Raw genomic sequence first — 57671 nt, forward strand, 5'->3', positions numbered from 1 at the left:
GCCATATATAATCAACGACGGCCGCATTTGGCCTTAAAATACAAAACGCCCGATGAGGTTCATCAGGCGTTTTAGGTGGAAATAAGTGTCAACTTATTTCAGGACTAGACAGATCTAACTTCCTCAAAATTTTCAGCATGCTACTCTAATGCACCAGAATATCTGTTTAAAGGAGTAACAGTATGACTCGCCATATTATTCTTGATTGCGATCCCGGCCACGATGATGCTATTGCGCTGATCTTAGCCCTAGCCCATCCAGAATTAGTCCCCTTAGCCGTGACCACCAGTGCAGGCAATCAAACCCCAGATAAAACCCTCAATAATGCCCTGCGGATCTTAACCCTGTTAAACCGTAGCGATATCCCTGTGGCAGGCGGCGCGGCCAAACCTTTATCCCGCGAACTGATTATTGCCGACAATGTTCACGGTGAAACAGGGCTCGATGGGCCTGTATTACCCAACCCAAGCTTTAGTCCTCAAGCCATTACCGCGGTTGAATTAATGGCGCAGCAAATTCGCCAAAGTACAAAGCCTGTGACATTAATTCCCACCGGACCGCTGACAAATATCGCCCTATTGCTAGCAAGTCACGGTGAATTACACCATAAGATTGAGCGTATTGTACTGATGGGCGGCGCCGCTGGTGTGAGTAATTGGACCCCTGCAGCCGAGTTTAATATTTACGTTGACCCGGAAGCCGCAGACATTGTGTTCAAAGCGGGCATTCCCATTACTATGTGTGGGCTCGATGTGACCCACCAAGCGCAAATCATGGATGAAGATATAGAGCGCATTCGTGCAATTCAAAATCCTATCGCCAAGTGTGTTGCCGAGTTATTGGATTTCTTTATGATCTATCACAGAGATCCTAAATGGGGTTTTATTGGCGCGCCGCTTCATGATCCCTGTACTATCGCTTGGTTGCTCAAACCTGAGCTATTTGAAGCGCAAGATTGCTGGGTGGGCATTGAAACCCAAAGTGAACTGACCCTTGGTATGACAGTGGTCGATCGCTATCAGCTCACAGATAAACCCACCAATGCGACAGTATTATTTGGGCTAGATAGGCAAGGTTTTGTCGATTTTCTCGCGGACAGCTTGAGTGTGTATACCGCAACTTATCTTAATCGCAGATAAAATCGACAGAGGATCGTCTATGAGTCAAATACTCGTTATCGGCAGTGCAAATGCTGATCATGTGATGAAGTTTGAGTACCTACCGGCTGCAGGGCAAACCTTGATGAGCCGAGAATATCGCCTTGAACACGGTGGTAAGGGAGCAAACCAAGCCGTTGCCTGCGCGCGTTTAGCCAAACCCGGCGCCCATATCGATTTTATCTGCCACTTAGGCCAAGATAGCGTTGGTGATGATATGCGTCAAAGCTGGATAAAAGACGGTATTAGCACTGAAGGGATCAGTCAGATTCCTAATATGAGTACGGGAACGGCAATCATTTTTATCGGTAACAACGGTGAAAATTCCATTGGGGTTTCCGCTGGGGCTAATGCGGATCTTTTACCTGAGGATTTAGAAAACCACTACGCCCTGTTTGCCAATGCCCAGTACCTTCTGATCCAATTAGAAACCCCAGTTGCCACAGTAGCTAAAGCGTTACAGATGGCAAAAAGGCTGGGAGTCACTACGGTATTAAATCCCGCTCCAGCAAAGGTTTTAGGGCAACATTGTCTTCAATGGGTGGATATTATTACCCCAAATGAAACCGAAGCTGAAGCACTTACAGGGGTCGAAGTTAATCATCTCGATGATGCCCATCTTGCGGCCCAATTACTGCACCAACAGGGAGTGGGAATTGTGGTTATCACTTTAGGTCCAAAGGGCGCTTATATCAGCAGTCCTAGTTTTACCGGACTTGTACCTGCTATCAAAGTGCAAGCGATTGATACAGTTGCAGCAGGTGATACCTTTAATGGTGCTTTAGTTGTCGGTTTAAGTGAGGGAATGTCCATTGCAGAAGCGGTTGCTTTTGCCAATACCGCATCCGCTATCACAGTCACACGCCAGGGTGCCCAGCGCGCAATACCCTATCGTCACGAACTGGCTTCTAACACCCTATAATCGCTATGCAGCTTTCAATCGAAAGTTGCATATACATAATTTACCAAGCGAATTCATTCCCATTTAATAAAGATTGGCTATTCTTTCAGCGCATGGTTGATTCAAAACGACTCAACTCCCCTTGTTTAAATAAGGAAGTACCAGATGAAAGCAAAGAGCACATCTTTACGTAACCTAACCAGCGTGAGTCTTTTAGGTTTAGGATTATTAGTCGCTAGCCAAGCGAGTGCCAATGAATGTGAATTGAATATTGCTGCCACTGATGCAATGCAATTTGATACTAAAGAACTGTCAGTCCCTGCGAGTTGTAAAGAAGTGACCCTCACTCTGACACACACAGGAACCTTACCAAAGGCTGCCATGGGTCATAATTGGGTGTTAACTAAAGCCGCCGATATGGCAGGTGCAGCCAATGATGGAATGGCCGCGGGTGCCGATGCAGCCTATATCAAAGCGGATGACACACGCGTGATTGCACACACTGCATTAGTCGGTGGCGGTGAATCAACATCAATCACCTTTAGCACAGAGGGAATGGATGCAGCTGAAGATTACAAATTCTTCTGTAGCTTCCCTGGCCACTGGGCAATTATGCAGGGTAGTTTTAAGCTAAAAGCTTAATATCTTATTGGTATAAAACAAAAGCGGATCTAATGATCCGCTTTTTTGTTTGATAAGACAGTTATAACGAGCGCTTACTCTTCGTCTAAATCGTCTTCTTCATCAAGATCTTCGGCATCAGTTGCCGCTTCTGCCGCCAATGCTGCGGCTAATTTTGCTTTAGTTTGTTTCTCTGTGCGACGTTTATTACGCTCAGTTAACGTGCCTAAAAACACTTGTAATTCGGTTAAGCCCCAAGCTTGCGCTTCGGCTTCGGTCGCAAAACCGTCGTGGCTTTTAGACACTACAGTTTTGGTTGATGTCATACGACGAGTGATTTCAGTTTTCCAACCATTATCGCCCTGTGTCACGCGAAAATCGTATTTTTTGCCCTTGCTCATTCTGCTCTATTTCCTAAATGATGCTTGTCACGTTTGTCTTATCAAGCGAACCAAACGCTCATCATAAAACAAAAGGAGCGCAGTTTACTTGATTTCGGCCTAGAAAGATCGCTCAAGTGAAAATATTCATGTTAGCTTCACACATTCATCTATAGATTATGCTCTGAATATAACGACTACTTTATTGAAAAATACCACCAAGCTGAATTTAACCGAACTAAATTTAACCGAACTGTGTTGCGCTAAAATCGATCTAACCCATTCAAGCCTTAGAATCGCGGTCTTACTTAAATATGCAAAATGCGCTAACGGTGGCCGTTAACGCATTTTTTATGTGTTTGAAATTTTTAAGACTATTTAAAAAGGTGCTGAATATTCTTTAAATCGCTTTTACCTTCAGCAATTTCTTCGGGCGTTAAACCCGTTACTTCATGGGGGAATACTAACCAATCCTCAGAAGCGTGGATGTAATAATCAGGCTTTAATGGCACCGCGGTATTTTTAGGCTTGTAGTAAGGACAAGCAATACGGATATCCTGCGGCATGTTTAAGCGCATAAGTTGGCTTAATTTTTCCTTTAATGCATGGATGCTACGGCCAGAATCAAACACATCATCAACAATCAGCAGTCCATCACTGGCGTTCGCATTTTCAACAATATAGTGCAAACCATGCACTTTGATTTCTTTGCTCTGCTTGTCGGTACCAATACCGTAGTAAGAGGAAGTACGCACGGCAATATGATCGGTTTCAACTTGTTTAAAATCGAAGAATTCTTGAACTGCGATCCCAATTGGAGCACCGCCACGCCAAATACCCACGATAAACTGCGGACGAAAACCACTCTCGTACACCTGTGAAGCCAATAGAAATGAATCTTCCAGCAGTTGCTGTGCGGTAACAAAATACTTTTCTGACATGACACCGTCCCCATTGCGATTATTTATTTTTAGGTGACTAAAGCAAATGCTTTACCTAGTAGGTCTGTTCGGCGTCCAAAACACGAGAACAGCATTCTCTTCACAAGAGTCCTAGCAAGTGTAGGCAGCCACCGAATTTTGGGAGCGAATTTTATACCAAAAAAAACCACAGTGCTGCAGTAATAGTAAGAACTTGGGGGGTAACAAGCATTTATTTTGCATTTCCAGCGCAAAACCAACAAAAAAGGCCACCCTAAGGTAGCCGACAAGGAACACGCAAAGACTTATCTCGAACTAGCTAACAGGGTTGATAATATGCTCACCCGCATTAGTCATCGCACTATAACCACGCGCGGTGGCAACTTGGAAATCCTTCGACAGAATCGTATCCACATAATACCAGTCACTGCGTACCGCATCAGGGGTAAATGTCAGTGTCATAAAGCCGCGATCGTTTAAGTTCGCATACTTAAGATCCGGCACTAACTCGACGATCGCCGCTTCAGTTGCTGGGATCTGCTCCGCAGGCAGATTCAAATAATACTCAAGTCCCGGTGAAGACACTGAGCTAGTCGCAAACTCCACGCCTACGGTATCACCATTCACATCTTTAAGCTCACTTGCCCAGGCATTGTGGGTATCGCCCGCAATCACGACTAAATTAAGATTTTTCGACTTAGCTGTGCCAAGAATAACTTCACGTTCATAGGCATAACCATCCCAAGCATCTAAGTTGTAGGGGATGGAAGGAAGTTGCAATAGCGCAATAACCTCAGGCGTTAATAACGCTTGATTGGCTTGTAGATATTGCAGCTCTTCGGCGGTTAAGGTGGGATCGCCCGCAGCCGCACGCGCCGCTAATTTAGCTAAAGCACCTAACATGGCATATTGGGGAATACTCATCTGCTGAGTCGCAATCGCCGCAGGTAATGACATTTTACCCATTAAAACTTGCTGACCTAACACCTGCCACTTGCCCGTTGCCTGTAACAGCGTGCCCTGTAACCATAATAATTGCGTCAAGCCGAGTAGGGTTCGCGAGGTCGAAGTCACATCCGTAAGGAAACGCTCGCCATCAAAGGTGCCTGTAGTGGCATCCATATAATCGGCATATTCGAGCTGTTTATCCCGAGCTAACACACGAGTATCAAGCATATGTAAATCCACTAAGTTACCGTAACTGAAGCTGCGGTAAATCTCCTCATGGTTGCCTTCACGCCATGGGCGAATGGGCAACCACTCAAAATAAGCCTGTAATGCGGCTTCTTTGCGAGCAGTGAAATCCCCTTCATCTTCATTGTGATTCTCTGCGCCATCACGCCAAGTATCGTTAGCCACTTCGTGGTCATCCCATACCGTGATAAAAGGCACTTTGGCGTGTAATTTTTGCAGACTCGCATCGGTGCGGTACTGACCATAACGGGTACGATAATCGCTTAAGCTCAATAACTCATTGGCGGGAAGCACTTCTCGGCCCAATTCTGCCGCATGTTCACTGGCATAACCACCGCGAGGATATTCGTAAATGTAATCCCCTAAGTGCACCACAGCAGCTAAATCGTCCTGCGCCGCCGCTAACTCATACACGTTAAAGTAACCCGCAGGGAAATTAGAACAAGAAAGTACGGCTAACTTTACTGAGCTGACTTCACCTTCAGGCAAAGTTTGGGTTTGACCTAACTCTGAGGTTTTATCACCCGTCTTAAAGCGGTAAAAATAGTTTTGCCCTGCACGTAAACCGCGGGCATCCACTTTAACCGTGTAATCACGGCTGGCATTAGTCACCATTTCACCCGTGGTCACTAGCTGTGAAAATGCCGCATCACTGGCTACTTGCCAGCTCACTTTCACATCGCCTTGTGATTCTGGTGTTACACGGGTCCAAAGGATAACGGCATCATGGGCAGGATCACCACTGGCTATCCCATGAAGAAATTCTGCGGGGATAGAATTATCATCACTATCACTACAGCCCATCAAGCCGTAAGAAATAACAGCAACACCAACACCTTTGGCCGACATAGCCAGAAAATCACGACGAGTCACGGTACGATTCATTATTATTCCCTTTTTAGATTACGCTTCACATTCACAGGTATGAGGTCTGATGAGGACACGATTGTGAGACATAACTGTTACATATTGGTGACATCCATTTCAGCCATTTAGGATCGCTATTAATTCAACTAGTTATTCTGGATAACGTACTTTATTTGTGCAGGACTAGCACTGCAAGCGAAGAAGCTGCTAACATCGAACTAAGCTAAATTCAGCCCGTTTACAGGGCATAAGGCACATGCTCGAGAACCGCAAGGAAGGAATTTATATGATGAAAGTCAGCGATATTATGAGCCCGAATGCGATCTGCATCAGCGATGGCGCTAGCCTAAAAGATGCCCATCACCTAATGCAAACCCGCAATGTTCGCCATCTACCCGTAATATCTGAAACCGATGGCACCCTTGTAGGCGTACTTACCCACAAAAAAATGATTGCTAGCGTTCTATCTATGCTCAATAAATACGGCCAAGGGGCACTCGATCGCAAAGAGCGCTACACGCCTATTAACACGGTAATGGACAAAGAATTCCAACACTTAGCTGCCGATGAGCCCTTAACTGTGGTAGTGGAATATTTTATTGAGAACAAACTTGGCTGCTTGCCAGTCGTCGATGCTGATAAAAAAGTGCTGGGCATAGTCACCTCATCGGACTTTATTAAGCTTTGTCGCACCCTACTGCAACAGCAAGGCTAAGCTTATCAAGCAGAAGCGCAGCCAATCGTTGCTGCGCGATCACTTCACACCATCAACACTGCGGCGCAGGAGGGATCCGAGTAAAACGTTGCCAGCGGCCAGAGCGCCAACGGTGAACCATAATCAAACCGCGGATCCATTCATCGGCAGCCACAGCAAGCCAGGCTGCCAGCACGCCATAACCTAAATGCAAACCGAATAACCAAGCAAAAAACACCCCAATACCCCACATGCTAAACAGACCAATCCGCACGGGGAACGCTACATCACCCGCTCCCTTTAGCGCCGAGATAATGACCAAGTTAAATACCCGCCCTGTTTCAAGGGCGATGGAACCTGCCAACAATAATGCCGTCAGTTGGATGACCTCCTCATTTTCACTTAGCCAGCCGACAATAACGAATCGCTGCCAATAGAAAACTAATACAATGACGAGGGAGGCAATAAAACCGATAACACAATAGCGCTGAACTCTAGTGGTGATTTGTTCAAACCATTGTTTGCCAACATAGTATCCAGTCTGGATTTGCGTAGCCTGCCCGAGTGCCACCGCAAAACAGTAGATAAAACGGCTGATGTTCAAGCCATAGGTATAGGCAGTAAGCGAAAGCGTGCCCATCTGACTGATAAAGTAAATGATGGTCATCTGCGCCATATTGTAGGACAGCATCTCACCCGCATTAAGCAGGCCAATGCGCATCACGCTCCAATAAGTGCTGCGTGGTAAAATTTTAAGCCTTTGCATAGGTAGTGGAATTTTCTTGTGGCGGATGACCATCAGCATAATTACCGCACCAATAATCTGACTAGTCACTGTCGATATCGCCACCCCTGTGACCCCATAAACAGGTAAACCAAAGGGTGAATACAGGGCAATATAATTGCCTATCACATTCATCAATCCCGTGCTCGAGGTGACTAACATTGCCGAACGGGTAAAGCCGTAACTCCTTAAAATCGCAGCAAAAGCGATGTTCATTACAAGACCTATGCTCAAGCTGCCGCAAATGACTAAATAATCGTACCCAAAACCCGCGACATCATGCTCAAGGGCGAATAAACCGATAATGCTTTGGGCGCCGAAAAACATTGACGTCCCCATGAGCAGTGCTAAACCCAGACTCAAGGCAACGCTCGCCACACCAATATCAATTGCCTGCTGCGGTTGCCCCGCACCATTGCTTTGGCTAATCAAAATACTCGCACCCGTACTGACCATCATGGACATCACCATCATAAAAAACATCAACTGAGTGGTGAGTCCAACCGCGGCAACCGCATTATCGGAATAATTGCTGAGCATAAAAATGTCGCTGATCCCAAGTAAGGATTGCAGCAAGGTCTCGATAAAAATAGGCCAAGTCAGCGCAATGATACTCATGCGCTGTTGCAACGTTTTGGGTGCTTTTGCCACGGAAATGCCTACTAAAATGGATAATGAAATCGTAAGAGTTTTTGCTCAGTTTTACCGCTAATGCCGCTAATGCCGCTAATGCCGCTAATGCTCAAAATAACCCAGCTCAATCACTTGCGTTACCAATCTATGGATTGCACTTTAATGTTACTTTTTTGAAAATTAATTTCACAAATAGCAATTAGGTGCTCAACACTAGGCTAGCAGCGCCGTATTTAGGCGGAAATTTAAGCGCATTTACGCTAACAGTCAATTGCATTGGTAATTTTATTACCATTTATTTATCACCTCAATCCTAAAGAGGTCACTACCATCGTATTCATTAAGCACATGGTTCGTTTTTAGTTAAGCCGCAAATAGAGAATGATGAACTTATCGAGTGATATCAAAATCCATTTTGCAATCGCGGTCGCTACCATTTCCACTAGGCTGCGGATAAACTCCCGCTAACGACTTGATTTAGCCCAACACAGCATAGTGCGCCATTACACCAATCGAATTTTAGGAGAATAAAATGAGCCAACTCTATTTAGAAGATGGAATTAAACAATTGGTCGGCGAGTTTATTGCGGCGGGTTGCCCATCGGTGCGGGCGCAAACGATAGAGGAACGTCGCCAAGGTTATATTGCCAGTACCGTACTCGCGGGTGAGCCTGAAGAGGTGTTCGAGGTGCGTGCAATTTCCATCGATGGCGCAGAATTAACTCTGTTCAAACCCTCGGCGGCAAACAATTTACCTATCGTCATTTACTACCATGGTGGCTGTTTTGTCAGTGGCGGCGTTGAAACCCACAATCAACAACTGCGTAAACTCGCCAATGATTCTGGCGCACTGGTGATCGCCGTTCGCTATCGTCTCGCCCCAGAACATGTTTACCCCGCAGCCCACGACGATGCCTGCCATGCCGCAGAAGTCATCTATCAACATTGCCACCAATGGGGCGGTGATAACGCTAATATCACCCTGGTGGGCGATAGCGCCGGCGGCCATTTGGCCCTAGTCACTTGCCTACGTTTAAAAGCCAAAGGGCAATGGTTGCCGCAAAAACAAGTGCTTATCTATCCTATGCTCGATGCCACCGCTAAGAGCCAAAGCTATAGCGACAATGGCGAGAAATACATCATCACCCGCGATACCTTGCTAACAGGTTTCGATCTGTATTTAGATTGGCACCCCAGAACCGATACCGAAGCCAGTCCACTACGCCGTGATGACTTAGCAGGCTTACCCGAAACCCATATCATCACCGCGGAGTTTGATCCCCTCGTCGATGAGGGTGAACAGCTATTTAGGAATCTATTAGAGGCTGGTGTAAATGCCCACTGCCGTCGTTATCTTGGCGTCATCCATGGCTTCTTCCAACTCTCAGGTGTGAGTCGTTCCGCTCGGGATGCCATGGTGCAGGTGGTCAATATCGTGAAACAAAACTAGCCAATTCTTAAATCTCTTAATCCATAAAAAAGGCTTCCTATCCAGATAGAAAGCCTTTTTTACACTTTGATCTTATACCAATCGCATTAAGACCTTATACCAATCGCCTTAAGACTTAGACACGCGGCTTTCGATACGCCAAGAACAACAAGACTAGACCTACGGCTAAAAACGGTAAGCTCAGAAGTTGTCCCGCACTTAAGACAGTTTCAGAGTAAGCCGCTTGGCTAACTTTAATCGACTCAATCGCAATTCGCGCACTAAACACCGACACCAGAAACAGGCCAAAAATAGCCCCATGCCTTTGTTTAATCTGCGTGTATTGATACAAAGCATACAGACCAATAAAGATAGCTAAATAAGCGAAAGCCTCATAGAGCTGTGCTGGATGTCTTGGCAACATGTCGACACGGGCAAATATAATGCCCCAAGCTTGAGTCGTGGGATCGCCTAAAATTTCTGAGTTGGCGAAGTTTGCCATACGCACAAAAAAGCCAAAAATGGCGGTGGCGATCGCGAGTCTATCCAACAAAAACAAGAAGGGTAGCTTCACTTTACGTTGGTAATAATACAAGGCCAGAATCGCGCCTAAACCACCACCGTGGCTGGCGAGTCCGCCTTCCCAAATCGCCAAGATCTTAAGCGGATGAGCAAAGTAATAAGTCGGATCGTAAAACATACAATGGGCCAAACGCGCGCCGACTATGATGCCGACCACACAATAAATCAGCAGATTATCGAGGGATTCGATATCGAGATTTTCCTTGATATACATCCGCTTCATCACCTGAAAACCCGCGGTGATAGCAACAGCAAACAAAACGCCATACCAATGTATTTTTACTCCCATAAACGAGATTAATACAGGATCTGGCCCCCACACTAAGTGTTCCAAATTCAATTACTCCATAACACTTGCTACATCGAGGTACGCTAAAAAAGCTTGTTTTACGTGGTTAAACACCAATAAACAAGTCCTATTAAGCCGTTCTCGGAATATCCACCACAATAAGGTTGTTTTATGCCCAAACAACCTCAGGATCCCGGTCGATATTCACTATTGCACTTTAATTGTGCTCACTTCTACTGAGCCGCAGAATAATATCCCTATGCTGCGGATATTGCGCCAACAAATTCTCTTGGCTAAATAGTTCAAAATCATCGAAGGTAAAACCGGGTGATACCATGCAACCAACGAGTGAAAAACCAGCTTGATTCATGGCCGAGCCAAAAATACAGCCCTTGGGCACTAAAAATTGTGGTCGTTCTCCCGCAGCTAAATTGAGCCCTAGTTGCGCCGTAGTCAACTCACCATCAGGGTCAATCATATAAATCGTCAGTGATTGCCCCGCATGGAAATACCACATTTCATCTGCAGTCAGGCGATGAAAGTGGGAAACCTCCCCCGTACGCAGCAAAAAATAGATACTGCTCCACAGTGAGCGAGTGTCATCGAACTGCATATCTGAACGATAGGATGAGCGGTAATAGCCCCCTTCAACATGCTGCTCTAGCGCTAAATATTCAATAAATTCATCGGCTGTGTGCATACTCAATACCTCTAAAATAAGATCAGAATCAAATCTTTATCATCTGACTAATACGTGTTTTAAGAAGATGTTAAAAACATGACCAATGTCAATTAACAATAATTCTCATTCGCATATTATGGCGCCACTTTCTATTTTACGGAGAAACGAGAGTGAAACCTACTTATCTGGCCACAATCTTAGCCATCTTTCTTAGTCCACAGCTTGTGGTAGCAGAAGAAGTTGATAGCGCTGAAACAGCAAATATTGAACGTCTGAGTGTTATCGGGGTAAGGCAGCGGCTGGAGCAAGCGGGAACGCTAGCCAATACCATAATGAAAACCGAGGTGATTAACGCGAGCACGATTGAAAATAAAAACGCCGTTAATCTCTCGGAAGCCATTGATAACTCTCCGGGGGTAAAGGTTTCTAACGAATGCTCCATGTGTGGCGTTAAGCGCATTATGCTTAATGGCATGAAAGGTGAGCAGACCACAATTTTGGTGGATGGCTTGCCTGTACACACCATGATCTCTGGTTACTATGCCGTAGATGCTATCCCCACCACAGGGATAGAACGTATTGAAGTTGCCCGTGGTGCGGGCGCATCATTAATTGCCCCCGAAGCCATTGGTGGCACCATCAATATTATCAGCTACGAACCCACGGAAAACGGTGCCGAACTCGATGTCTCTGCAGGTGAAAATGGTTACCGAAAACTCGGTTTTCTTGGCAAGGGGGTGAGTGAGGATGGTCGTACCCGTGCGACTTTAGTTGCCCAATACGATGATAGGGATCAGTTTGATGCCGATCATAACCAAGTCAACGAAGCGCCAATGCAGGAAAACCGCAGCCTAACCGCAAGAGTGTCGCAGGACGTCACAGACACAGACAATCTGGTGTTACGTATTGCCAATATTCAATCAGAAATTTTTGGTGGGCCCATGTTAGGCAGCACCTTTGCCGATAGCACCGCCTCAAGTATTGGCAATGTATTGTCTGGTTTTGACGATCAATTTAGTGAGCCACAACAACTATTTGAAGATGGTGATGTTCGCAAACCTTTTACAGGCAAAGCGTGGGAAACCACCGAATGGATCAAAACTGAGCGCAATGAGATTTCATTAGCTTGGCTTAGAGAATTCAGCGATGACTGGAATATGCATCTGGCAGCAAGCTATGCCGAGCATGATCAAGATTCATTCTATGAGGGATTCGATTATATCGCCGATGATAAAATGTGGTTCTTCGATGCTCGTTTTAACTACCTGCTGAGTGAAAGCCAACTACTCACCTTTGGCGCTGATTTACGCACAGAGGAAATGCGCTCCCATTCCCGCACAGGCAGTGCTAATCCAGATTATGTTTCTGATTCCTTTGACTATGATGTGAAAGGTATTTATCTACAGGATACGTGGCAAGCAACCGAAGTACTCGAAGTCGCCATGGCCCTGCGTTACGACACGATCACCGCCGATTTTACCGATCCCAACAAGCCGGGTACCGAACTCGATGAATCCATTCTATCCCCACGACTGGATATACGCCTGCGCCACAATGATGAATGGACCTCACGCGTCTCAGCCGGACGGGGTTACCGAGCGCCGCTTTCCTTCTTTGAAACCGACCATGGCATATTAGACGGCTCCCTTGGGTTTGACATTGATATCGATGAATTAGAGCGATCAAACTCGGCCAGCTATGCGTTAAGTTATGAAGGTGAAAGACTCACCTCTACCGCCTCAATCGCATGGACAGAAGTGGAGCATCTCGCGGCATTAACCACCAATGACCATGGTATTCCACTGCTCACTCAGCTTGATGAAAAAGCAACAGTGATCACCAGTGATATTGCATTCGGCTACCGCTTAACCGATGACATGACCTTAAGTCTAACGGCTGAAAATTTTGACTACGATTCAGTATTCAAATCATCCTATGCTGTTGCACCAATTGAGGAAAGGCTGACACTCACCTTCGACTGGGATGTGAACGATTGGGAATTTTTCGCTAACCTCGTTTGGGTTGGCAGTCGTGATTTATCCGATTATGGCTACGAAGGTTACAACCGCTTAGATGCCAATGGTCAAGTGGATCCCGACTCTAAAAAGACTACGGATGCCCCTGCCTACTTCACACTCGATCTACGTGTCAGCTATCAGTTAAATGAATATGTGTCCCTTTACAGCGGAGTAAGCAATTTATTTGATTACACCCAAGCGGGCGATGAAGAAACACCCTTGTTTTACGATGCTGAGGGTGCCTTTGACGTGGGATATATCTATGGCCCGCTGCGTGGCAGAGAGATTTACGCCGGCATGAAGTTAGCCTTCTAATGTTACGCCAAATCATATTAGTACTACTTTGCTGCGCCGCGCCTCTACAGGCGGCGCAGCTGACCCGCGACTATCAGTTCCAGGAACTGCGCGGCCAAAAGCTCACCAACCTCTCGCATCTAGAGGGGCAAGCAACGGCGATCATGTTTTTTGAACCTGAATGCCCTTGGTGCATCAAGCAAGCAGGCGTACTCAAAAAACTGCATCAAGACTGTGGTCAACCTATTCACCCTGTCGCGCTAGGGGTTAATGGCGATAACTTAGCCTTAAAACGCGCCCTATTCCGGCTTAATTTCCCCTTTGAAGCCTACCGCGCACCGCCAGAATTGCTAAAAGAAATGGGAGGCATACCCGCAACCCCGATCCTGCTTTTGTTAAATGCAAAGGGGGAGTTAGTGAAGGGATATCGCGGTTACACCAGTGAAGATGAGCTAAAAGCGCAACTCTGCCCCACGGCTTAAATGATAGAGTTTGCAGATAAGGAGCAAACGACCATTTGTAGCAAATTTCTCACCGCCAACCAAACGGATCTATGCCACTGGTTGAAACAAAAAAGCGAACCCTAAGGTTCGCTTTTGATGCGTTCAGCTAATGCCAAATAACAAAATTAATTCGCGACTTTGGCTTTGCGGGCTTGGTGCAGCTTTTTATAGCTTTCAATCAATCTTAAATGCGGCTCAATACCTTCGAGCTGCATACTGGTCTTGGTTAAGCCGTAAAAACGCACTTTACCTGTGACTGAGCCGACAACATTGTCCATCACTTCTTTACCGAACATGCGATTGAAATTATGGATAAAATCATCAAGCTCTAACTCGTCATCTAAGGTCACTTCCAGCACTGCATTCATAGCTTGATAAAACAAACCACGTTTAACGGTATTGTCGTTAAATTGCAGGAATTCACCTACTAATTCGAGCGCATCTTCGTGCTCACCAAGTGCCAGATAAATCAGGATCTTAAGCTCAATAATTGTCAGTTTTCCCCACACGGTATTTTCATCGAAAACAATACCAATCAGGGTGCGGATATCCGTGTAATTATCGAGTTGGCTTTCTTCTAAACGATTAACCAGACTGACAAGCTGTTTAGTGCTTAAAGAATGCAGATTTAAAATATCTTCACGGTAAGCCAGCGCCTTGTTAGTGTTGTCCCAAACCAAGTCATCGACGGGGTAAATTTCTGAATAATCAGGGACTAGAATGCGGCAAGCCGATGCGCCAAGATCGGTAAACTCGGCGATATACACCTCTTTACCTAGCTCTTCTAAAATGCCAAATAGCTTTTCAGCTTCTTGTTCGTTGCTGCCAGAAAAATCCCATTCGCAGAATTCATAATCAAATTTACTGCTAAAGAAGCGCCAAGAGATAACCCCAGTTGAATCAATAAAGTGCTCAACAAAGTTTTCAGGCTCGCTGACCGCCATACTGTTAAATGTCGGTTTTGGCACATCGTTCAAGCCTTCGAAGCTGCGGCCTTGCAGTAATTCAGTTAAGCTGCGCTCTAACGCCACTTCAAAGCTTGGGTGCGCGCCAAAGGAGGCAAATACACCGCCGGTTTTCGGGTTCATCAGGGTTACGCACATTACAGGGAATTGGCCACCGAGTGAGGCGTCTTTTACCACCACGGGGAAACCTTGTTCTTCTAAACCGTTAATGCCCGCGAGGATGCTTGGGTACTTTTCTAGTACAGACATAGGCACATCGGGCAGTACAATTTCTTGTTCGATGATTTGACGTTTAACGGCGCGCTCAAAAATCTCTGACAGGCACTGCACATGGGCTTCTTGCAGGTTATTACCCGCGCTCATGCCATTACTTAAGAACAGGTTTTCAATCAGGTTCGACGGAAAATAAACCGTTTCACCGTCGGATTTACGGGTGTAAGGAATCGCACAAATGCCGCGCTTAATATTGCCCGAATTGGTATCAATCAGGTGCGAGCCACACAGCTCGTCGTCGGGATTATAAATCTCTAAACAATAGTCATCCAAAATACCCGCTGGTAGCGCATCATCTTCTTCTAACGCAAACCACTTTTCATTGGGATAATGCACAAATTCGCTATTGGCGATCTCTGTACCAAAGAATTGATCATTATAGAAAAAGTTATTATTTAACCGCTCGATAAACTCGCCGAGTGCCGAGCATAGCGCGCTTTCTTTGGTCGCGCCTTTACCATTGGTGAAACACATTGGCGAAGCGGCGTCACGAATGTGCAGTGACCACACGTTCGGCACTATATTGCGCCAGGATGAAATCTCAATCTTCATCCCAAGATCGGCGAGCATGCCCGTCATATTGGCAATGGTCTGCTCCAGCGGCAGATCTTTACCCAGAATAAAGGTGCTCGATGCACCATCTGGTTGCCCCATCAACATGGCATTGGCGTCTGAATCTAGGTTTTCGACGGTTTCAATTTTAAATTCTGGCCCCGTTTGTACCACTTTTTTTACGGTACAACGGTCAATCGAGCGCAAAATGCCTTCGCGATCTTTCTCCGAAATATCATCGGGGAGCTCGACCTGAATTTGGAAAATCTGATTGTAGCGATCCTCTGGATCGACAATATTGTTCTGCGACAGCCTGATATTATCCGTTGGAATATCACGGGCTTTGCAATATACCTTCACGAAATAGGCCGCACACAGGGCTGACGACGCTAAGAAATAGTCAAACGGACTGGGGGCAGAACCATCACCTTTGTAGCGGATCGGCTGATCGGCGGTCACGGTAAAATCATCAAACTTGGCTTCAAGTCTAAGATTGTCGAGAAAATTAACTTTGATTTCCATTGAATATGATTTCCACTAAATATGCGAGTCTGTAGCAGCCCATCGACCAAGGCGCTCATTGGTAATGAGTATTAGGGGTGAATTATCGGTGTTTTTAGCCCATTAGTCTTGGGTTAATTATGTTAAAAAATCAGATAGGGGATTTACTGGGGCAAAAGAGTTAAATACATCCTAATGCCATCAGCTGATCCCACCCGTTGACTAAACTAAGATCACACCAAAGCTTGTGCTTTACAGCATAATTACGCCTTTCAAGGTAAGTCAAAAGCGGACTTTTTATTGAAAGTATGACAGATTTGTTAACTTAAGCACTGAGAAATAAGGAACACTAGCTATACTCCCCATAGTAAAAGCGATGTTCATCTTGGAGTATTCAGATATGCCTCATTTTAATTTACGTAATAAATTACTGTTATTATCACTGTTCCCTCTCCTCTTTACTTTATGTGTACTCATGACTGTTACTTACTATGTCGAGCAAGATGCCCTTGCCGATGAAGTAACTATCTTTAAAACTAAACTGATTGGTGAGCGTAAAGCACAAATAAAAGAAGCGACTGAAATTGCCGCAGGTATAGTGCAATACCAACTGTCTTTAAAGGAAAATGGCAATGTAAATCAAGCGCTGCGTGATATTCGTTTTGGTAGTGCTGGCTACTTTTTTATCTATGACTCTCAGGGCAAAAACCTGTTCCATGCCGTCATGCCCAACCTCGAAGGGCAAAATAAAATCGATATGACCGATCCCCGCGGCACTAAAATTATTGTCGGTTTACTCGATGCAGCTAAAAATGGCGATGGCAACTTCTCCTTTTATTTTGAAAAACCTAACACCAAGGAGCAGGTAGAAAAACTCGGTTACTCTATGATGATCCCCGGAACTGACTGGATGTTAGGCACAGGGGCTTATATCGATGATATCGACGCTGTTGTTGACGATTATCGTACCGCGGCAACTGAGCAAATGATGAATAAATCCTTTGGGATCCTGCTGATTGCGCTTGTCCTCGCTGGCATAACCGCATTTATCATTATGATTGCAACCCACCGTATGGTAACTCCCATCAAAAATATGGCCGATAACCTAAACGATATCGCCAAAGGAGAAGGAGATTTAACCAAGCGCCTCACCGTCAAGGGAGAAGATGAAATCGCTAAACTGGGTCAATCCTTTAATCTCTTTGTGGACAAACTCCAAACCATCATAGGTGATGTCGCAAGCGCGACGTCTAAAGTTAAATCCGCTGCTAATGCGATTCATGATCAAACTAAAGTCATGTCGAGCCAGCTCATCAGCCATAACAATGAAACCGATCAAGTGGTGACGGCAATTACTGAAATGTCATCCACGGCAAGCGAAGTTGCACAAAATACCACGCAAGTGGCTGAGGCAACCCAAGCTGCCACGCTCGATGTTGCAAATGCCCAGCGCTGTGTCGATGTCTCCTTAGAGGAAATTGCAGGCTTGATGGAGCAAATCAATAATGCAGCGGGTAGCATTCAATCCCTGAGCGAACAATCTAAGAAAATCAATAATGTGCTGTCCGTGATTGGTGGCATTGCCGAGCAAACTAACCTGTTAGCATTAAATGCCGCCATAGAAGCGGCCCGTGCCGGTGAACAAGGCCGAGGTTTTGCGGTGGTAGCCGATGAGGTGCGTAATTTGGCGAGCCGAACTCAGTCAAGCACATTAGAAATCAATGAAATGCTCACTGAACTGCACAAACTTGTCGCGCAGGCAGTAAAAACCATGGAAGAGAGCCAACACAGTTGTGTACGTTCGGTGGATTCTTCCCGCGCTATCTCCGAAAGCCTTGGCTCAGTAACATCGGCAGTCACGGCGATCAACGATATGAGTACCCAAATTGCAACAGCGGCGACGGAGCAAAGCTCTGTAACCGAAGAAATCAACCGCAATGTGTACGCAATCCAAGAGATTGTGAATGAGTTACTCCACTCCAGCGAAGATGCAGCCAGAGTCAGTCAAACCGTATCACAGGAAGGACTTAATCTAGGTAAGCTCATCGGCCAGTTTAAGATTTAATCTAAAAGAATTGATGTAAATAGACGACTTGAGGGATTAATGCCTGCGGCGTAATGGCCAATGGCATTAACCTCAAAGTCGACTCTATAAGCCAATATTGATAGACCCCTACACTTTCGCTCTTATCTCGCTTTCTTGAGCAACTCAAGCAGCAACACAATCTATTAGATTTTCATCCTAATCAGTATCTAGCTATCGATGACGTCATCAAGCTTTAATCTAATTGTCATACTTTATAATTATCGTACAAACCTTCTAACGCAAAGAGGGGTCGGCATAGGGTTAACTATTCCGATTTGATCACTTTTAGGAAAGTACGAAATTATGAAGTATTCAACAGCAAGTAAGATGTTCACCATGACAGCGATTGCTTGTGCGTTATCAGCATGTAACTCGAGTGACGATGATAAAAACCAATATGTTAAACCCATCGAGCCCATAGGCACCTCATACACTGAAACCGTTGCAGTGCCTGCTTTATCAGGTTCTGATATCGCTATCGTCGATGGAAATATTCCGGTTACTAACGATAAAAATAATATTGTCGCCTTTGATGAAACGGCGAGTCCTATGTTGCAAATTTTGAATGGTTTTAATCGCATTTGGACTCACGGTGATGAAACATGGGCGAGCACAGGTTCCAATAGCTTAAAGGTTGCAGCAGGTTTCGAGGCATATAACGGCATCGAAGGTGGCGCTTCAACCAGTACTTCCAAAGCACTGCAACTGAATTTCGACAACAATGCCATTTTGGATCAAACCATATGGCAAGAAAATTTCAATTACGTTGTCACTCTGACTCGTCCAAACCAAGACAAACCCGATCTGGACAGAAAAGATAAGAGCGTCATAGTAAATGCCTATTTAGACGATCAGCGGGATAAAGGCTTTAGCATTACCTCTGGTTTAGGCCCATTAGCTGATGACTATCGAAAAGGCGCTAACTCAACATCACCCTACAAAGTAAATGCCAATGGCGATGTTACTGTGGGCGGTAAAGTTATCGACATTATGGATAGTGCACGCTTGATGAATAACGACCTTAGTGCGCAAATAACTGCAGCAGATACAAGTTACGGCACCACCGAAATCGATGGCACCCCCACAGAACTAGCCAATGTCGTCAAAGTACTTAATGCGATCGCAAATTATGGTGCATCGACTGAAGCCCCTAAGTATCACTTCGATTCTCCAAGACCTTGGCGCATCAATTCAAGCGATTATTCTGTGGCTTCCTTTACCGATTTTAGCGATTTAACGGCCTTGACTTGTTATAACCTTGATGGCACCTCAACCGTTAAATATTATGATTTACCCGCTGCTAACAACCGTTTAGTCACCGCTATTGATAGCCTTCGTTGCGCCGCACGAACCATCTATACCGACAAAGGCAATAACTCCTACTCAGAAGGTTACAGCGATCCTACTGGTGGCCAATTGTGGGTATCAGGCCGCGCAAAAGACGGTGGGTATCCAAGTGGTCACACAGCGGAAGCCTTTGACCGGGCACTCGGTTTTGCCTATGCCATGCCAGAACGATTTGCCGAAATGGTGGCGCGTGCGGGTGATTTAGGACAAAACCGCATTGTTGCTGGTATGCACTCGCCACTGGATGTGATTGGCGGACGCGTTATGGCAACCGCCATTACAGCGGCAATGCTGAACGACGAAAACAATGCCACTATGGCTAGTGATGCAGTCACCCAAGCACATAACTACTTTTTAGCCAAAGCCCAAGCGGCAGGTTATGACTCAATCAATGAGTTTGCCCATTGCACAACCGATGCAAGCCCAGCGTGTGATGCAACGGATGAATACGCCGATCATAAAGCGATGAAAGCAACGTATCGTGCCTATATGACCTTTGGTTTTAATCCATTAAACGAAGAATCAAAAGCACCTGAAGTCCCTAAAGGCGCTGAAAAACTGTTAGAAACACGTCTACCCTATTTATCTGATCGGCAGCGCAGAGTGGTCTTAGCCACAACTCAAATAGCCTCAAATTATCCGGTGATCAATCAGTCTCGTGGCTGGGGACGTTTAGATTTAGTCGCTGCTGCAGATGGTTATGGCGCCTTTAATGAAAACACCACAGTTGATATGGATGCGAGTAAAGGTGGATTTTCTGCACAGGATCGCTGGCGCAATGATATCTCTGGCGCAGGTCGTCTAGAGAAGATTGGCTCCGGTAGTCTCTCGCTTGAAGGTAACAACAGCTATAGCGGCGGCACAGTGCTAACAGAGGGTACGCTCAAAGCGGCCTCATCAACGGCGTTTGGTAGCAACACTGTCTATCAAAAAGACGGCACGCTATTAGTTGCTATTGCGGCGGGTGCAACCGATGCCAATCTTGGCGTTTTGAATGTGACTGATTTTGTAAAAGATGGCGGCACACTGTCACTCGATTTAGCTAAAAATGCCAAGATTAAAGCAGAAAAAACGATGTATCTTTCTGGCGCATTGCAGTTAACAGTACCTACGTTAACCGCGGCTAAAACCTACACGATTCTGTCGTCCTCGCATATTGAAGGTAAATTCGATGCCAACAGCATTAGTGCGATGGATAAAGCTAATAAAAGCTACAGCGTATCAATTACCTATACTGGTACAGACGCAAGCGTTACGGTAACGCCTAAAGCTTAATTCAAGCGGTAATGTGACAGACGAATATAACAGGCTAGCATTCTGAATGTTCAGCTAATGGCATATTCACTAATAGCATAAAGACAAATCTCACCAGCACACAGGAATGGGTGTTGGTGAGATTTTAAAAACGAATTAACTCATCAAAAATTAACTCCACTTTATAACGCCAAACTTGAGCAAGCTATGCATGCACAAAAAATGCGATATCAGATCCGCTTCAATCCTAATCCTTACCACTAAAGCTCAGCAAATCGAAAATCAACTAAAAGAATTAGAAAAAACCACCCGCAAATAGACGTTTATGGCAAGAACCCGAAGCAGGCGAATTACCAAGAGTCGGCTTGAAAACGTGCCAATCTAGCCTCTGTAATAGTGCACTGGGTAAGTTGCATCAGCTCACCTAAAGTTATCGCAGGGTTGTTTGTGATAAGCCGAACCAGCTTAGCGTCTAACGGCTCTAGCTTGTCCACATGTTGCAGTAAGGCCGTATCTAGCTTTTGGATAAGGTAACGAAACTGCCCATCCTCGGCTTTTAACTGCTGCAACTGCTCGGCTTGCAAGTGTGCAGTGCAGGATTGAATTTGGATAGCCCCGCCCACAATGCACCAATTTCGCGAACGACGCACACGCTTAAGCTCGCAATCATATTGCCTAGCAATCCCTTGAGCTTGTTTAACCGCATCCCGCCCTATTCGATGAATAAGCGAGGGAAGCGAGATAGTAATGTCTTCATTCATAACGGTATGGGTGACAGCCAGCCCTAGCCCAAATTCAATGCGAGAACAATTCAATGCGAGAAAGTGTACTCTGAGTCGATTTATTCCGAAAGCTTCAACCTCTGCCGAGCCAGATTAGAAGCATTTCAACGAACAAGCTAACCATCAGTCGCAATCAACATGAGCAACGAACATTAGTCATCATCAAAAATGAGCAACAAAATAGTGTCTTCATCAACTCAAACACTGCCAACAAATGCACTTAACCTATCCCTTCTGACTTGGATCTACCGCTCTATTGGCAGTATTCAATTGCTACCTCGTACAATTCAAATAGCTTTGGGTATAAGCAACATAATCTAACAATAGTTGGCGCGGTTAATTTCTTGAGCATATAGCCTGTATTGCCTACAATAGCGCACGCATTTTTTTCACTATAGACAACAACAGACCACGACTATGAACGACACAACAGCACAACCAAGCTTACCCGATCGCCTTTCCGTCAACCCACGTAGCCCACACCATGTGGCAGAAATTTTTGAGCACGATATCGGTATTAAGCTCAATGGCAAAGAACGTTTTGATGTCGAAGAATATTGCATCAGTGAAGGTTGGGTAAAAGTGCCAACAAAATCATTGGACCGTCGCGGCCAACCACTTTTGCTCACAGTAAAAGGCACAGTTGAAGCGTTTTATCGTTAAGCCGTTAAGCCTTAGCGCAATAGCGGGATCATAACAACGGCCAATTAGATTGGCCGTTTTTGTTTGCCCAGCAGCAAATGATACTAATTCAATACTACTTGCTGAAACTGCACGAGTGCAGTTAACTACCATTCGGAACAGCTATCCAGTCGGTTTTTGGCGAAATGGATTAAATCAAACAGCAGTATGCATGTCTACTTATTTGAATATCATCAAGTTTATTTGGGGATTGGCTAGATAAAAGCGTTAGAGAGAGGAGAAATAATTGATGTTTCGGTAGCTCCAATATATAAAGGTCCTTCCAGAATACCGGCAGGTATAACAGTAAACGCTCAAGATAGTGGTGATTTCTTTGAAAACATTACTCTTCTTAATCCTCGTGGAATGTAGATTATGACCCTATCTGTACTAAATAGCATTTTAACTCCCCCTAACTTCCCTAATGACTCTGGGATTGGTAACGTTTGGCCTTCTATAGATGAAGGTCTTAGTTTTCCTAGGGATTACATTGCGTTTATTAATCGTTATGGCACAGGAAGAATTGCCGATTTTATTGCGATATTCAATCCATTTACTACAAATTATGACCTTGATTTTTTTGAGCAGAAGAAATCAATCATTGAGGATTTCAATTACCTTAATAATGAAGACCCAGAGTATTTTAAATATAATCTCTATCCAGAAATTAATGGCCTTTTACCAATAGGCGTAACGGATAATGGTGATTGCATATTTTGGGTTGTTTCCGATCTGAAAGACAGTGAGACATGGGGCACTGCAATAATCGCATCTAGATCGCCAGATGTAGAATATTTTGATGAAAATATAACCTCTCTATTGTCTGGTTTATTGTTAAGAAAAATAAGATCAGGATCATTACCTAATAGTTTCCCTCCTAAAAATATTGCCTTTGCAAAAATTTAAACAAAAAATAAATGGTCATCCGCAATACATCATTGGACTGTCTCGGCCAACCACTGCAACTCGCAGTAAAAGGCACAGTTGAAGCCTTTTATCGTTAAGCTTTAGCGCAAAGAGCGGGAGCATAAAAACGGCCAATCTAATTGGCCGTTTTTATTTGCCTACCTAACACCGAAGTTTCAACCTTATGTTTATCTTCCGCCAAATGATCACAAGTTGTTATTTAAAATAAGCTTTTGTGACAAAACGCATTGATTAAACCGCACAGAGCAGGTTAAAGTGTGACCACTAAGGAAAACACAGAGCCACACTCGACGTCGATTATCGAGCACGCTATTTAGGGATGAAGAAGCACATCAATTATCTGCCTCGCCCCTCTTAAAAGCCACCTCTGTCACCCAGTTAAATCAGCACATGGTAAGCATGTGTGCCGAATGGGATTAACGATAAACCTTTTGACTTCAAGGATGTAAATGGCAGATTTTACTAACAATATTTTATCGGTAGCGATCATCCTCTCCAGCATGTTTGTCACTATTGGTATCATGCATGGCTTGCTGAAATATCGCGATGCCACGGTAAAGCTGCCAGTCGATCGCGAACAACTCGCCCGCATTCCCGCCTATGGTTTACAAGAGCAAATCCAAGATCTGCAAATGGACTTGATCGGCAGCATGCTGATGGGCGCGATGATTGTATCCCTGCCGTTTGCCGTCAGCAGCATTAAAGCCCACATCATCGTCGGTCAATTTCCGTGGATATCTGTCACAACGGGTTTAATGGGATTAGCCTATTGCGGCGTTAAAACATGGCAAAACTTTTCAAAGCTCACCAAATTACGCTTAGGCCACACAGCCGAAATCGCCACAGCCAATGAGCTTATCGGCTTACAAGCCTTGGGTTATCAAGTGTTTCACGATGTCCAAGCCGACGGCTTTAATATCGACCACCTCATTATCGGCAAAAATGGCGTATTCGCGATTGAAACCAAAGGCCGCCATAAGCGCAATAAAGACCTACGCCAAACCAATTGCAAAGGTAATGGCAGCAAGGGCTATCAAGTATTTTATAAAGACGGGCGCTTAAACTTCCCCTCGTGGACAGAAACCAAACCCATAGAACAGGCCGAACGACAAAGCAAATGGGTCAGCCAATGGTTAACCAAGGCCACAGGAACACCAGTATCCTCAACCCCAGTCCTAGTATTCCCCGGCTGGTATGTCACCTGCCAGACAAAACCACCGTTCCCGATTATCAGCCACAAATTTCTAGTTGGCACAATTCCAACACTCAGAACCCAAGCACTTACCCAGCAACAAGTCGACACCATCATCTACCAAGTCGCCCAAAGATGCCTGAGTAAAAGCGAGGTGGGGAAATGATGGAAATAAGAACGCTAATTCCATACAGGAGACTAAAATCTATAACATCTTAAATAACGATGCTATCTTAGAAAATAAAACTGATGTAATATACATTAACAAATGAAATCACACCTATAATAATGCAACTAAATCAATACTATACGAGTGACATTTACGGTGATTTATTAGTTAAAAACTTAACTATAGCGTCTCCAAAAACAGCTTTGGATCTTGGCTTCGGTGCGGGAGATCTTTTGTGTGCAGCAAAAAGAAGATGGGGTAATCTAAGCTTAATCGGTATTGACATAGATAAGAAAAATATTCTTAATGCCGAATCAAAAAATTTAATTAAAGCTTTAGAATTAAGTGGTTTCGAACCTTCATTACCAGATATCATTAATGATAACTTTGGGGACATTGATTTATTGATATCAAATCCCCCATATTTCTCATGCGACCTTGACTATAATAATAAAAAAATACTAGATGCAATTGGATTATTAGATTGCATATCAAAGAAACTAAAAAAAGTCCCAGCAGAACTTATTTTTCTTGCTCAAAATCTTAGACTACTAACAGAAACTGGAGAAATTGGAATTATAGTTCCGGCTGGCTTGATATCTGGTCAAAGATGGCTACCTGTACGTCAATTTTTATTTGAAAAATATAATGTAACCAATATAATTCAATTACCTGAAACCAGTTTTAAAAAAACCGATGCACAAACTTTTATTATTATACTTAAAAATAAAGTAAAGAAAAAAAATAGTATCCCTTTATCATACATTGATAAAGACAATGCAATTGATGTTGATATTTCTGATGCTACAATTAGATCTGACTATCGATTTTACAAAGAAATAAAAGACTTAGGATGCACAGACAAATTATCAAGTGAAGATTTTATAATATATAGAGGAAATAAGTCTCACAATGAACTAGTCAGAATAGGAATTAAACATATACACACTACTGACATGCCTAATGACCCAGCAACAATAAATATTAAGATGAATCAGCTCAATAATGTCAAAAATGCAAAGACCAATGACATTTTAATAGCAAGAGTTGGTAGAAGATGTTTAGGCAGAACCTTATATATAAACTCTGGCATCACTCCTATAAGTGATTGTATTATAGGGATTACGCCTAAAAATAAAGAGATCGGTGATAAAATATGGAAAAAATTATCATCTACAGAGTGTAGAAAGTATTTAAATAATGCTGCATTAGGCGTTGGAGCAAAATATATTACTTATAAAACAATAAAGGATTATTTAACAAACGAATATGCAACTACCAAATAACTCAGAAGCTTTCAAAAACATAGTAATAGAGAAAATAAAAACTTACTGTGACACTAATATATGGCCATTTGAATATGAACAGTTCACCGCATGGCTAAATAACTTTGACTGTGAAATTGAAGAGTATGTTGCACTTCAAATTTTAGATAACTTAATAGTTAGATCTAAAGACATGGCTAAGGCTAGTTATGCTAGATTACTTCATGGCCCAATTAGACAATATTTAGATGAAAATACAACTATTAATGTTGAAAGTATACCAAAATGGAAAGAGCGTCTAAGGGATGGTAAATATTCTAAAGAATTAAGATTCTGCCCAGTAAAGTTAAACTCAGATCAAGGTGAATCAGGAAGTACTATTTATAGAATGCTTTCAACACTATTTGATACAAACAACTATTCATTAGCAAGAGCAACAGAACCTCCTAAAGTTATAATACTAATTGATGATTTCATTGGTAGCGGAAAACAGTTTACTGATTTTGCAACCGAATTTAATCTCATTGAAAAATTAAAAACCACACAGATCATATATTGCCCTTTAATTGGCTTCGAAATTGGCATAAAAAAAATTACTGCTATTTATCCAGGATTGAATATTATGCCAGCTGAGTATATATTAGAAAATGATAGTTTATTTTTTGGCGATGATAATTCTCTCTTTAAGAATGACCAAACTAATACCATCCTCGACGTGAAGAATTTCTTGATAAAAATGAATAATAAGTACGCACCAAAAATACCAAATTGGTTTGGTTTCGAACAAGCTGGTCTACCGTTAGCTTTTGAGTGGGGATGTCCTAATCAAACTCTATCATTGCTCTATATGATGAAATCAAAATATCGTAAAAATTGGAAACAATTGTTTAGTAGGAGATCGTAATGAAAGTAATCGATATAATAAATAAACTATCCACTGCTAGACTAGAATTCCAAACATCAAATGGAAGTGTTTTAAATACTTTCGTCGTACCATTTTTTATTGATAAATTTGATTTAAGAAATATATCACATTCAATAGCACTAGCAGGTTCTAGAGGCTCAGGGAAAAGTACCTATATTCAGTATTTTTCTCACTCAACTCGATTCGACCGAAATGTTAAAACTATTAATGAGGAAGAATTCTCCTGCATTTTATTATATTGGAAACCTGATATCGCTTATTGCCAAGGATTAAAATCTAGTTGGTTAGGCGACGATGCTTTAAGGTTTTTTACAATTCATGCAGCATTATCATTACTACAAGAACTATCTAATTTAATCAATAATGTTAGCTATCATTATCCAGAAATCATTAACGCCTTGAAAGAAAATGGAATCTTTTGGAAGCGAATTAGTAGAGTTACAAATTCTACTATAAGCAGTATTAACGAGCTCAATGCTTGGATAATGGATTATAAATACGAGGTATCAACTAGATTAAACCCAGTAAATCTAGAGGGTATTTTATCTATAGAACCAAAGCAAATGCTTACATATCTTACAGATGCTTTAAGATTGGACTATGACAAATTTTCTCACACTACATTTAAAGTATTCATTGACGAATTTGAGCTTTTAAATATTGAGCAGCAACAAATAGTTAATACATATAGAAAAGAATCAAATAAACTACTCAGCTGGAATGTTGCTTATAAATTAAACGCAAAACCAACAAATGAAACTACCAGTGATCAATGGCTGCAATCGCCTGATGATTATGTCGAAGAAAATTTGGATAATTATATTAAAGATTATTTTAGAGTTTTTGCAGCTGAAATATTTATTCTTACGCTACAGAATGCAGGTTTGATTTGCAAAGCACCACAATTAACGCCTAGTTTTTTAGGCGATAGGAATAATATTGAATTAAGAAAGGGAAAAGATTATCAAGAACAAATAATATCAGTTATTGAAAATATTTTGCCTACACCATCAATAAAATTATTATCTGAAATTTGTATAGCAAACAACAGCGTAAAGAACAAATTATTAGCAATATTGAAATCACTAGATTTTTCAGAAGAACACATAAAACTTGCTTTATTGGACACCAGCTTAGCTTTAACTATTCTAGGAACATACAAGCAAAGAAGCTTCGCTCCTGAACAGATAATTAATTACTTAAATAATAAATCAACAAAAGCTGAAGAAAGAACAGTAAAAGAAAAAATAAACACCTTCGAATTTAATACACTATTGTCATTAAATCTTCAGAATGCTTTCATTCAAGTTCCTGTATATGCCGGGTTTGAACGTTTTATAACAATGACGACACCTAATATCAGACATTTTAAAGAGCTTTGTTTATCTGCACTAAAACAATCTGATGACTTTGACTCAAATATAGAATATTTATATATTGAAGATATAAAACCAATATCTTTTATTGGTATGCATAAAGGTTCAATCATAAGTAGCACTTCCTTAGTTAAGGAAGTAATAAGTTACCCTCCTCATGGAAATAAGCTTTCACATATGGTTAATAGAATTGGGGAGCTATTTAGAATCTCTCAAAAAGCTAGTTATCAATCTGAACCTGAAAGAAATATATTCACATTTACCTATGATTATTCTGGTGCTGACAAAGAGTTAGAAGAATTTCTAAACTCAGCTCTCAGCTGGAGAGTCCTTGTTGAAGATGAATCTAGAAGAATAAAAGATGATAAACAAATCACTAGTAAAGAATTTCAGTTAAATCCTGTTTACGCTCCAAAGTTCGGAATTTCTTATAGGAAAAAGCGTGGAATAACGCTATCAATTGAGCAATTTAAAACAATAGTATCAGGAAATTCAGAGAGCTTTGATATCATTAGAAAACAATATCAACAAAAATGGAAGTCAGAAGATTCAGAAGGAACTCAAGGTATTTTATTATGATACATGTTCAGTCTTGGAAAACAGAGCTTGCAAATGATGTTAAATTTGATAAAAATTTAAAGCCCTATGACTTTACCTATACAAATATTGATAAGTATGATGACCGTAGTGATTGGACATTCAGTTATTTAAGCGAAGTTTCTAAAGAGATTATCACTGTATCATATAATCCTGAAGCAGTGTCAATAGCAATTAATAATTATGAATACGGAATAAGAAACTTATTAAATTACAACCTACCTAAAGGTAAAATTTTAATTGACGCCACAACCTTATCACTTCCTGAAATACTTCATTTATTTAACTTACTAAATAATAAAAGACGTTCATTTGATGTGATTTATGTACAACCGAATGGTTATACCGAGTTAAAAACAGAAGGTATTGATCAAATAAAATCATTTGATCTGTCTGATGATGGACTTGGAATTCAGCAAGTCCCACCATTTGTAGGTTATAGCGCTAACTCAATGCTGTTTTTCTTTTTGGGTTTTGAAGGACATAGATTTGGTGCAATTATTAACTCTGATGAGTTTGATACGAGAAACATTACATGTCTCCTAGGTACACCACCTTTCAGACTTGGATGGGAGAATAGGACTCTTTCGAGCAACTATAAACAGCTGGCAGAAATAAGCAGCAATTCAAATGCAAGATTTAAATTTGCTGGTGCAAATGATCCAATACAAACTTATGAGGTAATCGATCAAGTTTATCAATCCGCATGTTATGAGAAGCGAAGTTTATGTTTAGCCCCGTTTGGTACTAAACCTGCTGCTATTGCCGCAGCCCAGTTTGCTGTTAATAACATAAATGTTGTCATGTTGTATGACTACGTAAAGAAAAAAAACAAAAGATCTTCCGGTCAGGACTTAATTCATACTTGGAGTTTTCAATATACTGATAGAAATTAAAGTTTAATAAATAGGTACCGAGTAAACATAATACCCACGAACAGAATGTGATAATAAGATCACTTTTTAGTACTTATTTACCGATGAAGTTATCTAACAACCCTATAATTGCGACGCTGGCGAAGCTAATGCAAGGCGGATGGAAAGATTTCTCCTAGCAGCCTAACAACCCAAACACTACACCACTCTCAATGGCTGCACCAAATACAGCATTGTTGCACCAGTGACCTTCTAAAACATGGATGTTTGAGTAGAGCCTACAGGGGCGATTTTATTTAAACATAAGCACGGCGAGTCACTGGTGTAACTAATATAAGAGAATGCGAAAGCCTGCGGCAGGCAACAAAAAAGCGACCTTTCGGTCGCTTTTTGATGCTTCAAATTCACTGAAGCCGAAGAATAATAATGGCGTTACTGCCGACGATAAGGCAAGGAAGCCGATGCTTTTCGCCACGGAGTTGACTGGTGTCAAACTCTCTATTTCAAGCTATGCGAAAGCCTCATTCAACGCCGCAGTAGCTAGCCTAAGCTACTCGTAGTCTGATAATGGTGCACAACTACACATCAAATTCCGATCGCCGTAGACATCATCAATGCGATTCACGGTTGGCCAGAACTTGTTAGTGCGTACTGCTGCACTTGGGAACACGGCCACTTCGCGGCTGTATGGACGCGTATCGAACTCTGGGTCCATGATATCGGCCATAGTGTGCGGTGCGTTGTGCAGCGGGTTGTTGTCCGCTGGCCATTCGCCCGATTCCACTTTGGCAATTTCAGCGCGGATTGACACCATAGCGTCGATGAAACGATCGAGTTCCACCTTAGACTCAGATTCCGTTGGCTCAATCATCAGGGTTCCCGCAACAGGGAAGCTCATGGTTGGCGCATGGAAACCGTAGTCATTCAAACGCTTAGCGATATCCATTTCGGTCACGCCTGAGGCTTCTTTCAGTGGGCGTAGGTCGATAATACATTCATGCGCGACGCGATCGTTACGGCCACGGAACAATACTGGGTAGTGTTCCGACAGCTTCTTCATCACATAATTTGCGTTTAACAGCGCAGTTTGGGTCGACTTTTTCAGGCCTTCAGAGCCTAACAGCTTAATGTACATCCAGCTGATGGGCAGAATGCCAGCACTACCATAAGGTGCAGCCGATACGGCACCGTTGTTATCACTTTCACGGCCGGGTTTAACCACAACGTGACCCGCAACGAATGGGGCTAAGTGTGATTTCACGCCGATTGGGCCCATGCCTGGACCACCGCCGCCGTGTGGAATCGCGAAGGTTTTATGCAGGTTAAGGTGTGATACGTCGGCACCGATAAAGCCAGGAGAGGTTAAGCCGACCTGAGCGTTCATATTGGCGCCGTCTAAGTACACTTGACCGCCGTGCTGATGCACTATGTTGCAGATTTCGCGGATAGATTCTTCATACACACCGTGGGTCGATGGGTAAGTGATCATGATGCAAGACAGGTTTTCAGCCACTTCAGCGGCTTTGGTCTTCAGATCTTCTAAATCGACGTTACCTTGCTTATCACACGCCGTCACCACCACTTGCATACCGGCTAATTGCGCCGATGCAGGGTTAGTACCGTGGGCTGATTGCGGGATCAAACAGATGTTTCTGTGGGCATTGCCGCGTGACTCATGGTATTTCTTGATGGCTAACAGGCCAGCGTATTCACCTTGAGCGCCTGAGTTAGGTTGGATACACACAGCGTCGTAGCCTGTGATGTTCACTAACCAAGTCGACAACTCCTCAATCAACTGGGTGTAACCTTTAGCTTGATCCAGTGGGCTGAATGGGTGCATGTTGGCAAATTCTGGCCAGCTCACAGGGAGCATTTCAACCGCTGCGTTTAACTTCATGGTGCATGAGCCCAGTGAAATCATCGAGTAGTTAAGTGCTAAGTCTTTGCTTTCGAGACGTTTGATATAACGCATCATCTCGGTTTCGCTTTGATAGCGATTGAAGGTTGGGTGGCTTAAAATCGCATCTTGGCGCACGAGTGCCGCCGGAATCGATTGGCTACCTTGGCTGACGATTTGCGCGTCTAACGCGGCAACATCTAAACCATGGCCGGCGCCTAAGATCACATCGAACAGGGCGTCGATATCTGAGCGCAGTGTGGTTTCGTCTAAGCTCACACCCACAGTGCCATCGGCATCGAAACGTAGGTTCATTTCAGCGGCCAGTGCGCGTGCATTGACGGCTGCGACATCTAAGCCTTTGATGCTAACAGTATCAAACCAAGTGCTGTTGACTAAACTTACGCCCTTCGCTTGTAAACCGGCCGCTAAAATATCGGCAAAACGGTGAATGCGTGCAGCTATGGTTTTCAGGCCATCTGGGCCGTGGAATACAGCGTAGAAAGACGCCATATTCGCTAACAGAATTTGTGCAGTACAAATGTTTGAGTTGGCTTTTTCGCGGCGGATATGTTGCTCGCGAGTTTGCATCGCCATACGCAGTGCGCGGTTACCACGGGCGTCTTTTGACACACCTATGATACGACCAGGCATAGAACGTTTGTGCTCGTCACGGGCAACGAAGAAGGCCGCGTGTGGGCCACCAAAGCCCATTGGCACGCCAAAACGCTGGGCACTACCAAATACCACATCGGCGCCCATAGCGCCCGGTGATTTCAGTAATACCAAGGACATAATGTCGGCAGCCACAGTCACAACCACATTCTTCGCACGCAGGGTGGCGAATAATTCACTGAAGTCAGTGATTTGGCCGAAACGGTTAGTGTATTGGAACAAAGCACCAAACAGCTCATGGTTAACGGCCTCAGATGCAGGGCCTACCACCACTTCAAAACCAAAACACTCAGCGCGGGTTTTCACTACGTCTAAGGTTTGCGGGAACACATCGTCGGCAACGAAGAAGATATTGGCTTTTTTCGCTTTAGAAACACGCTTTGCCAACGCCATCGCTTCGGCAGCCGCGGTCGCTTCATCCAGCAGGGAAGCAGAAGCCAAATCTAAACCCGTTAAATCCATCGACACTTGTTGGAAGTTTAGAATGGCTTCTAAACGGCCTTGGGCGATTTCTGGCTGATAGGGCGTGTAAGCCGTGTACCAACCTGGGTTTTCAAATACGTTACGCAGGATCACGTTTGGCACTTGTGTGCCGTAGTAACCCATACCGATATAGCTCTTAAATACTTGGTTTTGTTGCGCTAAACCACGAATATAAGCTAGACCTTCGGCTTCGCCGCAGGAATCACCAATGCTCAACTCTTGGTTTAAACGGATCGACTCAGGCACGATTTGCGCGGTCAGATCATCCAGAGACTCAGCACCAACATAATTCAGCATGGCTTGCTGTTGGCTGCTATCTGGGCCGATATGACGACGTAAAAATAAATCGTGCTGTTCTAACTGAGTGAGGGTTTGCTTGGTCATGTTAAACCTTGTTCCAGATTTGCCGAAACTCAGAACTGTAGGGTACTGATTAACGGGCGATTGTTATGTCAATCTTGTGCTAAAACAAACGAAGCCCCTTAGGGCTTCGTTAGCGTCGACGATTATTCTTCGTCGATGACGGCTTGGTAGCCTTCGGCATCGAGCAGGGCGTCGACTTCTGATTCGTCAGAAGGCATTACGCGGAAGAACCAGCCTTCACCGTAGGCATCGCTGTTTACGAGTTCTGGAGAATCTTCCAGCGCTTCGTTCACGGCAATCACTTCGCCAGAAATAGGGGAATAAATATCAGAAGCCGCTTTTACTGATTCAGCTACGGCACAGTCTTCACCCGCAGTCACAGTGTCGCCAACTTCTGGGAGTTCAACGAAAACCATGTCACCTAACAGCTCTTGGGCGTGCTCAGTGATACCTACTGTGTAGCTACCGTCTTCTTCCTTGCGGATCCATTCGTGTGAAGAGGCGTATTTCAGTTCTGTCGGAATATTGCTCATTGTTCTTGGTCCTTGTTCCGTTTTTTTAAAATGCTTGTTTACCGTTGCGCACAAAGTTTGGCGCCACTACTCTAACAGCCACACGTTTTTTACGCATTTCGACTTCCGCCGTATCCCCAATCTGGTTAGGAACACGCGCCATCGCAATAGAATAGTCCAATGTTGGCGAAAAAGTCCCGCTGGTAATCACACCTCGGTGCTCTGTGCCGGCTGCGTCGGTGAAAAATACTGGCATATCATGGCGTAACACGCCCTTTTCTTCCATCACTAGACCAACAAGTTTGTCGGTTCCGGCATCACGCAGGGCTTCTAGGGCTTTGCGGCCGATAAAGTCACGGTCGCTCGGTTCCCATGCGAGAGTCCAGCCCATATTGGCGGCCAATGGGTTGATGGTTTCGTCCATATCTAAGCCGTAGAGATTCATACCCGCTTCGAGACGTAATGTATCACGGGCACCGAGACCACATGGTTTAACGCCCTGCTCTAACAATGCTTGCCATAGAGCCTGTGCTTCATCTTCTGGGACGATAATTTCATAGCCCGCTTCGCCTGTATAGCCTGTGGTAGCAATAAACAGCGAACCCGCTTGCTTGCCGAAGAATGGCTTCATACCTTCGATGGCGGCGTTTTGCTCGGCGCTGAATACGGCGGCAGCTTTCGCTTTGGCGTTAGGGCCTTGAACGGCGATCATCGCCAGCTCAGGACGCTCGGTCACAGTGACATCAAAATCTTGGGATTGCTTGGCGATCCAAGCGAGATCTTTTTCGCGGGTCGCAGAGTTAACGACTACGCGGTAGTTAGTGTCAGTGAGGTAGTAAGTGATGAGGTCGTCGATAATGCCAGCATTTTCATCTAGCATACCGCTGTATAAGGCTTTACCTGGCACTTTAAGTTTAGCCACATCGTTTGCCAGCAACTTACGCAAAAACGCACAAGCGTCGTTACCTATCACATCAACCACAGTCATGTGGGAAACGTCGAACATACCCGCGTCTTGACGCACAGCGTTGTGTTCTTCGATTTGTGAGCCATAGTTGAGGGGCATATCCCAACCGTGGAAGTCGACCATCTTAGCGTTTGATTCTAAGTGCTTGTTAAACAGAATAGTTTTATTAGCCATTGTTATCCCTTTTGTGCGGCCTTTTTCAGGTCTCTGCCTAGTGTAGGGTAATACTAATCGCCAGATATTTATCGTGATTGGTATAGATACTAGGGTCTAAAATGCGGCGAAATTATACCTTGCGTCACAAATTTGTATACAGGAGATTTTTCTAATCCGAAGCCAATGTCATTAGATTTTCTCATCCCCAACATGTAATTTTTTTACATGCGAAGACCAGAACTGCGCAGCTTGCAGCCAAATTGCTGATATTATCGGCAATTCTGATCACATTAGCGCAACCGAGGCTAACGGCATAACTTAGGCAGCACCGACTTATTGCCCATGGCCTGTTGCATGAACACTGTTTTCAGCCCAGCGACATTATCGACGAGGTTTAATCCCAGATCGCGAATGGCCTTTTTGACTGGGTTTGAACCTTCAAATAGTCGTTTAAAGCCTTCCATCGCTGCGATCATCTCCATCGCATCGGCCTTGCGCCAACGCTCAAGCGCGCGCAGGTGAGCATAATCACCAATATCTTTACCCGCTTGCTGTAACTCGCTAACCACTTCGATAATGCTGGCCGCATCTAAAAAGCCGAGGTTAACCCCTTGTCCCGCCAGCGGGTGGATAGTATGGGCCGCATCCCCTGCTAACACTAGGCGATGGCGGGCGAAATGGCGGGCGTAACGCATCCGTAATGGAAAGGCTTGGCGCTCGCTTTCAAGCTGACAAATCCCCAAGCGACCATCAAAAGCCGCGGTTAGATTGCGCTCAAATTGGACTTTGTCCATTGCCAATAATTCATTGGCACGTTCGGGTGGCACTGACCAGACGATGGAACTGAGGTTTTCTTCATACAGAGGTAAAAATGCCAAGGGGCCATCCTGCAAAAACACTTGGCGAGCGGTGGCAAGATGCGGTAATTCAGTGCGGATAGTCGCAACGATGGCGTGATGGCCGTAATCCCAAAAGGTCAGCGGGATCTTGCATTGCTCGCGCACCCAAGAGTTCGCGCCATCGGCGGCTATCACAAGCGCGGCACTGACACTCTCAATGTTAGCTTGGGCGTCATTGCCGAGTGTCAGCCAAGCTTCGCGTTCACCAAAGGCGATACGTTCTAAGCGGTGGTTTTGGATATGGGTAATATTGTCAAACTCACTGGCGCGTTTGGCGAGGGCAAAACTAATGGCATCATTTTCGATAATCGCACCGAGACTGGGCTCGCTGATACTGCTGGCATCAAAGGCAATTTTGCCGAAGCCGTCTTTATCCCACACCGCCATTTTTTGGTAAGGCGTTGCGCGACTCGTATCTAAATAAGCCCAAGCGCCTAAGTGTTCCAACAAGCGCTGGCTCGCCTTATTGATGGCGCTTACCCGCAAACGCGGTGCGCCGCTAACGGCCTCGGTTTGGCCCGCATCGATAACGACGACATTGAGATTGGCCTGCGCCAATCCAATCGCGGTGGCGAGTCCCACCATGCCGCCACCCACAATGGCAATGTCATAGGCTTGTGAACTTAACATGGCTACATCCTTTTCGCGTTGCGATACCAGTAATGAATAACGTGGTTATTTCCAGCCCATTGCCTTTTGGGCAACGGGAATTTTCAGTGGCGGAAACCAAGACAGGAGTCGTAATCCTAAATTACGACCGAGGGCCAAGGGCCAATATTGGTTTGAAAAGCCACGGACTAAAAATTCGATATTACGGATAGTGCTGTCTCTGTCCTGCTCGCGGGCATGGAGGTACGCATGGGTCACGGCGGTTGAGCCAATATCCTCACCCTGCGCGAGCGCCGTTTTGAGCACATCGAGCAAACTCACCACATCCCTGAGCCCTAAGTTAAAGCCTTGCCCAGCAATAGGATGCAGCGTCTGCGCCGCATTGCCGATAAACACACATCTGTGATGAATTGGCCTTGGCATATAGGACAAATTAAGCGGATAAGCATGGCGCGCGCTAACATCGATAAACTTGCCCGCACGGTAACCAAAGGCCTGTTGCAGCGCCGCTAAAAACTCGGCCTTAGGCGCAGTTTGCATCTGTTTAGCACGTTCGTCATCGAGTGCCCACACGAGGGATAACCGAGGTTGGCCTTGAATATTGCCCATAGGCAAAAGAGCCAACGGGCCAGTTTGAGTAAAACGCTCATAGGCCCAATGTTGGTGTGGCGTGTCGGTTTGAATATTGGCAATAATCGCGGTTTGCTCAAAAGCGACTTGGGTTACGGGTAAATGAAAACTACTGCGCACTTTGGATTGTAAGCCATCGGCCGCAACCACAAGTTTGGCTTGAATGCGCTCGCCCGTATTGAGTACTAAGGTATGCCCATCGATGGCGGGCTCCACTTTGGCAAGTTTAGCGGGGCAATAGAGTTTAACGTCACTATTATTAAGCTCACTAAACAGCACTTGGCCGACACGCTCAAGCTCTACTACTTGGCCTAGGGCATCTAAATAAAATTGCGCGGCGTTTAACTCCGTCATGCCAAAATGGCCGCGATCCGACACATGGATATTCTTAATCGCCGTGCCCAAATGGGAAAGCCTTGACCATAAACCTAAACGGGACAATTCGAAGATAGATCCATGGGCGATGGCAATGGAACGAGCATCAAACCCAGGGTGCGCTTTATCGGGAATATGGGCCTCGATCAAGGCGACAGAAAATGGGGTTGAAGTTTGAGAAAGGCGCGCGAGTGCCAGCGCCAAAGTTGCCCCCGACATGGCACCGCCTACAATAGCGATGTCGACGTTTTGAACTGAAGTATCCATGTGATTCGTTACCGTCATGGGATCTCATTCAAGCTATGGCATGGCTCAAAAATAGTTGAACCATGTACTAAAAGGTTGGAGTAACAAACTTAGGAAAGCTTACCAACCTTTTTACATCAAATTAGTTAACCACTACACAGGCATTAGTGAACGACAGCAGTGTCGTGAATCTCACTGTGTGGGATCTCAGGGCCAAATTCCGAGTAGCACATAATGGCGGCAATACGAACAAACTCCAGCAACTCGATATAGGCAGTTTCAGACTCTTCATCATCAACGACATCAAATTCAACTTGGGCTATTTCGGCTAAATCCTTAATCACTTCACGCACTTCAACTGAGGCTTGATTGAGTTTTGGCTGAATAATAGCAATACCCGTTAAGAAGCTTTGTGCCCAAAGGGATAGCGCCTCAACACGTTTGCTTAGCGGTTCTTCCTCTTCGGGTAGCAAGGGAGTAAAACCAAATTCAAAATCCACTAAACGCGCAACTGAATCTTGGAATAACTCACACACCAGTTGATGTAACTGCGCTGGCAGAGGTTGACCGTCGTTCATCAGGTCGAATAAGGGCTTAATCCACATATCGCCGGTTTGCTCTACGCCACCGCAAATTAAACCAACTAGGGCACCGTGAACTTCCACGGGATGCTGACCAATTTCAGCCGCATCTAAGGCTATTTTTAAGCTCTCGATGCGTAACGAAGGAGGGGTAGCCATATCAGATTCCAATAAGAATTTTCCAGCAGCAATGCTAGCAGAGATAAAGACTTGAACCAATACTGAATCCTGTTTATGCAAAAAATCACTGGTAGATTTTTGGCAACTGCTCACACAAGCAGCAAACAAAACTGTGAATGCACAATCCATTTGCAGCTTACCTTGCACTTTTAAGATCAGCCCTATATAGTCCGCCCTATCGATGCCATTAAAAGGATCATCCGCAACATGAGTAATAGTGCAGTTGAAATCACCCTGCTTGGGCGCACCTACTCTATCGCTTGTCCGAAAGGCCAAGAGGATGCCTTGCGTATAGTGGCAACTGGGGTTGAGCAACAACTTATCTCACTGAAAAATCGCACCAATAGCTTAAGTCGTGAAGAAATTGCCATTATGGCGGCGCTGAATATTGGGCACGAGTTGTACCAAGAAAAGCAAAAAAATAAAGATTATATGAAACAAATGGATGACCGCATCAGCCTGTTGCAGTCAACCCTCGAAAATGCCTTAGTTGAGCGTTCAACTAAATAGATTTAAACTGTGCGACTGGGTTATTTAGCCACTCGATTTCAAACAAGAGTTGCACAGTGAATGGTTAAACTGGCCTATACTCTTAAGGCAATGTTTAGCGATTCAATACCGTTTTTGCTCCCTGGGGTGCAGGCCAACTGGTAATGTCCCTGTGCCGATAATTTTGATCTCAGGGTGAATGTTTTACTGACATTGAGCATGCTCGGCTCGTACCGAGAAGCCTTAGGAAGTAATCATTTACCCGCCTTGAACCTACGGTTCAAGGGCTACACCGGTAGCGGCATTCTGGGGAGCATCTTATTTCTATGTCTATCTATTCCAAGGTTTCAGACCCGACTCTTCCCGCTGAAGGGAAAACGTTGCAGATTGCCTGCAAAGCCAATCGAGATCAATTAAGAAAAACCATCCGCACCGCCCGCAAATCCCTGTCAGCAACTGCGCAAACCCAAGCAAGCCTAGATGCACGCCAATATATGCTCAATGAGCTTAAAGCTAAAAATGCTCAGCATGTTGCACTCTATTTAACCCATGACGGTGAGTTAGCTACAGCACCGCTTATTGATGCGCTTTGGCAGCTCGGTATTCAAACCTATCTTCCGAGGTTGCATCCCTTTAATGCTGGGCAATTAGTGTTTTTGCATTACACAGTGGATACACCCATGCAGGTGAATCAATTTGGGATCTTAGAACCTAAATTAGATGTGCGCGCCATTATGCCCATAGGGCAGCTTGATGTAGTGGTCACGCCGCTGGTCGCCTTTGATCTTGAAGGTAATCGTATGGGGATGGGGGGCGGTTATTACGATAGAACGCTCGCGAATTGGCAGCATCAAGGCAAACCTTTGCCTATGGGTTACGCCCACGACTGTCAGCAAGTCACCAGCTTACCCTGCGAACATTGGGATGTACCTTTACCTATTATCATCACCCCAAGTCGCGTATTGAAATTCTAATAAGAGGATCTAGATTCTAGGTGCTAGATTCTCATTTACTTTAAATGACGACCACCATCAACATTATGGCTGCGGCCAGTGACATAACGGCTATTAAGCAGATACTCCACTAAGTCGATGATTTCGCGATTCCCCGCCTCTTTTGGCAGTAGTGCTTTCGCTAAGGTTTTCTGCTGATACTCAGTATTATCGCCCGCATTAAATAAAATCATCGCAGGCGCAATCGAATTCACTTTCACCTCGGGCGCTAACTTGGCCGCAAAAGACAAAGTCATATTGTGCAGCGCAGCTTTGCTGGCAGCATAGGCGATATGCTTCTGACTGCCCTTCTCCATCACATAGTCAGTAATATGAATCACATCACTCGCCCCTATCTCACCATTAGCACCAGCACGTAGCTGCGCCTCTAAGGCCAAATTCAATTGGTATGGCACACTCACATGCACTTGCATCATACGTTGCAGCACTTCGTTAGGCGCATAAGGGCTGCTATCGGCTAGCCAGTCCGATGCATTGTGAATAATGGCGCGAATTTGCGGTAGTTTAGTTAACTCATCAATTAAGGATTGGACTTGGGCATCATCATAAAAATCACCTTGATACAAAATGGCGCCTAGGGACTTAAGCTCATCAATGCTAGCGTAATGACTGCGATAAGTACCAATCACGCGCTGACCTTGGGCGAGAAAATGTTTGGCTAAGGCGTAGCCGATGCGCTTACCCACGCCTGTGATTATGATGGGAGATGTCATACCTATCCTTCGTTTGCCAGTCTGTTATTTGCTCGGTTTTAAGTCGTTCACTTAAACGTGAGCAATCACATTAAACTGATGAATAACCAATAGCTTACTGTATTCTTTTAAATTTAGCCTAACAAAAAGGCCATTAAGCAAGGCTGTTTCGATCTAAAGAGCTTGATCCTTCGTATACTAAGGGTCAAACATTCAGAGGTGATATCGATGGAACTGCGGATTTTTTACGATGGTAATTGCCCATTATGTAGCGCAGAGATGCGTCAACTAAAGGCGCGCGACCCTCACAATCTGATTGAACTAGCTGATTTAAATGCTGCTGATTTTAGTCAGCATTTCAGTCATATAGATAAAAACTATGCCAATACCATTCTGCATGGAGAAACCGCTACAGGGGAGTTGTTACTCGGGCTCGAGGTCACCTGTAAAGCTTGGGCGCTAACGGGCACACGATCTTGGGTGCAACTTTTACGCCTGCCAATCATAAAACCCGTTGCCGATTGGTGCTATCTCAGATTCGCTAAACACAGATACCGCATCTCCTATTTACTGACCGGCAAAGCGCGCTGCGACGATAATTGCCAACTTCCCAGTAAACGCCGCTAGGCTCAGGAATAGTAAAACGCAGATATAAAAACGGAGCACAATGGCTCCGTTTTTTAACGCTTAATAATCAGACAAGATTATTTAACAAAATCGACGCCTAGTTTGATATCGCCTTTCAGCGTATCTAACATAGAATCACGGGCGTTAGCTTCGAATGCACTCAATTCACCATAAGGCAGTACTTTTTCAATACCGTTTTTGCCTAACAGCACAGGTTGTGCGAAGAATTCTGCGTGCTCGCTACCGCCGTCAACATAAGCGCATTCAACCACGCCTTGTTCACCTTGCAGACCACGAACCAGAGACAGACCAAAACGGCAGGCCGCTTGACCCATAGACAGAGTCGCACTACCGCCACCGGCTTTAGCTTCAACCACTTCTGTACCCGCGTTTTGGATACGAGTCGTCATAGATGCCACTTCTTCGTCGGTGAAAGTCACGCCTTCAACCTGAGACAGCAATGGCAGAATGGTCACGCCGCTATGGCCACCGATCACATTCACTTTAACGTCAGCAACGTTCAGGCCTTTTAGTTCGGCGATGAAGGTTTCTGAGCGAATAACGTCCAGAGTTGTTACACCGAATAAACGGTTTTTATCGTAAACGCCCGCTTTTTTCATCACTTCTGCAGCGATAGCCACTGTGGTATTGACTGGGTTAGTAATGATACCCACAAGCGCTTTAGGGCAAGTCGCTGCCACTTTCTCGATCAGGTTGCGAACAATACCCGCGTTAATATTGAACAGATCAGAACGATCCATACCAGGCTTACGCGCAACACCAGCAGAAATGAGAACAACGTCAGCACCCACTAGGGCAGGCGTTGGATCTTCACCAGCAAAACCTTTGATTTCAACAGCTGTTGGGATGTGGCTCAAGTCAACCGCAACACCCGGGGTCACCGGTGCGATATCATATAGAGACAATTGTGAACCCGCAGGCAGTTGAGTTTTTAACAGTAGGGCAAGAGCCTGGCCGATACCACCAGCAGCACCAAGTACAGCAACTTTCATAGTTATCTCCGTTATTTCTCGGATTATGTGTGACATAGATCTAATTTCCGTTGCCGCCACATTACTGGAATGTCACAACAATTTCAATTATCCCTTAGTCGTGGAGATAAAGATTTATAGTATTCACCTCTGCTAACGCTGAATATTTGCTCTATCTTGTGGACATCATGGCGAAAGCTGGTACTAGCCTCACATTTAAAGTGAATTTTTATTCAATCAATCTGGTTAATTGTTGACAATTTTTCTAGAACTATTCAAAATGAGCCTGTTTTTTTGAATAACGAATAATAACATTATGCAAACGACCAAGAATCAGGATGACCTTGTTAGAATTTTTAAGTCGATTTTGAAAGAAGAGCGCTTTGGCTCTCAAAGTGAAATCGTCGCCGCCTTGCAAGCAGAAGGCTTTGGCAATATCAATCAATCAAAAGTATCGCGGATGCTCAGCAAGTTCGGCGCGGTGCGGACTCGCAACGCTAAGCAAGAAATGGTGTATTGCTTACCCGCCGAGTTAGGTGTACCCACAGCGGGCAGCCCATTAAAGAATTTGGTGCTCGATGTTGACCACAATCAAGCCATGATAGTAGTGCGGACCAGCCCAGGCGCAGCACAATTAATTGCTCGGTTATTGGATTCAATTGGTAAGCCTGAAGGGATTTTGGGGACGATTGCCGGTGATGACACTATCTTTATTTGTCCATCGAGCATCCAAGATATCGCCGATACCTTAGAAACCATCAAATCTTTATTCAATTACGCAGAATAAAAAAACAGGTCAGCACGCTGACCTGTTCTATTTCATCTGTACGCATTTCGGTACAGTTTTTAGGTTAAATTTTTACTCAACGCCATTATTTTACAGGCATTCACTGTCAGCTTAGTAAGCAACACTCATGCGCTGATTTGGATGAGAACTGCTTTCAGCCTCGTCTAACATGGCTTTAGCGTAATCCGTTACAGAGATACGGCTTTGACCATTCGCATCGGTAAAGAAGCTGTCGCCTCCTACACGGTATGGGCCTTCACTCTCTCCGGGATAAATCTCTGCAGCTGGGCTGACAAATGTCCAATTAATCGCTGTTTTAGCTTCTCTAAATACCTTTAATGCTTCAACCGCCGCTAACGCTTCGCTCTTGTAAGCTTCGGGGAAATCTGGGCTAGAAAGCAATATAACACCCGGCGCAATTTCTAAACTCCCTGCACCACCAACCCAGAGTAAGCGCGGCACTTTAGCTTCAGGTAATACAGCTAATAAATTGTTGACCGTTTTAGCCACTATTTCGTGGTTTTGTGCGGCACGGCCACTGATAGCGGCGATCACGACATCCACGTTGGTAAAGCTCTCCACCACTAGTGGCTGATTTAAATCGACAGTGCGCACTACCACATCCGTTGCTGGTAACTTGCTTGGATCACGAACAAACGCTGTGACTTCATGCCCTCGGCTCAGGGCTTCTTTTAAAATTGCACTACCAATCCAGCCCGTTGCACCTAAAACTGCGATTTTCATTTTGTTACCTTATTCAGATGGTTTACATTGAATTCAGTTTACTTGGAATATTTCACGTGATAAATATCGATAAATGAGCAAGATTGTTTCAGATTGGGATACTAATATGGATAAGATTGCCGCAATACGCAGTTTTGTCGAAGTGGCAAACTGCGGCAGCTTTACCAAGGCTGCACAACACCTCGACCTAAGTCGATTACAGGTTTCGCGCCATATTCAGGAAATTGAACTATGGCTCAATTTACGCTTATTGCACCGTACCACCCGTAGTGTGAGCCTAACGCTACAGGGGGAAGAAGCCCTGCAGTATTGCCAACGCGTACTCAGTGAAGTTGCCGCTATGGAGAGCAGAGCACATAGTCATAATACTGAACTCGTCGGTAGTATCAGAATCGCAACACCGATAGGACTGGGTCAGCACAGTCTGTTTGATGTTGTCGATCGATTTATCAAACTACACCCTAAGGTCAATATCCAACTGGCCATGTCGGACAGTTTTGCCCAATTGGTCGATGAGAGGGTTGATGTAGCACTGCGCTACACCGAGCAACCCGATGAGAATTTAATTGCGCGGCGTTTAATGACTATTGATGCGGTAGTCTGCGCCGCACCGACTTATCTTGCTAATTCAAGCTCCCTGAGTGAACCGATTGATTTATTGGCACATAATTGCCTTATCCACACAGCTCAGCAAAGTTGGCATTTTCTAAACAATCAACAGAGTGAAGTGATCAAAGTAACAGGTAACCTCAAAGCCAACGATATGGGAGTATTAGTTAGCGCAGCACTGCGGGGACACGGAATTGTACGTCTACCCTGTGACTTAGCTAATCAGTACCTTGCCAGCGGCCAGCTCCAAGAAGTCTTACCCGACTTTACGACTCCGGGTCAAACCCTGTGGGCCGTATATTTATCCCGAAGTTATCAGCAGATTTTAGTCAGAGCCTTTATCGATTTCACCGCCCAGCAGTGGCAACTCGATATCAAGAAATGGACGCCAGCCCATCTGGTTTAACCATAAAAAACGCACTTAATGCTCAAGCATAAGTGCGTTTGATTGGTGTTTGCTTTAGTCGCTTTAGAGAGCGCTTATTCGTCAAACTGCAACATAAAATCTAAGGCTGGCGCGAAGAAGGATGATCCTGTCATCGCCTTAGTAAAATGCATTAAGTGATCGTGGTTTCCCGCACCATCACCAAACATCATGCTATGCAACATTTGTTCAAAATGCTCCGGTGTACGGCAGTTAGAAATAAACATCAAACCTTGCTGTTTAAGTGAGCCGTAGGGCATACTTTGACGCAAAATTTCAATCGAGTTTCCATCAACATCCTTAAGATTTACGCGCTTGATATGGCTTGTTAACGGCTTATCTTCCGATTCATACTCAATATTATCTTGCTTAGTTCGACCAAAAATATCTTCTTGTTTTTTAAGTGGTAATCTATGCCATTTACTGAGGTTATGGACATATTTTTGCACATGGATATAGCTACCACCTTTAAACTCAGAATCTTCATCCCCCACCAATGCCACTTCCTGACGGTGACGACCTTTGGGGTTTTCAGTACCATCAACAAATCCAGTCAAATCGCGGCTATCCATAAATCTAAAACCGCGTTCTTCTTCGACTAATTCCACTAAATCTTCAAACATTTGGCTTATTTCATTGGCAACCAAATGCAAAATATCGTAACGATCGCAACGAATATGCACGAATAAATCGTATTCGATTGCAGGCGCCTCACGACTACCTACTTGCATTGCGGGGAAAGGTTTGAGCATTTCTGGGCGAGAGTCTGGATATAGGCTATCCCAATAGTTAGCACCAATAGCGACAAAGCCATTGAATGCACTATCGGAATACTGATCTGTCAGCTCATAAATATACTGCGCGACGTTGGCAATACAGGGACGTAATTGAGACTCAACATTATCATTCGCAGTAAACATCAAATAGATACTATGTAAGTTCCCCTCTGCACACACACCCAACTGTTCACGTGGCATATTTTGGATATCCATCTAGTTATTACCCTTTCTATAAATTCATTTTCGGCAATATTATCCGCAACTTTACCTAAAAATGACATTAACTAACGCACAATTTACCCGAATAAATTTACCAATGTTCACCGATCATAACGTAGCGATGACGTTAGATTAATAGCCCGCAGCATGGCCGTCCTTGCGACTCTCCGATGCAGCACGGTATACACCTGTTTCAGCATTAAACCCAATGGCTTGATAACCACCAAAATCGCCAAGGCTATCACGCAACACATGGCCTTTCTTAATAAGCTCGCGGCGGGTTTCTACTGGGAAACCGGATTCCAGGCTAATGTAACCACCATCAGTCATGACTTCGCCCGTAGGCTCGGTTGAACCCGAATGCAAAATTCTGGGAGCATCGCCCGCTTCTTGCAAGTTCATTTTAAAATCAATCAGATTGACTAAAATTTGAGCATGCATTTGTGGCTGGGTTGCCCCGCCCATCACCCCAAAGCTCAGCCAAGGTTTACCCGCTTTGGTCACAAACGCGGGAATAATTGTTTGAAATGGCCTCTTTCCGGGCGCGTATGAGTTAAAACGCCCCTCGGTTAAATCAAACATTTGCCCACGGTCCTGCAGTACAAAGCCAAGATCCGGCGGCGTCATCCCAGAGCCCATACCACGATAATTGCTCTGAATGAGCGACACCATATTGCCGTCTTTATCGGCAGTGGTTAGATACACAGTATCACCGTGTTGTAACGCTGGATTTCCTGCATCGACACTTTTAGCGGCTTTATTGGGATCGATTAACTTAGCGCGATCATAGTTATATTTCTGTGAGATAAGCTCTTTAACTGGCACTTTATTAAAGGCCATATCCGCATAAAACTTCGCCCTGTCGGCAAAAGCGAGTTTTTTAGCTTCGACAAATAAATGCACATATTCAGGACTATTAAAACCCATCGCGGCAACATCAAAGGGTTCCATGGTTTTGAGGATTTGTAGCGCAGCAATACCCTGACCATTGGGCGGCAATTCCCACACATCGTAACCTCGGTAATTAACCGAAACTGGATCAACCCACTCACTCGTATGGCTAGCTAAGTCGTCATAACTTAAATAGCCACCCTGGGATTTCATATAGTTATCTATACTTTTGGCGATATCACCTTTATAAAAAGCATCGCGCCCACCCTTGGCAATTTGCTCATAGGTGTTAGCAAGCGCAGGATTCTTAAAGATTTCCCCTACTGCTGGCATTTTGCCGCTTGGCATATACGTTTCTTTAAAGCCGGGAAATTTTGCTAGCCGTTTAGCACTACCATTGAGGTAATAGGCGATAAGCTCAGACACCGGAAAACCAGTTCGAGCATACTGGATTGCAGGAGCAAGATTATCCGCCATGGGCAATTTACCAAATTTATTGTGCAGCTCATACCAGCCATCTACAGCACCTGGCACAGACACAGGTAAGGGACCATATGGCGGTAAATAGTCTAAACCGAGGGATTTAAGCTTTTCTAAGCTTAAGGATTTTGGACTTCGGCCCGAAGCATTAAGACCATAGAGACGTTTATCTTTCGCACTCCAAACAATTGCAAATAAATCACCACCTACACCGGAACCTGTCGGTTCAACTAACCCTAACATGGCATTCGCGGCAATGGCCGCATCGACTGCGCTGCCACCTTGTTTGAGGATATCGATCGCGACCTGTGTCGCTAAGGGTTGGCTTGTGGCTGCCATTCCTTGGGTAGCATACACTTCCGAACGGGTTGCAAAGGCTTTACCTGTGATCCTGTCCATAGCCATCACTCCTGATGAAGATACCGCAGTTGCAACTATGATGAGGGTACAAATTGAATTTATTATTTTTAGCATAAGTCCTCCAAAACTGAAGGATTAAGGTAACAAGGATGCTTGAAAATATCACCAACCAAAACGGTATGGACTTAAGTTAAACGTAAGCAAAAATGTCATACTTTTGTTGGAGATAACTTAGATCTAATCTACGACTCAAACAGCACTAGCGAATGTGGTTCAGTCGTTAATCCTACTTTTTGGCCGATAGTTAACTGCATCATCTGGCTGCGAACTTCCACATAATAGGCGTGGGACGCTTCTTCAACCTTCACCCAATAATGGCAAAATGCGCCTAAAAACCGCCGCTCTGTGATAGTTCCAACACCCTGCTCATCTGCCGATAATGTCAGTTGCTGTGGTCGCAAAAAAACCTGTCCACGGTACTCACTCGGAAATGCTAAAGGTGTAAGGCTGGTTAAATGCCCTATGGGTGTTGTGACACTGTGCCCATCGACTACCGCTGCGGGTAAATAATTACCACTGCCTAAAAAGTCAGCCACATAACGACTATTTGGCGTGGCATACACTGCCTCAGCACAGCCATATTGCACTATAACGCCTTGATTAAAGATGGCTAAAGTGTCGGCAAACACAAAAGCCTCATCCTTACTGTGAGTGACAAATACCGCACTCACATTACGCTGTTTTAAGATGCTGCGAATTTCAGCCATCATCTCGTAGCGCACTTGAGCGTCGATATTGGAAAATGGTTCATCGAGTAAAAGCAACTGCGGTTCATAGGCCAGTGCCCGAGCAATAGAAACTCGCTGCTGCTGACCACCCGATAATTCGTGTGGGTAGCGTTTTGCTAAACCATCAAGTTTGACCAGACTTAACATGTCATCTAAACGTGACTGACGCTGAGCCCCTGATAACTTAGGCACACCGAATAAGATATTTTCCGCTACGGTCAAATGGGGGAAAAGTGCATAGTCTTGGAAAATCATACCAATGCCACGTTGCTCACTGGGCACAAATGTCTTTTCACCGCTAACTAGCTTGCCGTTGATCAAAATCTCGCCTTGGCTGATAGCCTGTAATCCTGCAACGGCCCGTAGTAAAGTCGTTTTCCCACAGCCACTGGGCCCCAACAGTGCAAGGATCTCACCTTGAGCGAGATCTAAGCTCAAGCCTTTGAGTACTTGCTGGCCCTGATAATCGCTATGAACTTGGTGAAGGGTGAGCGTGCTGATCATCCGCTGTGTTGCTCCAAAGAACGGTTTAAATAAATGAGAGGCACTAAGCCCACGACGACAATCACAATAGCAGCTAGAGCGCCATGTTCTAGTTTTTCATCGGATACAAACTGGAATACATGAGTCGCAAGATTTTCAAATCCAATAGGTCTTAGCAGCAAGGCTGCGGGTAACTCTTTCATGCTTTCGATAAAAACCAACAAAGCCGCCGCAAAAATCCCCTTTGCGAGCAAGGGTAAATGCACTCGACTTAGTAACCGCATTGGGCTCTGTCCCATCGTTAAACTCACCATATCCAATGATGGAGATATGCGTTTATAACTGCTTTCAATACTCCCTATTGCGATAGCAATAAAGCGCACGCAAAAGGCAAAAACCAAGGCCACAACACTGCCCGTGAGCAGGAGTCCGGGACCTTTGACACCGATATACTCCGCCAGATCGTTAATTCCAAAATCGAGTAAGGTTAAAGGCACTAAAACACCGATAGCTAACACAGTACCAGGCAATGCATAGCCTGTTGATGCTAAACGTGAAGGCAAAGTATCACTGCGCCTTGGGCTGATACGACGCACAAACATCAAGAATAAGGCCATCAGACAACAGAGTAAGCTGGTGAGTAACGCAAGACTAAGGCTATTAAGGCTCAATTGCCAAAAACTTGAATCCCAGCTTTTTTCAAAATAACCAATAGCATAGGATAATAAAATTCCAAATGGCAATAAAAACGATAACAACAACACTGTGCCACAAAAAAGGAGTGCATAGGCTGTTTGTTTAGTTGTAAGTCGATACAAATCAGTTGCCTGAATGCGTGACTGCTTTTGAAATAGCTGTTGTTTACGGCGCGCAAATCGCTCAAATCCAATGAGCATAAAGACCACCAGCAAAATAATCGCAGACAACTTAGCCGCAGCGGTCAGATTACCGTAGCCGAGCCATGTATCGTATACCGCCGTGGTTAAAGTTGGCACCGCAAAATAGTTTACAGTAGCAAAATCTGCCGCAGTTTCCATGGCGACCAAAGCAACACCAACGGCGATTGCGGGTCTCGCCATAGGCAAAGAGAGGCGCCAAAAGCTCTGCCATGAAGAACACCCCATAATACGAGAGGCATGGGCCAAGCTTAGGGATTGCTCCATAAAAGCGGTGCGCGCTAAAAGATAAATATAAGGAAAAAGCACCAGTGACAGCATACAAGCTGCACCGCCTAAGGAGCGAATATCGGGGAAAAAGTAATCTTGAGGTGAGCGCCAATCAAATAGTAAGCGCAGCCCTCGCTGAAGAGGCCCTGCATAATCGAGTAAATCGGTATACACATAGGCAACAATATAGGCAGGCATGGCAAGGGGCAATAATAACGCCCACTGCAAATAACGCCTTCCAATAAATTCGCAGCGAGCCACCAACCAAGCGCAGGGTAAAGCGAGTAAAAGCGCACCCACACTCACCCAAAAAATCAGTAATAAACTGTTGATGATATAGGTGGGTAACACAGTTGCCATTAAGTGTCCAAACACCGCCTCATCGGGCTGTAACGCTTGAAATATTAAGGCAAAAAGAGGCAATACAAGTAATGCTGCCATGGCATAACCAGCAAGCGACCAGCTTCTGGCTAATCCTAATATCATGTAAATCCTTAAAAAGTCACAGCGCCAATAAATGGCGCTGGCTTTAATATTAACGCAATGCTTTTAATAATAAGCAACTATAAATCAAACTGTACTTCATCTAACAACTTCACCGCGGCTTGGTGATATTCAGCAAGTTTGAAAATAGGCAGTTGATCAACCTTAAACTCTCCCCACGAAGCCACAAGCGGCGATGGTGCTACATTGGCTTTTACTGGATATTCCATGTTCACATCAGCATAGGCTTTTTGCGCTATATCGGCCGATAAAAACTCCATCAATTTAATCGCATTTTCTTTATTAGGTGCATGGCGTGTTAATACCATACCTGACACATTCACATGGGCACCGCGATTGGCTTGATTTGGAAAATTAATCACGACTGCTTCTGCGACACTTTTTTGCTCAGGATCCTGCAACATATTACCGTAGTAATAGCTATTACCTATCGCAATATCACACAATCCTTCTTTAACTGCGGCAATTTGGCCTCTATCGTTACCCTGTGGCTTACGCGCTAAATTAGCTTTCACACCTTGTAGCCAAGTTTTCGCTTCGGCCTCACCATGATGCGCGATCATCGATGCCACTAACGCAACGTTATAAGGATGTTTGCCGCTACGAGTACAAATCTTACCTTTATATTTAGGATCGGCTAGTTCTTCATAGGTTAATTGCTGTGGGCCAGAACGATCTTTTGCCGTGTATAGGTTTCTTACTCGCATCGTCAATGCATACCATTGACCATCGGGATCACGGTATTGTGCGGGAATATTGCTTTCTAAGGTGGTTGTTTTAACGGGAGAGGTTAGATCTTTTTCGACTAATTCAACGAGGCGAGAAAAATCAGAGGTCAGCACTAAATCTGCTGGAGATAACCGACCTTCACGGGTAATCCGCTCAGCGATACCATCTTTAGCAAATACGACATTCACGCCAATGCCAGTTTCCTCAGTAAAACGTGCGAGGATTGGCTCCACTAAAAATGCTTGGCGGTAGGAATAAACCGTTAATTTGTCATCCGCATACGCCGATTGCCCGACTAAGATTAACCCAACTAACGCTGCATAAGTTACCAATTTCATTACCCATTTCTCCCCAATATTGTGATACCACTCGCCAGCATTTTATACATTTTAATGATAATAGTTATCACTTGACTTAGAGTAATTGATCGGCAACCACAGAGCAATAGTTAGTTTAACTTTTTGTTTTTTATCGGTTTAAGCCTAAAACTGGCGATTATCTCAAATCAAACTAAACTGAACCTTAATTTGTCAAAATCCATGTGGGAGCAAATATGTTGACCATACTACTGTTAATCGTAGCAACACTTGTACTATTTGGATTAAGCACACTCAAGAACAGTAAAAAGCAGCGTAAATATCGCAGTAAAGCATTGACTAATAGGGGAGAAAAAGAACCTCCGGTTCAAGAACACCGTTTTCATAGTGTTAGCGTAGTGAATAATGGCCATGGCTGTGAAAAAGCTAATGCGCTATCAGGAAAACGTTTTTTATCCAAAGAAGCACCGGAACTGCCGATGGAAGAATGTACCCAAGCAAATTGCCTGTGCCGCTATCAACATCATCAAGATAGGCGTCAATTTGGTCATGATCGTAGAATTGATTACGGTGTCACTCGGGATCTCTACGGCGCTTTTGGTGAACAAAATCGCCGTGATAACCCTAGGGGAAGACGTGCAACTGACTTTATGGCCCAATAGACTCCTTTTGGCGACATTCTATTGGCCTGACTTGAGTCCAAGAAGGAAAAGCTTTGTGGGCTACTTTAGTGATGGTTTTCTCTCCTTATTTTATATTCAGTTCTTTATTTGCATTAGGTGCATCTAATTTATGGTGTTCTTTTAGTCTAAATGGCTAGCGTAGTTGCCTAGAAATACATGAGTACACTTGGTCCTGATAAAATCGGGACCAAGTGTTTGTTGACACCTAATGCTCATTTTAATGTATTGAACAGCGAGAGCTATCAGGCACCGGACCAATTGCCATGTAGTGACATTCTTAGCCTGAAAGGGACTTTTACTCTGGCGATTGGTCCATCACTCCAGCAGGCAGTATCTAAAACGACCAGCTCTGAACTTTCTTGTCGTAGATCATTCATAACGCTGACGACCCAACCATCGCCCTCGGCAGAAGTAGCGGATCGAGGAATGAAAATGGGCTCCTGAAAGCAGTGTGCATCGCCAGGGTACCAAGTTTCACTTTTCCCTGTGGTTACGTTGATACGTGCTAATTGATTGAAGAACTGGAATGGCGGTTCTCCTAGTGATGCAAAGTCAAATGGTAGACTTGGATCTAAGGCGAGCATAAACCCCCACGAATATTTTTTGCCACTATAGCGAGCATCACAGCGAGGGAACTCACAGGGGAATGGGGTCTCTGTTAGCACCACAGGTTCCACATGAGACTCTTTTGTATTCAAGTCAAATTCCCAACGCATTAGGGCTGAATTTAACGATTTTGCGGGAGGAATATAACCATCTGCTTGAGGGAAAAAGTAGAAGACATTACCAGAGGTTACTGGCATATCAACAATTAGCTTGTCGCCTTCTTCATAGGAATTTAGCGTATGGCCTTGAAAGCCATTGCTAGGGCCATAAAACCAACGCACATCATCCGCTGAACCATTGCGTGGTAAAATGCCAAACAGCTGTGGAAGTTCTGGCTGCCATTGAAAGTGTTTCCCTCCAGCCTTCATACGCTCCACATCACTGGTGAGTGGTATAATCGGGAAAATGACATAGTTATCCGTGACGGCAAAGTCGTGGATCATTGCGGCATAAGGCGCTTGAAACCAAACCTCTTTGGTCAACTTTCCATCTTTCGAAATCTCGAAGTAGGCAATATCAGGCGTGCCATCTCCTTTGGCCTCGTAAGCAAAACAAAGCAGACTACCATTATCGGCATCAATCTTAGGGTGCGCGGTGAAGGTCGCGGAGTTGATTTGCTTATCAAAATCCCATTCGCCAAGCGTTTCCAGCGTCTTTAAGTCCATTGCCCAAGGTAGTGCATCTTCTTTAAGTGCCAGAAGTACACCATTGTGCTCAATGACCGTTGTGTTTGCTGTGGTGTTATTATCTGCAGCAAGAGGATCGTTTGTGTATTGATTACGATAAATACCGTTTAGGGAGCGTTGTTCACGGCGCTGTGCCAGTAAGCGATCTGTTTTCACGTAGCGACGAGTAAGGCTCACCGTTCCGGCATCAAATCGAAAAGCACTCACCATACCATCGCCATTGAAAAACATGTCACTGCCTAGCATGGGGGGATATTGTGGATCAGGAGCGACCTGATAAAAGGTCCCATTAATTTCTTTTGGTAACTCGCCTTCAATTTCGAGGTCTTTCACCTCTGCTTCTACTCGGCTGGGTTTATATAGACCAGTAAATTCTGGTGTATTCGGAAATGTAAAGCTCATATAGCCTCCTTAATGAGATGGCATAGCACAAAATTTACGTGATGGTTTAAGCAATACGCCAGTAATAGGAAATTTGAAAAGGATTCATATCCTATAGAAGCGACTGAGGCCGTCGTTTTGTCACCCTCATAGAGGATGAGCCTAGGTAAGTAGTGTTTGGTAACTTCCTATTAAAGCGTCACGTACAAATCAATAAATGAACGACCTGGTACAGTTTAAAATTGATCTAGATCAAAGGTCAACTTTTTTGTACTATATCGTACAGTTATAGATGAGGTTGTCATGAGACGAAAAACTGAAGCAAAACGATTGGTGTTTATAGAGGCAGCAGGTAGCTTGTTTCTTAATCATGGATTTTCAGCAGTGACGATGGAATCCATTGCCGCCGCAGCAAAAAGCTCTAAAGTTACACTTTATAATTACTTTTCTTCGAAAGAAGAGCTATTTGAGGCTTGGGCTTTTGAAGCCGGAAAGGGGGCATTCGAACAGCTTGTTGCTGCTATTGACGATAATATGAAACCTTATGATGTCTTGTTAAAAGTGGGAACTGCTTATCTAAAATTGATTACAAAACCAGAGGTTATCTCGATAAATCGACTCATTATTGGTGAGGTGGAAAGATTCCCACAGCTTGCTCAGCGTTTTTATTCTGTTGGTCCTAAACGCACACTTGCTAACCTTATTGTGGCCATTGATTCTCTTGTGGCGAGAGGGGCTCTCGTCGATCAAGATGCCAATAAAATGGCCGTACATTTTAAAGCCCTATGTGAAGGGACAATGTTTGAAAGACTGATCTGGGGCATCGATTCTTTGCCCAGTGAGGCAAACATTAAAGTGCTAGTGGCTGAGGCCGTAGATAGGTTTATTCTTTTTTATGGTCAGACACCTAATGCCAAGAGCTAAGAGGTCCAATTCGTTCTTAAGCCATATTACTCTTATCATCAGCCGTTCAAAAAGGGGTCTTAGCATTTGAAGCAGAACCTGTCGCCCACGTTAATCAACAGGTTGAGTTTGCTCGCAGGATGGGCAAGGTTTTTCATTGTATGCCTTATCCATTGGTGAAATTGCGTGATCTTGTGTTCGATAAATATTTTACAAAACTCGATCAAAAAGGGTTATTAGGCAGATCCGGAAAAGATCAGTTTATCCATGCAAGAGCTGCATATAAGTATCTTCAAATGAGTTAGTGAGGACGAGTTTCAACAAATGCAGGTAAATCTCGCATTTCACTAAACCAAAGTGCCGTTGCAGGCGCAACTTTTCGCCAATCGAGTCCCGGATGTCTAAAGTCCATATAATCAAGTAGGCAAATTAAGGCTAACTGTGGAGCTTGAACTGTGGCCTGGGTGATTACAGTTTGATGCTCCATCTGCATTAAACCGCGTAGCAATGCCTGTTCAAATCGCGAGGTCCAAAATACCGATCTCAAGCCTTCATCTTCACGCATTTGCTCTTGGCGTAATTTCACCGCGCTATCAATTAATCCTTTTATCATGGAAAACTGACGCTGCAACACCCAATTGCTATTCGCCATACCGAACATCTGTTCTTCGCCCAGCTCTGCATCTAAGTAACGCATAATAACTTCGCTATCATAAAGAGCTATACCATCATTCGTGATAAGGCATGGGATCTGGCCTAGCGGATTTGCGTCAAGCAGCTCTGCGGTGTTTTCAAAGGGATTGACCGTAACCTCTTCAATATCCTTAATACTCAAGTAACGGATTAACGTTCTAACGCAGCGGGCATAGGGCGACGCCTGAGAGCACAGCAACTTCATCAAAATATCCTTCTATTTGTTTAAGTTATCAATTTTTAAGCTATTACCATCCTAAATGAGAGTTCCTAATTATGCTACTACTTGCCACAGCAACAGGATCTCAATAAGCAGACTCTTCACTCCATGGATTTTTACCTGTCATGGCTTAAGCAACTGTCATCAATTATCTTGCCTAAAATGCTTTAAATACCGACCGAAGCTGTATTTTGACGTCACTTGGGAATAGAGACATCACCAGTATTTTTCGACGGTAATTTGCCCGGGTGCACGGCGTAAATTCTTAGTGAGACCTTTATCGAGTAAGACTGACTGAGCGCCGCTAATCATGCCGGGATTGCCACAGACCATTACTTGGGAATCGGTCATACTCAGTGTTAATCCTACCTTATGCTCTATTTCTCCTGAGGCTAAACCTTCGGGAATACGACATTGCAAGGCGCCCACCACCACTTCACGAGTCACGCATAAACAGAGAATAAATTGCTTTGGATACTGTTGCTCGTAGCCGCGGAGTTTTTCGAGATATGCTAAATCCTTTGCTTCTCTAACTCCGTACACAAGCACAATTTTTTCAAAACGTTGCCAAGGTTCAGCAGTATCGAGCATAGAAAGAAAGGGCCCGACCGCCGTCCCTGTAGCTAAAAACCATAAGTGCTTACCTTGGAGCTCCCCCTTAGGGATTTCATTTAAGGTCATAAAACCCGTTGCAGTTGTGCTAATTTCAATCTCATCGCCTATGGTTAAGTGTTGTAATTGAGGGGACAATTGCCCTTCTTCTACCGCGACCGCAAGTACTTCTGCATAGGGTTTATCGGGCGAGTTTACGAGCGAGTATGCTCTAGCGACACGTTTTTCGTCTTGAACTTGGCTTAGCTTAATAAATTGACCGGGAATAAATGGCGCCAGTTCTGCGGCAATTCGCAGTGAAAATAATTTATCATTCCAATCAATACGTTCAATAACTCTTCCCCTAGTCCACATAACTTGCCCTCAAGCAAAACCTTGAATAGAGCCCTAGCATATACCCAAGCTACCTCAAGATGCGAGTTTCTGAGTGCTTAAGGTGCTGAACAAACTCTAATATTAATGGTTAATCACCCAATAAAAACCCCTTTTAATAAAGGGGTTTAGGTGAAATGAACTGGAAAAGCTATTGGATTATGTAGCAGCCGTCTGGCTCTCATCATTTTTCTTATTGAAACTGTCTCTAAAGGTTTGTAAACCCTCTTGTACTAGAGAATAAGTTTTATCAACGCCGTCAGCAATATCGCCCTCTAATACTTTAAGACCAGATAAAATATCCCTTGCATCCTTAAAACCGCTATCTATAGCTCCACCAATAATGGCCATAAAACTATCGAGCTGCTCATCAAAACCCATTCCTGAGTTCTGCTGCTGATGGATACTAAAAAACTGAGTTGCAAAGCTAACAATACGATCGGCCGTTGCTTCTGGCGAAGTATCAACACCATTGTCATAGGCTGTTTGAATCGCATTTTCACCCATACTCGGGGCTAACTCTTTGTTTATCGCCTCGATTGCCGCGCGATAGAGCAAAACCATAGACTTATCGCCTGCCTTGATATTAACATCCTGCTGAGCTGATAAAATGGCTTGATTCATCAGCTGTTTACTTGTCTGTTGTACCGTTAACTTAGAGGAGACGTCAGGGGCTTTAGATTCACTCGCATCGGCGCCTTTAGGGGCATTTTTATGGGGCAAAGATGTGCTCTGCTGAGTCTGAGCGGATTTATTGATTTCCATGGTGGCTATCCATTCAATTCGGGTCGACCTAATTATCGACCAAAATTTGAACAACTTTAGTAATTTTTAAATTTACAGTACTATCAAACCGTAACGCTATGATAAAACCTGCATAAATTGGCGGTTATTTTAAAAGTGTTAATCCAGCCGCAACCACTAAGATGCTTATCTAAGTCTATAAAAAGGATGTAACACATGGCTGCATGTCACAATATTAATCAGTTAAGCTTTCAAGTATTTGTGAGTTTGCCAAGATGCAGTTTCATTACCCACCTGTCACTCCTTAAGCTGTTAACTGGATTTTTGTTATTGATCTGTCTTGGTTTATCCTCAATAAATCAAGCCGTCGCAGATACTAGATTGATCGTT

The 57671-nt window shown here is 44.2% G+C and carries 50 protein-coding genes and 1 other RNA gene (1 of these 51 running past the window's edge); 25 read left to right on the forward strand and 26 right to left on the reverse strand.

The annotated features are described in order from the left end of the window. Window positions 1–182: 182 nt before the first annotated feature. The 3 genes from rihA (at window position 183) to azu (ending at window position 2700) form a co-directional block, all read left to right on the forward strand. Window positions 183–1139: a pyrimidine-specific ribonucleoside hydrolase RihA gene (gene rihA / locus L2744_RS10620; protein WP_248991879.1), complete on the forward strand. Its 957-nt coding sequence runs from the start codon at window positions 183–185 to the stop codon at window positions 1137–1139. A gap of 19 nt (window positions 1140–1158) precedes the next feature. Further along, window positions 1159–2079 carry a ribokinase gene (gene rbsK / locus L2744_RS10625; RefSeq protein WP_248991880.1) on the forward strand — a complete coding sequence of 307 codons (921 nt, stop codon included), beginning with the start codon at window positions 1159–1161 and terminating at the stop codon, window positions 2077–2079. 144 nt (window positions 2080–2223) lie between these two features. Next, complete coding sequence (azu, locus tag L2744_RS10630) at window positions 2224–2700, forward strand: azurin (protein ID WP_248991881.1); 477 nt, start codon at window positions 2224–2226, stop codon at window positions 2698–2700. Between the two features lie 74 nt (window positions 2701–2774). Here the strand turns inward: azu and L2744_RS10635 are convergent, their stop codons facing one another. The 3 genes from L2744_RS10635 to L2744_RS10645 form a co-directional block, all read right to left on the reverse strand. Continuing rightward, a complete protein-coding gene (locus tag L2744_RS10635) occupies window positions 2775–3080 on the reverse strand; it encodes a DUF3622 domain-containing protein (protein WP_248991882.1) in 306 nt (101 codons plus the stop codon). Between the two features lie 353 nt (window positions 3081–3433). Beyond that, complete coding sequence (locus tag L2744_RS10640) at window positions 3434–4000, reverse strand: phosphoribosyltransferase (protein WP_248991883.1); 567 nt, start codon at window positions 3998–4000, stop codon at window positions 3434–3436. A gap of 294 nt (window positions 4001–4294) precedes the next feature. Further along, complete coding sequence (locus L2744_RS10645) at window positions 4295–6058, reverse strand: alkaline phosphatase D family protein (RefSeq protein WP_248991884.1); 1764 nt, start codon at window positions 6056–6058, stop codon at window positions 4295–4297. A gap of 271 nt (window positions 6059–6329) precedes the next feature. On the opposite strand from L2744_RS10645, the gene L2744_RS10650 reads away from it, so the two are divergent. Then, window positions 6330–6755, forward strand: coding sequence for a CBS domain-containing protein (locus L2744_RS10650; protein ID WP_248991944.1), 426 nt, complete (start codon window positions 6330–6332; stop codon window positions 6753–6755). Between the two features lie 52 nt (window positions 6756–6807). Here the strand turns inward: L2744_RS10650 and L2744_RS10655 are convergent, their stop codons facing one another. Next, window positions 6808–8169, reverse strand: coding sequence for an MATE family efflux transporter (locus L2744_RS10655; protein ID WP_248991885.1), 1362 nt, complete (start codon window positions 8167–8169; stop codon window positions 6808–6810). A gap of 514 nt (window positions 8170–8683) precedes the next feature. On the opposite strand from L2744_RS10655, the gene L2744_RS10660 reads away from it, so the two are divergent. Continuing rightward, window positions 8684–9601: an alpha/beta hydrolase gene (locus L2744_RS10660; RefSeq protein ID WP_248991886.1), complete on the forward strand. Its 918-nt coding sequence runs from the start codon at window positions 8684–8686 to the stop codon at window positions 9599–9601. Between the two features lie 115 nt (window positions 9602–9716). On the opposite strand, the gene lgt is transcribed toward L2744_RS10660, so the two are convergent. Both lgt and L2744_RS10670 read right to left on the reverse strand, forming a co-directional pair. After that, complete coding sequence (gene lgt / locus L2744_RS10665; protein WP_248991887.1) at window positions 9717–10496, reverse strand: prolipoprotein diacylglyceryl transferase; 780 nt, start codon at window positions 10494–10496, stop codon at window positions 9717–9719. Between the two features lie 172 nt (window positions 10497–10668). Further along, window positions 10669–11151 carry a cupin domain-containing protein gene (locus L2744_RS10670; RefSeq protein WP_248991888.1) on the reverse strand — a complete coding sequence of 161 codons (483 nt, stop codon included), beginning with the start codon at window positions 11149–11151 and terminating at the stop codon, window positions 10669–10671. A gap of 152 nt (window positions 11152–11303) precedes the next feature. Here L2744_RS10670 and L2744_RS10675 point away from each other — a divergent pair, with 152 nt between their 5' ends. After that, on the forward strand, window positions 11304–13466 hold the full coding sequence (locus L2744_RS10675) for a TonB-dependent receptor plug domain-containing protein (RefSeq protein ID WP_248991889.1): 2163 nt from the start codon (window positions 11304–11306) through the stop codon (window positions 13464–13466). Further along, window positions 13466–13927 (forward strand): TlpA family protein disulfide reductase, encoded by a 462-nt coding sequence (locus L2744_RS10680; protein ID WP_248991890.1) that lies wholly within the window; start codon window positions 13466–13468, stop codon window positions 13925–13927. Before L2744_RS10675 ends, L2744_RS10680 begins: the two co-directional genes overlap by 1 nt. 146 nt (window positions 13928–14073) lie before the next feature. Here L2744_RS10680 and L2744_RS10685 read toward each other — a convergent pair whose 3' ends face one another. Beyond that, complete coding sequence (locus L2744_RS10685) at window positions 14074–16260, reverse strand: OsmC domain/YcaO domain-containing protein (protein WP_248991891.1); 2187 nt, start codon at window positions 16258–16260, stop codon at window positions 14074–14076. 379 nt (window positions 16261–16639) lie between these two features. Here L2744_RS10685 and L2744_RS10690 point away from each other — a divergent pair, with 379 nt between their 5' ends. Beyond that, window positions 16640–18304 carry a methyl-accepting chemotaxis protein gene (locus L2744_RS10690; protein ID WP_248991892.1) on the forward strand — a complete coding sequence of 555 codons (1665 nt, stop codon included), beginning with the start codon at window positions 16640–16642 and terminating at the stop codon, window positions 18302–18304. 324 nt (window positions 18305–18628) lie between these two features. After that, window positions 18629–20947, forward strand: a complete 2319-nt coding sequence (locus L2744_RS10695; protein ID WP_248991893.1) for a phosphatase PAP2 family protein — start codon at window positions 18629–18631, stop codon at window positions 20945–20947. Window positions 20948–21276: 329 nt separating this feature from the next. On the opposite strand, the gene L2744_RS10700 is transcribed toward L2744_RS10695, so the two are convergent. Further along, a complete protein-coding gene (locus L2744_RS10700) occupies window positions 21277–21687 on the reverse strand; it encodes a ribosome recycling factor family protein (RefSeq protein ID WP_248991945.1) in 411 nt (136 codons plus the stop codon). 438 nt (window positions 21688–22125) lie between these two features. On the opposite strand from L2744_RS10700, the gene L2744_RS10705 reads away from it, so the two are divergent. From L2744_RS10705 to L2744_RS10735, 7 genes are all read left to right on the forward strand, one after another. Further along, window positions 22126–22371, forward strand: a complete 246-nt coding sequence (locus L2744_RS10705) for a DUF3297 family protein (protein ID WP_248991894.1) — start codon at window positions 22126–22128, stop codon at window positions 22369–22371. A gap of 393 nt (window positions 22372–22764) precedes the next feature. Next, entirely contained in the window at window positions 22765–23295 is a 531-nt protein-coding gene (locus tag L2744_RS10710) for an SMI1/KNR4 family protein (protein ID WP_248991895.1), read from the forward strand. A gap of 470 nt (window positions 23296–23765) precedes the next feature. Then, on the forward strand, window positions 23766–24674 hold the full coding sequence (locus L2744_RS10715) for a nuclease-related domain-containing protein (protein WP_248991896.1): 909 nt from the start codon (window positions 23766–23768) through the stop codon (window positions 24672–24674). 122 nt (window positions 24675–24796) lie between these two features. Then, entirely contained in the window at window positions 24797–25963 is a 1167-nt protein-coding gene (locus L2744_RS10720; RefSeq protein WP_248991897.1) for an N-6 DNA methylase, read from the forward strand. Next, on the forward strand, window positions 25947–26846 hold the full coding sequence (locus L2744_RS10725) for a phosphoribosyltransferase-like protein (protein ID WP_248991898.1): 900 nt from the start codon (window positions 25947–25949) through the stop codon (window positions 26844–26846). Before L2744_RS10720 ends, L2744_RS10725 begins: the two co-directional genes overlap by 17 nt. Then, window positions 26846–28822 (forward strand): ORC-CDC6 family AAA ATPase, encoded by a 1977-nt coding sequence (locus tag L2744_RS10730; RefSeq protein WP_248991899.1) that lies wholly within the window; start codon window positions 26846–26848, stop codon window positions 28820–28822. The genes L2744_RS10725 and L2744_RS10730 overlap by 1 nt, the downstream gene beginning before the upstream one ends. Continuing rightward, window positions 28819–29736, forward strand: a complete 918-nt coding sequence (locus L2744_RS10735) for a hypothetical protein (RefSeq protein ID WP_248991900.1) — start codon at window positions 28819–28821, stop codon at window positions 29734–29736. Before L2744_RS10730 ends, L2744_RS10735 begins: the two co-directional genes overlap by 4 nt. 529 nt (window positions 29737–30265) lie before the next feature. Here L2744_RS10735 and gcvP read toward each other — a convergent pair. The 6 genes from gcvP to L2744_RS10765 form a co-directional block, all read right to left on the reverse strand. Then, a complete protein-coding gene (gene gcvP, locus L2744_RS10740; protein WP_248991901.1) occupies window positions 30266–33154 on the reverse strand; it encodes an aminomethyl-transferring glycine dehydrogenase in 2889 nt (962 codons plus the stop codon). Window positions 33155–33276: 122 nt separating this feature from the next. Beyond that, on the reverse strand, window positions 33277–33666 hold the full coding sequence (gene gcvH, locus L2744_RS10745) for a glycine cleavage system protein GcvH (protein WP_248991902.1): 390 nt from the start codon (window positions 33664–33666) through the stop codon (window positions 33277–33279). Window positions 33667–33691: 25 nt separating this feature from the next. Continuing rightward, entirely contained in the window at window positions 33692–34786 is a 1095-nt protein-coding gene (gene gcvT, locus L2744_RS10750) for a glycine cleavage system aminomethyltransferase GcvT (protein ID WP_248991903.1), read from the reverse strand. A gap of 287 nt (window positions 34787–35073) precedes the next feature. Next, window positions 35074–36297, reverse strand: coding sequence for an FAD-dependent monooxygenase (locus L2744_RS10755; protein ID WP_248991904.1), 1224 nt, complete (start codon window positions 36295–36297; stop codon window positions 35074–35076). A gap of 45 nt (window positions 36298–36342) precedes the next feature. Then, window positions 36343–37566, reverse strand: coding sequence for a 2-octaprenyl-6-methoxyphenyl hydroxylase (gene ubiH, locus L2744_RS10760; protein WP_248991905.1), 1224 nt, complete (start codon window positions 37564–37566; stop codon window positions 36343–36345). 125 nt (window positions 37567–37691) lie between these two features. After that, the gene (locus L2744_RS10765; protein ID WP_248991946.1) at window positions 37692–38267 is read right to left on the reverse strand and encodes a UPF0149 family protein; all 576 of its coding nucleotides are present in this window, start codon (window positions 38265–38267) and stop codon (window positions 37692–37694) included. A 228-nt stretch (window positions 38268–38495) separates the two neighbouring features. Here L2744_RS10765 and L2744_RS10770 point away from each other — a divergent pair, with 228 nt between their 5' ends. The 3 genes from L2744_RS10770 to L2744_RS10780 all read left to right on the forward strand — a co-directional run bounded on the left by L2744_RS10770 (window position 38496) and on the right by L2744_RS10780 (window position 39751). Next, window positions 38496–38798 (forward strand): cell division protein ZapA, encoded by a 303-nt coding sequence (locus L2744_RS10770; RefSeq protein ID WP_248991906.1) that lies wholly within the window; start codon window positions 38496–38498, stop codon window positions 38796–38798. A 115-nt stretch (window positions 38799–38913) separates the two neighbouring features. Continuing rightward, window positions 38914–39094, forward strand: a non-coding RNA gene (gene ssrS / locus L2744_RS10775) — 6S RNA. 9 nt (window positions 39095–39103) lie between these two features. Then, window positions 39104–39751: a 5-formyltetrahydrofolate cyclo-ligase gene (locus L2744_RS10780; protein ID WP_248991907.1), complete on the forward strand. Its 648-nt coding sequence runs from the start codon at window positions 39104–39106 to the stop codon at window positions 39749–39751. A gap of 35 nt (window positions 39752–39786) precedes the next feature. On the opposite strand, the gene folM is transcribed toward L2744_RS10780, so the two are convergent. After that, window positions 39787–40503 carry a dihydromonapterin reductase gene (folM, locus tag L2744_RS10785; RefSeq protein ID WP_248991908.1) on the reverse strand — a complete coding sequence of 239 codons (717 nt, stop codon included), beginning with the start codon at window positions 40501–40503 and terminating at the stop codon, window positions 39787–39789. 207 nt (window positions 40504–40710) lie between these two features. Between folM and L2744_RS10790 the strand changes: the two genes are divergently transcribed. Beyond that, window positions 40711–41109, forward strand: coding sequence for a thiol-disulfide oxidoreductase DCC family protein (locus L2744_RS10790; protein WP_248991909.1), 399 nt, complete (start codon window positions 40711–40713; stop codon window positions 41107–41109). A gap of 77 nt (window positions 41110–41186) precedes the next feature. Here L2744_RS10790 and mdh read toward each other — a convergent pair whose 3' ends face one another. Beyond that, window positions 41187–42122 (reverse strand): malate dehydrogenase, encoded by a 936-nt coding sequence (gene mdh, locus L2744_RS10795; RefSeq protein ID WP_248991910.1) that lies wholly within the window; start codon window positions 42120–42122, stop codon window positions 41187–41189. A 295-nt stretch (window positions 42123–42417) separates the two neighbouring features. Between mdh and argR the strand changes: the two genes are divergently transcribed. Next, entirely contained in the window at window positions 42418–42888 is a 471-nt protein-coding gene (gene argR, locus L2744_RS10800; protein ID WP_011788102.1) for a transcriptional regulator ArgR, read from the forward strand. 111 nt (window positions 42889–42999) lie between these two features. Here argR and L2744_RS10805 read toward each other — a convergent pair whose 3' ends face one another. Then, window positions 43000–43632, reverse strand: a complete 633-nt coding sequence (locus L2744_RS10805; protein WP_248991911.1) for an NAD(P)-dependent oxidoreductase — start codon at window positions 43630–43632, stop codon at window positions 43000–43002. 106 nt (window positions 43633–43738) lie between these two features. Between L2744_RS10805 and L2744_RS10810 the strand changes: the two genes are divergently transcribed. After that, on the forward strand, window positions 43739–44647 hold the full coding sequence (locus tag L2744_RS10810; protein ID WP_248991912.1) for a LysR family transcriptional regulator: 909 nt from the start codon (window positions 43739–43741) through the stop codon (window positions 44645–44647). Window positions 44648–44721: 74 nt separating this feature from the next. Here the strand turns inward: L2744_RS10810 and L2744_RS10815 are convergent, their stop codons facing one another. From L2744_RS10815 to L2744_RS10835, 5 genes are all read right to left on the reverse strand, one after another. Beyond that, window positions 44722–45657, reverse strand: a complete 936-nt coding sequence (locus L2744_RS10815; RefSeq protein ID WP_248991913.1) for a Dyp-type peroxidase — start codon at window positions 45655–45657, stop codon at window positions 44722–44724. A 138-nt stretch (window positions 45658–45795) separates the two neighbouring features. Then, complete coding sequence (gene ggt, locus L2744_RS10820; protein ID WP_248991914.1) at window positions 45796–47508, reverse strand: gamma-glutamyltransferase; 1713 nt, start codon at window positions 47506–47508, stop codon at window positions 45796–45798. 128 nt (window positions 47509–47636) lie between these two features. Then, window positions 47637–48686, reverse strand: a complete 1050-nt coding sequence (locus L2744_RS10825) for an ABC transporter ATP-binding protein (RefSeq protein WP_248991915.1) — start codon at window positions 48684–48686, stop codon at window positions 47637–47639. Continuing rightward, window positions 48683–50317 carry an ABC transporter permease gene (locus tag L2744_RS10830; RefSeq protein ID WP_248991916.1) on the reverse strand — a complete coding sequence of 545 codons (1635 nt, stop codon included), beginning with the start codon at window positions 50315–50317 and terminating at the stop codon, window positions 48683–48685. The genes L2744_RS10825 and L2744_RS10830 overlap by 4 nt, the downstream gene beginning before the upstream one ends. A gap of 77 nt (window positions 50318–50394) precedes the next feature. Then, window positions 50395–51402, reverse strand: coding sequence for a Fe(3+) ABC transporter substrate-binding protein (locus L2744_RS10835; protein WP_248991917.1), 1008 nt, complete (start codon window positions 51400–51402; stop codon window positions 50395–50397). 215 nt (window positions 51403–51617) lie between these two features. Here L2744_RS10835 and L2744_RS10840 point away from each other — a divergent pair, with 215 nt between their 5' ends. Continuing rightward, window positions 51618–52043, forward strand: a complete 426-nt coding sequence (locus L2744_RS10840; RefSeq protein WP_248991918.1) for a hypothetical protein — start codon at window positions 51618–51620, stop codon at window positions 52041–52043. 263 nt (window positions 52044–52306) lie between these two features. On the opposite strand, the gene L2744_RS10845 is transcribed toward L2744_RS10840, so the two are convergent. Continuing rightward, entirely contained in the window at window positions 52307–53758 is a 1452-nt protein-coding gene (locus L2744_RS10845; RefSeq protein WP_248991919.1) for a carotenoid oxygenase family protein, read from the reverse strand. A gap of 282 nt (window positions 53759–54040) precedes the next feature. On the opposite strand from L2744_RS10845, the gene L2744_RS10850 reads away from it, so the two are divergent. Next, window positions 54041–54661, forward strand: coding sequence for a TetR/AcrR family transcriptional regulator (locus tag L2744_RS10850; protein WP_248991920.1), 621 nt, complete (start codon window positions 54041–54043; stop codon window positions 54659–54661). 280 nt (window positions 54662–54941) lie between these two features. On the opposite strand, the gene L2744_RS10855 is transcribed toward L2744_RS10850, so the two are convergent. The 3 genes from L2744_RS10855 to L2744_RS10865 all read right to left on the reverse strand — a co-directional run bounded on the left by L2744_RS10855 (window position 54942) and on the right by L2744_RS10865 (window position 57302). After that, complete coding sequence (locus tag L2744_RS10855) at window positions 54942–55538, reverse strand: glutathione S-transferase N-terminal domain-containing protein (protein ID WP_248991921.1); 597 nt, start codon at window positions 55536–55538, stop codon at window positions 54942–54944. A 231-nt stretch (window positions 55539–55769) separates the two neighbouring features. Then, the gene (locus L2744_RS10860; RefSeq protein WP_248991922.1) at window positions 55770–56519 is read right to left on the reverse strand and encodes a ferredoxin--NADP reductase; all 750 of its coding nucleotides are present in this window, start codon (window positions 56517–56519) and stop codon (window positions 55770–55772) included. Between the two features lie 177 nt (window positions 56520–56696). After that, the gene (locus tag L2744_RS10865) at window positions 56697–57302 is read right to left on the reverse strand and encodes a DUF5610 domain-containing protein (protein WP_248991923.1); all 606 of its coding nucleotides are present in this window, start codon (window positions 57300–57302) and stop codon (window positions 56697–56699) included. A gap of 195 nt (window positions 57303–57497) precedes the next feature. Here L2744_RS10865 and L2744_RS10870 point away from each other — a divergent pair, with 195 nt between their 5' ends. After that, on the forward strand, window positions 57498–57671 hold the 5' portion of the coding sequence (locus L2744_RS10870; protein WP_248991924.1) for a histidine phosphatase family protein. It continues 432 nt past the right edge of the window; only the first 174 of its 606 coding nucleotides appear in the window; the start codon lies at window positions 57498–57500; its stop codon lies off the right edge, out of view.

The organism is Shewanella profunda (genome assembly GCF_023283765.1).
Lineage (GTDB): Bacteria > Pseudomonadota > Gammaproteobacteria > Enterobacterales > Shewanellaceae > Shewanella > Shewanella profunda.

What these genes read in the sequence shown, in the direction of transcription:
- L2744_RS10860 (WP_248991922.1), bottom strand. Translation starts at nt 56,519, where the DNA reads ATGTGGACTAGGGGAAGAGTTATTGAACGTATTGATTGGAATGATAAA.
- ubiH (WP_248991905.1), bottom strand. Translation starts at nt 37,566, where the DNA reads ATGACGGTAACGAATCACATGGATACTTCAGTTCAAAACGTCGACATC.
- L2744_RS10805 (WP_248991911.1), bottom strand. Translation starts at nt 43,632, where the DNA reads ATGAAAATCGCAGTTTTAGGTGCAACGGGCTGGATTGGTAGTGCAATT.
- L2744_RS10635 (WP_248991882.1), bottom strand. Translation starts at nt 3,080, where the DNA reads ATGAGCAAGGGCAAAAAATACGATTTTCGCGTGACACAGGGCGATAAT.
- L2744_RS10685 (WP_248991891.1), bottom strand. Translation starts at nt 16,260, where the DNA reads ATGGAAATCAAAGTTAATTTTCTCGACAATCTTAGACTTGAAGCCAAG.
- L2744_RS10660 (WP_248991886.1), top strand. Translation starts at nt 8,684, where the DNA reads ATGAGCCAACTCTATTTAGAAGATGGAATTAAACAATTGGTCGGCGAG.
- argR (WP_011788102.1), top strand. Translation starts at nt 42,418, where the DNA reads ATGCAAACGACCAAGAATCAGGATGACCTTGTTAGAATTTTTAAGTCG.
- L2744_RS10815 (WP_248991913.1), bottom strand. Translation starts at nt 45,657, where the DNA reads ATGGATATCCAAAATATGCCACGTGAACAGTTGGGTGTGTGTGCAGAG.
- L2744_RS10845 (WP_248991919.1), bottom strand. Translation starts at nt 53,758, where the DNA reads ATGAGCTTTACATTTCCGAATACACCAGAATTTACTGGTCTATATAAA.
- azu (WP_248991881.1), top strand. Translation starts at nt 2,224, where the DNA reads ATGAAAGCAAAGAGCACATCTTTACGTAACCTAACCAGCGTGAGTCTT.
- L2744_RS10835 (WP_248991917.1), bottom strand. Translation starts at nt 51,402, where the DNA reads ATGAAATTGGTAACTTATGCAGCGTTAGTTGGGTTAATCTTAGTCGGG.
- L2744_RS10650 (WP_248991944.1), top strand. Translation starts at nt 6,330, where the DNA reads ATGAAAGTCAGCGATATTATGAGCCCGAATGCGATCTGCATCAGCGAT.
- L2744_RS10670 (WP_248991888.1), bottom strand. Translation starts at nt 11,151, where the DNA reads ATGCACACAGCCGATGAATTTATTGAATATTTAGCGCTAGAGCAGCAT.
- rbsK (WP_248991880.1), top strand. Translation starts at nt 1,159, where the DNA reads ATGAGTCAAATACTCGTTATCGGCAGTGCAAATGCTGATCATGTGATG.
- L2744_RS10690 (WP_248991892.1), top strand. Translation starts at nt 16,640, where the DNA reads ATGCCTCATTTTAATTTACGTAATAAATTACTGTTATTATCACTGTTC.
- L2744_RS10730 (WP_248991899.1), top strand. Translation starts at nt 26,846, where the DNA reads ATGAAAGTAATCGATATAATAAATAAACTATCCACTGCTAGACTAGAA.
- ggt (WP_248991914.1), bottom strand. Translation starts at nt 47,508, where the DNA reads ATGCTAAAAATAATAAATTCAATTTGTACCCTCATCATAGTTGCAACT.
- L2744_RS10830 (WP_248991916.1), bottom strand. Translation starts at nt 50,317, where the DNA reads ATGATATTAGGATTAGCCAGAAGCTGGTCGCTTGCTGGTTATGCCATG.
- gcvP (WP_248991901.1), bottom strand. Translation starts at nt 33,154, where the DNA reads ATGACCAAGCAAACCCTCACTCAGTTAGAACAGCACGATTTATTTTTA.
- L2744_RS10725 (WP_248991898.1), top strand. Translation starts at nt 25,947, where the DNA reads ATGCAACTACCAAATAACTCAGAAGCTTTCAAAAACATAGTAATAGAG.
- L2744_RS10770 (WP_248991906.1), top strand. Translation starts at nt 38,496, where the DNA reads ATGAGTAATAGTGCAGTTGAAATCACCCTGCTTGGGCGCACCTACTCT.
- L2744_RS10840 (WP_248991918.1), top strand. Translation starts at nt 51,618, where the DNA reads ATGTTGACCATACTACTGTTAATCGTAGCAACACTTGTACTATTTGGA.
- L2744_RS10865 (WP_248991923.1), bottom strand. Translation starts at nt 57,302, where the DNA reads ATGGAAATCAATAAATCCGCTCAGACTCAGCAGAGCACATCTTTGCCC.
- L2744_RS10790 (WP_248991909.1), top strand. Translation starts at nt 40,711, where the DNA reads ATGGAACTGCGGATTTTTTACGATGGTAATTGCCCATTATGTAGCGCA.
- L2744_RS10680 (WP_248991890.1), top strand. Translation starts at nt 13,466, where the DNA reads ATGTTACGCCAAATCATATTAGTACTACTTTGCTGCGCCGCGCCTCTA.
- L2744_RS10855 (WP_248991921.1), bottom strand. Translation starts at nt 55,538, where the DNA reads ATGAAGTTGCTGTGCTCTCAGGCGTCGCCCTATGCCCGCTGCGTTAGA.
- mdh (WP_248991910.1), bottom strand. Translation starts at nt 42,122, where the DNA reads ATGAAAGTTGCTGTACTTGGTGCTGCTGGTGGTATCGGCCAGGCTCTT.
- gcvH (WP_248991902.1), bottom strand. Translation starts at nt 33,666, where the DNA reads ATGAGCAATATTCCGACAGAACTGAAATACGCCTCTTCACACGAATGG.
- L2744_RS10765 (WP_248991946.1), bottom strand. Translation starts at nt 38,267, where the DNA reads ATGGCTACCCCTCCTTCGTTACGCATCGAGAGCTTAAAAATAGCCTTA.
- rihA (WP_248991879.1), top strand. Translation starts at nt 183, where the DNA reads ATGACTCGCCATATTATTCTTGATTGCGATCCCGGCCACGATGATGCT.
- L2744_RS10710 (WP_248991895.1), top strand. Translation starts at nt 22,765, where the DNA reads ATGACCCTATCTGTACTAAATAGCATTTTAACTCCCCCTAACTTCCCT.
- L2744_RS10780 (WP_248991907.1), top strand. Translation starts at nt 39,104, where the DNA reads ATGTCTATCTATTCCAAGGTTTCAGACCCGACTCTTCCCGCTGAAGGG.
- L2744_RS10645 (WP_248991884.1), bottom strand. Translation starts at nt 6,058, where the DNA reads ATGAATCGTACCGTGACTCGTCGTGATTTTCTGGCTATGTCGGCCAAA.
- folM (WP_248991908.1), bottom strand. Translation starts at nt 40,503, where the DNA reads ATGACATCTCCCATCATAATCACAGGCGTGGGTAAGCGCATCGGCTAC.
- L2744_RS10825 (WP_248991915.1), bottom strand. Translation starts at nt 48,686, where the DNA reads ATGATCAGCACGCTCACCCTTCACCAAGTTCATAGCGATTATCAGGGC.
- L2744_RS10695 (WP_248991893.1), top strand. Translation starts at nt 18,629, where the DNA reads ATGAAGTATTCAACAGCAAGTAAGATGTTCACCATGACAGCGATTGCT.
- L2744_RS10715 (WP_248991896.1), top strand. Translation starts at nt 23,766, where the DNA reads ATGGCAGATTTTACTAACAATATTTTATCGGTAGCGATCATCCTCTCC.
- L2744_RS10850 (WP_248991920.1), top strand. Translation starts at nt 54,041, where the DNA reads ATGAGACGAAAAACTGAAGCAAAACGATTGGTGTTTATAGAGGCAGCA.
- L2744_RS10700 (WP_248991945.1), bottom strand. Translation starts at nt 21,687, where the DNA reads ATGAATGAAGACATTACTATCTCGCTTCCCTCGCTTATTCATCGAATA.
- L2744_RS10640 (WP_248991883.1), bottom strand. Translation starts at nt 4,000, where the DNA reads ATGTCAGAAAAGTATTTTGTTACCGCACAGCAACTGCTGGAAGATTCA.
- L2744_RS10810 (WP_248991912.1), top strand. Translation starts at nt 43,739, where the DNA reads ATGGATAAGATTGCCGCAATACGCAGTTTTGTCGAAGTGGCAAACTGC.
- L2744_RS10755 (WP_248991904.1), bottom strand. Translation starts at nt 36,297, where the DNA reads ATGTTAAGTTCACAAGCCTATGACATTGCCATTGTGGGTGGCGGCATG.
- L2744_RS10720 (WP_248991897.1), top strand. Translation starts at nt 24,797, where the DNA reads ATGCAACTAAATCAATACTATACGAGTGACATTTACGGTGATTTATTA.
- L2744_RS10735 (WP_248991900.1), top strand. Translation starts at nt 28,819, where the DNA reads ATGATACATGTTCAGTCTTGGAAAACAGAGCTTGCAAATGATGTTAAA.
- gcvT (WP_248991903.1), bottom strand. Translation starts at nt 34,786, where the DNA reads ATGGCTAATAAAACTATTCTGTTTAACAAGCACTTAGAATCAAACGCT.
- L2744_RS10705 (WP_248991894.1), top strand. Translation starts at nt 22,126, where the DNA reads ATGAACGACACAACAGCACAACCAAGCTTACCCGATCGCCTTTCCGTC.